The sequence below is a fragment of the Brevibacterium linens genome (assembly GCF_003999335.1).
GTDB lineage: Bacteria > Actinomycetota > Actinomycetes > Actinomycetales > Brevibacteriaceae > Brevibacterium > Brevibacterium linens.
In genome coordinates this window covers 3,675,377-3,733,047 of the sequence record NZ_CP026734.1, presented here as the reverse complement: position 1 = coordinate 3,733,047, position 57,671 = coordinate 3,675,377, and the positions used below count along the sequence as shown (strand labels likewise).

The window sequence follows — 57,671 nt, the reverse complement described above, 5'->3', positions numbered from 1 at the left end:
GCGGTGATCTCACCGGAACGGGCCTCGTCATCGATGGTGAGCACGCGCTTCGCCGTCGAGGAGAACCATTCGGGCAGGCTGAACTCCTGGAAGGATTCGCGGGATCGATCGTTGAGGGGGACGAGGCCGACGAAGAGGACGAGCGCGGTCGCGTCCTGCCAGGCGGTGTGGACGGAGATCATCGCATTCGCCGCCCCGGGACCGCGGGTGACCATGGCGATTCCGGGACGGCCGGTCAGCCGGGATTCGGCCAGCGCCATGAACCCCGCACCGCCCTCCTGCCGGCACACGACGGTCTCGATGTTCGCGTCATACAGTCCGTCGAGGACGTCGAGGTAGGACTCGCCGGGGACCGCGTAGACGCGTTCGATGCCCGCGCTCTCCAGGGTGTCGACGATGAGGTGGCCGGCGGAACGCGACATCGGGTGTCCTTTCGGGGGTCGAACGGTTCTCAGTGCTTGAAGCCGGGCAGATCGACGCTCAGCTTCGGGGCGATGGCGCCGGCGAAAGCGGTGAACAGGGACAGGAAGGCGAGCATCGCGGCGGCCGGCCACCAGTGATCGCCCGCCGAGGCGACGAAGCCGGTCGCGAGCAGGGGGATGAATCCGGAGATCATGCCCGCGGCATTCTGGGACATGCTCACGCCCGTGTACCGGGTGGTCGCCGGGAACAGGCCGGTCATCACGGTACCCGAGGCCGCGTAGGGAAGGGACAGTGTGCCGACCGCGAGGGTCATGGCGATGACGACGAGTGCGGGGACCCCGGACTCGAACATGAAGAAGGCCGGAACGGCGACCACTGCCGAGGCGACACCGCCCCAGAGGATGACCCGGCTGGCACCGTACTTCGTGCCGAGCATGCCGCCACAGATCAGGACGAAGATCTCGACGGCGGCGGCGACCATGCTGCCGAGCAGCAGGAGCGAATCGTCATAGCCGAGGACGTTGACGCCGTACCAGACGCAGAATGCGGTGACGAGGTAGAAACCGCCGACGCCGAGGAGGGCTGCGGCCATGCCGATGATGATCTGCTTCCACGAGTCGCGGAAGGTCGTGGTGATCGGGCTCTTCTCGACCTCGCCCGACTCCTCCAACTGGCGGAAGACCGGCGACTCCTCGAGGCGGCTGCGGATGTAGACGGCGACGAGGAGGAGCGGGATGGCGACGAGGAACGGAATGCGCCAGCCCCACGAGTGGAAGCTGTCCTGGGACAGGATGAGGGTGAAGACGAAGAATCCGCCCGAGGACAGGATCGTGCCGATGGGCGAGCCGATCTGCGGGATCGCCGCATAGCGGGCGCGCAGGTGCAGGGGCGCGTTCTCGACGACGAGGGTCATCGCCCCCGACCATTCGCCGCCGACGAAGAGACCCTGGAAGATGCGGAGGAGGACGAGCAGGGCAGGAGCGGCGAACCCGATGGCCGCATAGGTCGGCAGCAGGCCGATGAGGCCGGTGACGACGCCGATGCCGACGATCGTGATCATGAGGACCCGACGACGGCCGACCTTGTCGCCCATGCGGCCGAAGATGAGACCGCCGATCGGGCGAGCGGCCAGACCCACACCGAAGGTCGCGAAGGAGGCCAGCGCGGCTGCGGTGGCGTTCTCGCTGGTGAAGTACTGGACATTGAAGATCAGGGCGGCCGCGGCCGAGAAGAGGAAGAAGTCGTACCACTCGAGGGCGGTGCCGATCAGCGCGCCGGCGGCCACCTTGTTCGCGTCCTTGATGCTCAGTTCTGTTGTGGCGCTGGCCTCGGCGGACGCCGTGGTTTTCTGCTCGCTCATAGTGTGCTCCGTTGAGGATCGGGACGCGGTCCGCGGCTCCGCCGGTCGGCGGCTGGGCCGGTGGGCCCATACGGGTCCGGTGTCGGTCGAGTCGTTCGGACCGGTCGCATTCGGTGGTGTGTGACCGGCAGATATCGACCTTACCGAGTGTCGTACGTCTCTTTCCAGACACATTTGTCGCCGAACAGGACAGCAGGATTGTGCATCTGCACATATTGTGGGGTGATGACTGCCTATCGTGACCGCCGACTCCGCGATCGTCCGCTTCCGGGAGACGCGGCCCGATGGCTCGAGCTCCTCGATGCCCTCGACCTCGACGAGCTGACCGATCGCTTCATGGCCCGTGTCGTCCGCGTTCCCGGCTATGATCCCGCGCCGATCCCGGTCTCGGAACTTCGTCGGACCGGGCGTGATTCGTTCCGTACCCTCATCGAAGGACTGCGCGCAGGAGGATTCGACGGGCCTGTGACTGTCTCGACGGAGGTCGGGGTCTCCCGGGCCCGGGCCGGCATCCCGCTCGAGGCGCTGATGACGGCGATCCGCCTCGACTTCAGCGTGCTCTGGGAGGTGCTCACTCGGGTGGCGACCCAGGACGATGCGGAGTTGGTCATCCGCCACACGGGCATCGTGCTGTCCACGGTCGACGAATACGTCTCCCAGGTCCAACAGGCCTACACGGCCGAGCTCGCGCGGATGCGGGCCGAGGAGTACTCGGTGCACGCCGGCCTCATCGCCAGTCTGTTCGAGGATCCGGACCCGACCGGCGAACGACTGTCGACGATCGCGACCGGGCTCGGTCTCGACGTCGACTGCCCGCTGCTCGTCATCGCTGCCACCGGGGACGATGTCCGGGCCCTGCGGGTGATCATCTCCGATCATGTCCGCGCGGGCGGAACCATGTTCGCGCACCACCTCGGCGAGGTTCTCATCGCCTTCACGCAGGCTCCAGAAGGCGTGGGCCATGTTTCCGATCCCGGCGGGGGCGGAGTCGGTCATTCGCTGGGGGCGCTCGCCGGCAGGATCGCCGAGGCCAGGGTGGGGTACGTCCGCGCCGAAGGAATCGGGGCCCTGCGGCGGTCGGCGTTGACCGCGCGTGACCTCGCCGACGTCATCGCCGCTGATGAGACGTCTGCGATGACATGGAGGCGCGGATGGGCACGGTTGGCCGCTCGGTCGCTCAATGCCGCGGGCAACCCGATCCTCGCCGATGTCGAATCGGCGTTGGGTGAGTGCGGGCCGGTCGAGCGAGAGCGTCTCATCGAGGCGGTGCAGGTGTATCTGGCGACGGGGAGCATCGGCGCGTCGGCCGAGCGGCTGTTCTGCCACCGCAACACTGTGGCCAATCGCCTGCGCCGTTTCGCCGACCTCACCGGCGTCGACCCGATGATCCCCGCCGAGGCGGCCCGCCTCGTCGTCGGTTGGGCGTGAGCGGGGCGGGGCTTGCAGCGCAACAACTGCTTCAAAGTGTGTGCGCGCAGCATTTGCGTTATGCGCCTGCACGTTGAGCCAGCTGGTGTGCACGTGGGCGCGAATTCGGCACCATGTTGTGACTTGTTCGAAGCGGGTGGACCAATCAGCGGGCCTGTGACAGTCCGGTGAAGCTCTGCCCGTGAGGACCGGTCAGGGCGAGAGCTCGGCCGTCGACGCTGAGCACGAATCGCCCATCGGGCTCAATCCCGAGTGTCTCGAGTTGCGCGCGAGTGTCAGGGAGGACTCCGGCTCCCTCATTGCTGATCCATACGACGTCGTCGCGTGATTGCATGAGGGCGGCGAAGCGGGCACGTGCCTCGGCATCGACATAGGCGAGCACCGCACTGTGGAAGACGACCGGCTGGGTTCCGGAGGGCACTTCGGCGAGCAGAGATTCGACGGTCTCAAGCAGGTCGCCGCGGACGAGGTGCGGGGGATCGGCAGCTGCAATCGAGGCGGCGGCGAGGAGGCGCGCCCGTCTCGCCTCATGCTCCGGCCAGATCAGCGACGTCAGCCATTCCCGCTGGTCAGCGTCGGTGATATCGAGAGGATTGAGATCGACTCCGGCCCGCCACGCCACCTCGGGGAGGTGTTCCGGCACCGTGGTGTTCGCCAGTGCGCATTCGAGCAGGACCGGGCTCGGACCCTCTGGCGGGTCGAGCGTCACCGACTGCTCGAACTTCGCACCGGACGTCCCGGGAGCAGAACGATCGGTGGCAACTGCGCCTCCGTGAGCGGTCCGATCGTCGGCTGCGGTGCGTTCGGCCGCCTCGGTGACGGTGAATCTGTAGCTGTAGCGGTCGGGATCGAGGCACAGACCCGCCGAGGCTCCGACCTCGATGAGCGCAAGCGGTCCGGGGATCTGCGCGAGCACCGGCAGCAGCGTGGCGCAGCGGCCGGCCTCGTTCGTCTGCGTGGACCGGGCGAGCATGAACTCCCGGATGTCGTCCCAGTGTTCGAGCAGCCACGATCGCAGCTGAGCATAGGAACCCTCGCCCGCACCGAGGTGGCGCGCCGCTGCGAAGAGGAGGTTGGCTTGGCGCTTCGGTCGGGGCAGTTCGAGCAGGAGCGAGATGACCGCGTCGTCCGCGGCCACTCCCTCGGCCCACATGGCGTAGATCGGGGAGGTGCCGGCCGCTTCGAGGCGGGCGAACGTGCCGTAGTAGTCGCGCAGTGTCTCGGCCTCGAGCTCGGTCATCGGCTGCACTGCGGCTCCCCTTCGCAATCGGGTGGTCTGCACTCATCGTAACCGCGTCGCCGCAGCTGCACTCGCAACCGGACAGCGCAGCAACTGCTTCAAAGTGTGTGCGGCCAGCATTTGCGTTACGCGTCTGCACGTTGAAGCAGTTGGTGTGCACGTGGGCGCTGATTTGGCGCGGCGTCCCGGTATTCGGTACTTTCGGCGTGAACTCTAGGTCAGCCGTCTGCACTGTCGTAGTGTGTTGCCGTAGTGCGCTGGCTGCCGCGCCGATGCACCCGCAGCGAACCGCTGTCGCACGTCCGCGGCACGAGTCCGCGCCACCGCTGAGCCACCACAGTGGCCCGACCTGATCGAAGGAGATCCCATGTCATCCGAGGTGAGCCCGCCGACCAGCGGACAGACCCCCGCCGATTCGGCTCTCGAGAAGAGGACCCTGCGCAAGGTTCTCATCCGCCTCATCCCGTTCATCATCGCGATGTACTTCATCAACTACCTCGACCGGACGAACCTCGGCATCGCCGGACCCGGCGGCATGAACGAAGACCTCGCGATGAACGCGACCCAATTCGGGTTTGCGGCAGGCATCTTCTTCTTCGGCTACCTCATCCTCGAGGTGCCCTCGAACCTCGCTCTGCACAAGTTCGGCGCACGCATCTGGCTCGCCCGCATCCTCATCAGCTGGGGCATCGTCGCGGCGGCCATGGCCTTCGTGCCCAACCACGGGTGGCTCTACGTCCTGCGGTTCCTCCTCGGCGTCGCCGAGGCGGGATTCTTCCCCGGCATCATCCTCTACCTCACCTACTGGTTCCCGACCTCGATGCGCGCCCGGGCCACGGCCCTGTTCATGCTCGCCATCCCGCTGTCCAGCGTCGTCGGCACTCCCGTGTCCTCGTGGCTGATCTCCAGCGGAAACGCGATCTTCGAGAACTTCGCGGGCTGGCGCTTCATGTTCATCATCGAAGGTGTGCCCGCGATCCTGCTGGGCATCATGTGCATCTTCTACCTCACCGACCACCCACGGGACGCGAAGTGGCTGAGTGCCGAAGAGCGCAACTGGCTGCAGTCCACGATGGACGCCGAGGAGAAGAGCAAAGAAGAGACCTTCCACTACCCGGTCCGCCGCTCCCTGCTGCAGCCACGCGTGTGGGCACTGTCCTTCGTCTACTTCGGCATGGTCTACGGCCTCTACGCCATGAGCTTCTTCCTGCCCACGATCGTCTCCGGCTTCCAGGAGACCTTCGGTGTCGAATACTCGATCGTCGAGATCGGCTTCATCACGGCCATCCCCTACCTCTTCGGTGCCGTCACCATGTACTTCTGGTCCCGCCACGGCGACCGCACCGGTGAGCGAGTCTGGCACGTGGCCCTGCCGCTGTTCGTCGGCGGAGTCACGATCCCGATCGCGCTCTACCTGTCCTCACCGTTCACCACGATGATCGCCGTGACCATCACCTGCATGGCCATCTGCGCGGCCCTGCCGACGTTCTGGCCGCTGCCGCAGACCTTCCTCGCCGGCGCCGGTGCCGCCGCAGGTCTGGCGCTCATCAACTCGCTGGGCAACTCGTCCGGGTTCTTCGCCCCCTACATCACCGGTTGGCTCGCTGACCTCACCGGCACTCAGAACGCCGGCATGTGGGTCGTCGGAGCGGTCATGGTGGCCGCCGGAATCGTCACCCTCATCCTCAAGGCGGCGCCCGCACCCGATAGTGTGAAATCCCCGTCGAACTGAGGAGCCTCCTTGTCCACTGCCACACCATCGGAAACCGTCCAGTTCACCGACCTCATCGCCCGACTGAGCCCGGGCGCGCTGACCACGGACCCCGATGTCATCGACGCCCACTCCAGCGACGAAGCCCTGTTCTGTCCGCGGGAAGGGGCGATCGCCCTGGTCAGGGCCGCCTCGGCGGAAGACGTCCAAGAGGTCATGGCCTTCGCCAGCGCACATCGGGTGCCGGTCGTCCCGCAGGGGGCGAGGTCCGGGATCTCGGGAGGCGCGAACGCCTCACCGGGAGCGATCCTGCTCAACGTGTCGAAGATGAACGACGTTGTGGCCGTCAACGAGGCAGAACGCCTCGTCACCGTCCAACCGGGCATTATCAACCAGGACCTCAAGGACCACCTCGCCCCGTTCGGACTGTCCTACCCGCCGGATCCCGGATCGGTGGCACTGTCATCGATCGGCGGGAACATCGCCACGAATGCCGGCGGACTCTGCTGCGTCAAATACGGTGTGACCAGGGACTACGTCCGATCGCTCACAGTCGTACTCGCCGACGGGACCATCACCACCCTCGGCCCGCAGACGGCCAAGGGCGTGGCCGGACTCGATATGCGCCATCTCTTCATCGGCTCCGAAGGCACCCTGGGCATCGTCGTCGAGGCGACGCTGCGTCTCGTGCCCGCCCTGCCCGAGCCGTTCACTGCGATCGCGACCTTCCCGGATGAGCGCAGCGGACTGCAGACCGTCGCCGACTTCATGGCCGGCGGCGGGGTGCCGAGCCTGTTCGAATTCCTCGACGGGGCAAGCCTGCGCATGCTCAACGACTACGGCGACTTCGGCCTCGACGGTGACGCCGGTTCGATGCTCATCATGCAGGTCGACGACAACCCGACCGATGCGGAAGCTGCAATGTCGGCCTTCACCGAGGTGGCCCAGCGCTGCGGTGCCCTCGACGTCGCGTACTCCGACGACCCGAGCGACTCCGCGGCACTCATCGCCGCGCGGCGGATGATCCAGCCGGCCTATGAGAAGTTCGCCACCGTCCACGGTGGCGGTCAGCTGCTCGACGATGTGTGCCTGCCGCGGACCGCCGTGCCCGAGTTCTGCGACCGGCTGGCCGAGCTGCGGGCCTCCTCCAGGCTCGAGATCGCCCTCGTTGCCCACGCCGGTGACGGCAATATGCACCCGTCGGTGTTCTTCGATTCCTCGGACGCGGTCGAGACGGGGAGGGCCGAGGACGTGTTCGCAGAGATCATGCGCGTGGGCCTCGAACTCGGCGGCACGATCACCGGCGAACACGGGGTCGGGTTCCTCAAGCGGGCCTGGCTGCCGAACGAACTCGACGAAGGGTCACGACGGATCCAGATGGCTGTCAAGAACGCGCTCGACCCGCTGGGCATCCTCAACCCGGGCAAGATGCTCGCCGAGATCTGAGGGCAGCCGGGCCGCCGTCGTAGGGCGCATGTGCCGGCTCGCGCCCCAAAAGCGGAGGGGCTCGGCCGTCTGGCCCCTCGTCAGCTGGTGGCGAGTTCGCACAAGGCCGTGACCGCATCCTCGATGAGGTCCTGCTGCGGGTGGCCCGGATCGCTGATCGCGTGGATGAAGCGGATCGGTTCGGGCGCTGCCAGCGGGATGATGGCCACCCCGGGTGGCAGGGGTTCGACACCGAGCCGAGGCAGCAGAGTCAGACCCAGGCCCCGACTGACCATGTGCAGGGCCGTGACGAAGCTGTGCGCTTCGTGTTTGAAGTGCACTCGCACTCCCGCGCGGGAGCAGGCGTCGAAGAGAATCGTCCGGCACGGGCCGTCCCCGGTGTCATTGTCGATCCAGGGGTATCTCTCCAGCTCACTGAGGCTCACCCCCGCACGATCGGCCAGCGGATGGTCATCCGGCACCGCGACCACATACGGATCCGCGGTGAGGAAGTGCCCCTTCACCTGCGGTGGAAACTCGGGGTTCTTCGATTCCGAGATGATCACCTGCAGATCGGAGTGGAACTCGTTCCACGGCCCCTCAGCCAGATTGAGCTGCACCGTGACGTCGGGGTGGCGGTTCTCGAGATAGACGACGAGTTCCGGCAGCCACCGAGTCCCCGCCGTCGCGAAATACCCGATCGACAGGCGTCCGATTCGATTCTCATGCAGCTCCGAGATGCGCTGCCCGAGGCGCCCGGAACTCTCGAGCACGGAGTCCACGTCAGACATGATCGCCCCACCGGTGTCGGTCAGGCACAGACCGCGTCCCTGTCGCTGGAAGAGCGTCAGCCCCGTCTCCTGTTCGAGGAGTTTGAGGTGATGGCTGACTGCGGACGGGGAGAGGTCGAGATGCTGCGCTGCGGAACGGACTGACCCGGTGAGTGCGACCGATTTGAACGTTTTCAGATGCGCGACGTTGTACACAGTTGAACCGTACGCATATCACGTACAGTCGTGCAATTGTGTGCGCTTTTCTTTCATCGTGAAGAGACGAATAATCATCCTTATGAACAGATCAGCGCTCAGTACTCCAGTCGCGAGTCCCAGTCCCCGACAGATGACGGCTCCCCGCGTCCTCCCGTGGATCGCTGCCCTGCTCACCATGACCTTCTGGGCGTCATCCTTCGTCGTCATCCGCGATGCCGGCGAAGCGTTCTCGCCCGGTCCGATGGCGCTGCTGCGGGGCGCGGCCGCAGCCGTGGTGCTCTCCGTCTGGATGCTCTTCCGCCGCCCGAGGTTCCCCTCCGGCAAGGTCGTCTGGCTGATCCTAGCCCTCTGGGGCATCGCCTGGTTCTCCGCCTACGTCGTCGTCCTCAACGCCGCAGAGCGGTCGATCGATGCCGGAACCGCCTCGATGATCGTCAATATCGCACCGCTCATCATCGCCGTCTTCGCCGGCCTCGTCTTCGGAGAGGGGCTGCCGAAGCGTCTGCTCATCGGCATCTTCGTCTCCCTGCTCGGCATCGGGATGATCACGGCAGCCAGCTTCACCGGCTTCTTCACGGTCGGCGGTCTTATCCTCAGCCTCGTTGCCGCGGTGCTCTACGCAGCCTGCGTGCTGCTGCAGAAGCACTTCCTGTCCGGGGAGGACTCGGTGACCGTCACCTGGATGGGAATCCTCATCGGTGCACTCGTCAGTCTCGTCTTCGCCCCCGGCCTCATCGACGAGGTGGCCGCGGCACCCATCGAGATGACGCTTCAGGTCGTCTACCTGGGCGTCGTTCCGACCGCTATCGCCTTCAATCTCTGGGGATATGCGCTGAAGTTCCTGCCGGCGGGACTGCTCAGTTCGTCGAGCCTCCTCGTCCCCGCCATCGTCGTGGTGATGGCCTGGCTCGTTCTCGGGGAGGTTCCGCCTCCGCTGGCAGCGCTCGGCGGTGTGCTCTGCCTGGGAGGTGCGGCCACTGCGATCGGGCCGCAGATCGTGCGGGCTCTGCGGCGGTCACCGGCTCAGGCCCAGCTTCAGGCCTGAACTCAGGGTTAGCTTCAGCCTTGGTATCGGCCCAAGTCTCACTCCTAGCGGTGACCGCGGCTCAGCCTTCGGCCTTGCCCTGACGCCAGTAGCCCATGAACGCGATCTGCTTGCGGTCGACTCCGACTTCCTGGACGAGGTAGCGGCGCAGACGTTTGACCGGCCCGGCCTCACCGGCGATCCAGGCATAGAAGGGACGCTCGTCCTTCTCTGTGGCACTCGAACTTCCCTGAGCCGCCTCGGTGAGGGCCGCGGGAACATCCCAGAGGATCTCCTCGTCGATGTTGACGTCGTCGAGTTCTCGGGCCGGACCATCTGTGGTGCCCGCTGACCCTGCCGATCCGGCTCCGACCTCGGCGGGGATCCGGGTCTCCGAACGGACCGCCTCGCGGACGGCGGGTTCGAGCAGCTGTCCGAATTCGGCCTCCCCGCGCGGCAGCCATTCGATCTCGAAGCCTGCGGGAGCAGTCATGTCGATGATGTCCTCGGCGCTGGGGACCTCGAGAACGGCTTTCCCTCGGGCCCGGCTGTCCTTGAGCGAATCGAGGATCGAGGCGATGGCGGGTACGGCGGTCTCGTCGCCGGCGAGCAGGATCTGGTGGGCATCGCCGGGGGCGAATTCGATCCCGGCGCACGGAGTCTCCGAAGTGCGGGAGGGGCCGATGATGTGGAGACGGTGCCCCACCTCGGCGGCCTCGGCCCATTCGGCTGCCGGGCCCGAATGGCCGTGCTCATCGGTGTGGAGGACCATGTCGATGACGAGTCGGCGGTCGGCATCGTTCCATTCGCGCACGGTGTAGGTGCGCATCGCACCGCGCTCCTCGGGGCTGACCTGCAGCCAGGCCTGGTACCAGGACACCCCGGCGGCTTCCTGCTCGGTGAGGAATGCCGGCAGATCGAACTTCGGTGCGGCGGAGCGTTGAGGCGGGATGACGAGTTTGATCCGCAGATCACGAGGGTGGGTGTTCGGGCCGAAGTCTTCGAGTCCCGCACCCCCGAACGTCACCCGACGGAAGGACGGGCTGAGATCGTCGACGGCGAGGACCTCTGCTTCGAAGGCGCCGATGGGGGCTCGTGACACTGATACTCCTTCGCATCCTCAGCGACCACGTGGTCGTGAGGTCGTCCCCGCGGGGACGCGTTCTGTTCGTGTGTGCAGCTGTCGTGGAAGACGGAACATCCGCAACGCTACTCTACTCTAATTTAGTAAGGCTAGCCTTTCCAAATAATGCTACGGTGGTCCCGGCGTCACTACAGGCGCACCAATTCCGTCCCCGCGGGGACGCTCACCGAAAGGCTCTCGATGCGTCGTCGTCAGCTTCTTGCCCTGTCAGTGCTCGCCCCGTTCGCCCTCGTCGCCTGCCGGGGCGAGGCCGACGGTGAGGCGGGAAGCGGTGCTTCCGGTGCTACTGACAGCGCCCCGAACTTCAGGTATTCGCCGGAAGGATATGACGGACTGACGATCGAACTCGACCGTCCGGCGAAGCGCATCGCCGCGGACTTCTATTCGGCGGCCGGCCTTGCGCAGTACGGAATCACGCCGGTCGCGGTCTTCGGCTTCGGACAGAACGAATCCCCCGGCAAGGCCTTCGACCAAGATGGCGTCGAGGTCGTGGGCACCGATATGGAACTCGATATCGAAGCCCTCGCCGTCGCCGAGCCGGACATCCTCGTCGCCTACGGCAATGAGACCGGCGACGGGTGGACGTGGTGGGACGAGAAGGTGAAGGGCCAGGTCAGCGAGCTCGTGCCCTTCGTCCCGGTCAAACTCGGCGGGCAGAGTCCCGACGCGATGTTCGCCCAGTATGCGGCCATCGCGAAGGCACTGGGCAAGGACACGGAGACCGGCGATATCGCGGACAAGCGCAAGGCCTTCGATGACGCTCGAGCACGCATCCGCACTGTGGCGAAGAAGCAGGACGATCTGACAGTTCTGCTGGCGAACTTCACCGCAGAGATCAACTACACCTCGAACTCCCTGGGCATCGCCGAGATGCTCACCGAAGATGGGCTCACCCTCGTCGGACCCGACGCCACGGGAGACAGCAGCTGGGCCGAAGTCTCCTGGGAGAAGATGTCGGACTACCCGGCCGACGTCGTCCTCGTCCACGACGCCTCGACCGACTACGAGGACAATCCGGTCTACAGACGACTGCCCGCAGTCGAGGCAGGACAGCTGGGCACCTGGGACGACAAACGCGCCTACACCTATGACGGCTACGCGACATGGCTGAACGAACTCGCCGATGTCCTCGAATCCGCGAAGAAGATCGTCAAGAACTGAGGCCCGCACCCTGCCGGGCTACGATCGGTGCATGACCGCACTGCCTGACGACCTCAGCACCGACGAGATCATCCGATCCCTGGCATCGGGCCGACCGACGACGTGGCTCCGCTCCACCCCCACCGAGGCGGCCCTGCCCGATCTCGGCGCGGTCATGGATTCCGCGGCGGCCCGGTTCGACTGCTTCGCCCCCTGGTTCGCGACGACCTTCCCGGAGACATCGACGGTCCCGGCCGAACTCGCCGAGGCGTTCCCGGAAGCCGGCGGCGGAATGATCGAATCGACCCTGATGCCGGCACCGGCGGCGCAGCGTCGCCTCGACGATCTGTTCGGATCCGACCTGGTCGGACGGCTGTGGCTCAAGCGCGACGACAGTCTGCCGGTGAGCGGGTCGATCAAGGCCCGTGGCGGCTTCCACGAGGTGCTCGAATTCGCCGAGGCGGTCGCCGCTGACCATGGCCTCGACGTACTCGATCCCGCCACCTATTCGAGTGTTCAGTTCCGTGAGATCGCCGCGAACCACCGCATCGTCGTCGGATCGACCGGCAACCTCGGGCTGTCGATCGGAATTCTGAGCGCTCGACTCGGATTCGCTGCGTCGGTGCATATGTCTGCCGATGCCCGGGAATGGAAGAAGACGATGCTGCGCGACCACGGCGTCGACGTCATCGAACATGTCGGCGACTTCGTCGAAGCCGTCGAAGCCGGCCGCGCCTCGGCGGAAACTGCTGCGAACACGCACTTCGTCGACGATGAGGACTCGGTGAGCCTCTTCGCCGGATACTCGGTGGCAGCGCTGCGACTGAAACGCCAGTTCGCGGCCGTCGGCGTGACCATCGATGATCGCAATCCGCTCACTGTCTATCTGCCGTGCGGAATCGGAGGCGGGCCCGGGGGAGTGACCTTCGGACTCCGACGTGTCTTCGGCACGGCGGTGCGCTGCATCTTCGTCGAACCCAGTCGGGCCCCAGCGATGTTCCTCGGCGTGCGCACCGGTCGGCACAGCGACATCTCCGTGCACGACATCGGGCTGTCCGGGGCCACTGCTGCCGACGGGCTGGCGGTTGCCCGCCCGTCACGCTTCATCGGACCGACGATCGGGCCGCTCATCTCCGGGTTCGCCGCGGTCCCCGACGAGGTCATCCGGGCAGGCGTCGGCGTGCTCCACGAGACCGAAGGCATCGATGTCGAACCCTCCGCAACCGCCGGGTTGACCATTCCGTGGCGGATGGGTGACGCGGCGGCCGAATCGGCGCCGGGCATCCACTTGGTGTGGCTCACCGGTGGGGCGATGGTCCCCGACGATGAGTGCGCCGCCTACGTCGATGAAGGACGAGGGCTCGTGGAACGGATCGGCAGCACCGCCTCGGCGATCTTCGTCGACTGAACCACGTGCTCCCGACTGAACCGCGTGTCGACCAGCGTGTCCCTGGACTGAACGGCGTGCCCCGGCTGGGGCCGGGCCACGCCGCGTCGGTCACCAGTCCCAGGGGTTGTCGCTGACAGTGATGACGATCTTGCCGTCGACAATCTCGGCGGTGCCGTTGAGGTCGAAGGACACGGTGTCATCGAAGGGTTCGGACTCGTCGAACATGTCGTAGGTGCCGGTCACGAGGGCCTCACCGGACGTGTTCGAGGAGATCAGCCACGCCGGACCGCCGTTCGGACCGGTCGCGTCCTCCGGGTTCGAGTACTGGTCGGCACCCAAGGAGTCATCGGCGACGGTCACCGTCGGATACGACGAGATCGACCAGGTGAGTCCGGTGGCGTCATAGCTTTCGGCCAGTGAGGATCCGAACGGGCACCCGTCGGGCTGGGCGACGGACTTCTTCGCGCAGCTGTCGATGAGGGTCTTGACCTGTTTGTCGACCTCGGTGCGGAACGCGTCCGAGGGGTGGGCTGAGAGCACCGGCGTCTCCTCGCCCTCCATGTTCGCGTCATCGCCGAGGAACGCCCGCACCTCGACCGCGTCGGCGGTGATGAGATCGGACTTCTCGGCCAGGTCGATCGTGTAGAGACCGGGGAAGGCCGGCAGGGACAGGGTCGACCCGTCGCTGTCGACGTCGATTCCGTTGACCTTGACCTTCTTGAGGCCGGGAGTGTCGACGGTGAGAGTGAGCAGGTCCGGGCTCTTGAGCGCCCAGTCGTCGAAGAACAGCGCCTTCTTCCCCGCTTTGTACAGGGTCAGGGTGCTGTTGCCCTTGGAACCGCCGACATCGTAGGTGACTGCGACCGTCGCCGTGTCTCCTGAGATCTCGGCGTCTTCGACGGTGACATCGTCGGGCAGTGCCTTCGAGCCGCCGAGGACGTCGTTGGTCAGCAGGGTGCGTGACTCCTGCGGAACGTCGACGTCAGCGACCTTGAGTGCACCTTCGGCGTCACCGTCGGAGAGCTCCGAGAAGTACTTCTCCACCGTCGCCTCGGGGCCGAACATGTGCCCGTTGAGCTGGGTGACGACGATGATCGCGGCCACGAGGAGGAGGGCGGCACCGCCGGCGACGACTGAGACGAGCTTCGCCTTCTTCTTGTCGAAGGGTTGGGCCGGACCCGCGTACGGCTGCGCGGCGTACATTCCCTGCGGAGCCGAGTACGACTGCTGGCCGGCCGAACCCTGCGGCCAGGCATAAGCCTGCTGGTCGGACGGAGTCGGAGGCGGCGGTGGACCCTGCTGCGGGCCTTGCTGCGGAGCGCCCGGGGCGGAGAACTGCTGGGGGCCCTGTCGCAGTCCCTGCTGCGGAGCGCCCGGATGACTGCCAGGTTGGCTTCCCGGATGGGCCTGCGGCTGACCCTGCCCCTGACCCTGCGAGCCGAACGCGTCCGGCGATGCCGGCTGGCCCTGATAACCGGCGGGCCCTTGCGGTCCGACTTCGCCAGGTCCGGGAGCGATCGGCGGCGGTGTCGGAGCTGCAGCCCGAGCCAGATCGGGATGGACGAACGCGAACTGCGGTTCGCTCATTCCCAGATACGGTCCCCAGTGCGGGTGCACCGTCCGCCCGGCGGCGATCCGTGCCACCGCGGGGAAGGTGAGGGCGAGACGTGGGCCGAGCGTGCGCGAGAGCACCTCGATGACCCCACCCCAGAGGGCGAAGATGAGGAAGGTCCAGGCCAACGGGCCGATCCCCGCACGAGCCGCACCGGAACCCCCGAAGAACATGGCCGCCTCGGCGGATCCGGACATCGACATGTTCGCGGGAATGGCCAGCAGCGACAGCAGGCCCCAGACGAGGCAGAACGCCACCGGCAGCTTCCACGCACTCGACCACTGCTGCTTGTCCTGCTCGATCACGGTCCAGGCCGGTCGACGCGTGACGGTGGCGACGACCGTGGCGATCAGCACGGTGACCGCAACGACGAGCAGTCCCAGCCACAGCAGGCCGGGAGCCTCGCGGCTGAACAGGGTGAGGCTTTCGGAGAAGGTGTCCGAGTAGAAGCCCAAGTCGCCCTGGGCGGTGGCGCTGATTCCGCCGAGGTGGGTCAGCGAGGTGAGGATGAGGCCCATGTTGACGAACGTCAGCGGGACCAGCTGGCCCGGCATCTCGACGGACAGCGGCAGGACGAAGAGCGCGACGATCGAGAACACGGCCACGGTGAGGGCCAGGTGGATCCAGGTCACCAGCAGAGGTGGGACGGCCCAGCGCAGGAATGGTGCACCGATCGCCTCGGTGCCCTTGAAATGCCCGGCGACCCGGCCGGCGATGCTCGTGATGAGGATGACGAGCAGCGGCAGGAAGAACGATCGGGCGGTGACCGCGGAGAAGGAGAAGGTGAACGATCCTTCCTCTTCGAGGGCGGAGGCGCGGGCGGCGAAGATGACCTGGAGGAGGAAGAGCACGAGCGTCATCGCCAGAGTCGCGACCCCGATGCGGATCCACGTGGACACCCGATTGGGCGCGGGGGATCGGCGTTCGCTGATCTTCGTCATCCACCACAGCAGACCCACAATGACGATGGTGACCACTAGAGGTGCTCCGGTGGTGAAGATGCTCAGCTGGGCATTGAAGCTGTCAGGGGCGTTGATGTCCAGGCGCAGCGCCGCCGAACCGAACAGCGACAGCGCCATGAGGATGAACGGCAGGGCGTAGTTGAGACTGTCGAGGTTGAGTCCGGTCTCCCCCGTCACGGAGTCGAACTCCGACATCGACGTGAGGATGGCAGTGAGGATGATGGAGACGATGATGCCGCCGAGGAGGGCGATCCCCGGTGGGATCAGCGCGGTTTTCCACGTGGATCCCTTCCCCAGCGCCGAGGCGAACTTCGACTTCGGTGCGTTCGCAGGGTAACCCGGTGGTGCAGGGTAGGGCATCGGACCGGATTGGCCGGTCGGGTCAGGGCCCTGCTGATGAGGGGCTTGCTGGTAGGGGCCGGAGCCCTGTGGGTAGAGCCCCTGTTGGTAAGCGTCCTGTTGGTAAGCGTCCTGTTGGTAAGGGCCCGAGCCTTGCAGGTACGCGCCCTGCTGATAGGCGCCCTGCTGGTAGGCATTCTGCTGGTCGGGGCTCTGCTGGTAGGGATCGGGTTGGTTGGTGCCGGGCCCTTGAGCGTACGGGTCGGCTGTCTGTCCGGCGGTGGGTGATCCGTCTTCGGGCGGTGCCCAGCGAGCGGTCTCCTCGGTGGAATCGGAATTGTCGGCCCCTGCTGAATCTGCAGAACCGATCGTTTCCGAGCTCTCGGCATCGGAGGCAGGATCGGAAGTGGAGTCGGGTCCGACAGAATCCATCACTTCGGTCGCGTCATCTTCCTGAGCCTGGGGAGAGTCCGGGGCCTCGGTGCCCGCCTCATCAGACGATTCGGGACTCTCCTGGTCCTCAGCAGCCTGGTCTTCGGCGGTCTGATCCTTCGGATCCTCGGCGGCGGTCGGTGTCGTCTCGTCGGATTCGTCGTGCATACCCAGTCCTCAAGTGCAGTTGCCTGACAGCTGCGCAATGTAGTTCAAATCGAAACAATCAACTGAGCAGATCAAGCATGTGTAGTTCACAACTTATATTAGGCTGTTAATGCAAGAGAAGTTCTATATTGGGACTTTTTCTGAAATACGGCGTGATCGATCTGGAGTTACGGATGAGTACGAACCCTCCCGGGCGCGGGGATGAGAACGAATGGGACGTCAACGACCGGTCGGGAAGCCAATGGTCCTCGCAGCCCGGATCCCAGCCGGGACCCCCGCCGAGCCCGCAGTCAGGACCCCAGTCGGGCAACGGTTGGAGCACTCCGCCGCAGCGCCCCTATATCCAGACCCCGCACTCGCAGAGCGGCCCGCCTCACGGCGTCGGCCAGCCTCCTCACCAGCAACCGCCCCCGCCGCCACCTGGCTATGGTCCGGGACCGTATCAGCGGGCCGGACAGCCCGCGCAGAAGAAGCGCGGAGGACTCATCGCTCTTCTCGTCATCGTCGGCATCGTCCTCGCCGGTGGCATCGGATGGGGCGCGGCGACCTTCTTCTCGAAGGACTCCGATGATCCCGACACCGTCGCCTCCACGACTGAGCCGACGAACTCCGCCAGCGACGACGGTTCGGCCGCGGCCGGCCAGCCACCCGAACCCACCGAGACCGAATCGGCGCTGCCCGACGACCCGAAGAAGGCACTCGAACAGCTCGCCGACTCCGACGGACAGACAGCGAAGAGCGAACTCAACGGCAAATGGGTTCCGCAGCTGAGTTCGAAGAAGGTCGGCCTCGAAGCCGAGGGAAAGACCTGGGACGAAGAAGCGATCCTCGAAGAATTCGAAGGGCTGCGCGAAGAGTTCCCCCGCGTGAAGCTCATCTGGTCCGGCGATTTCAGCAGCTTCAAAGAGGACAACTTCTGGGTCACCGTCGTCGGCATCGGCTACGACGACCCCGATGATGCTCTGTCCTGGTGCTCATCGCATGGCCTCGGCCCCGACAGCTGCTACGCCAAACAGCTCAACACCTCCGGTAGCCACGAAGGAACGACCCGCCTGCAGGACTGAGAACCCGCCAGTACGACCGATGACTCCATCGTCGAGGCGGCCCGCCCTTCTCATTCCTCGATGGCTAGACGAAGGGCCGCCTGAGCGGCTCAACCGTGGATTCGCCGCCGGTTGTTCACTGCGAACACCCCAATGCCGATGACGAGCCAGATCGCTCCGATGACCAGGGCCAGAGGGTTTGCGCTGACGAGCACGGCGATGAGCAGACCGGCGCCGATGACCGGAATGACGCCGTGGTTGAACCAATTGGGAGTCTCGCTGCCCTGCTTCTTCACGAGAAAGTATCCGACCACCGACGCCTGCAGGAAGATGAACGCCGTCAGCGCCCCGACATTGACGATCGAGGTCAGCTGGTCGAGACCATCGGCGCGGGTCGCCGCCCACCCGGCCACGATCACATTGCCGCCGGCGGCCACGAGGATTCCCTTCCACGGAACACCGGTCTTCGGGGCCACCTCGGCGAGGAATTTCGGCACCTGACGGGACCGTCCCATGTCCATGAGGATGCGGGAGCCTGCGGCCTGACCGATCATCGCGGAGAACGCCGCGCCCACGGCCTTGGCCAAGGCGAGCAGCCAGTGCAGCCACGGGCCGAGAGTCGAGTCGACGGCGTCGTAGTAGGCGGCTCCCTCGAGCGAAGGATCTGCCTGCAGCTCCGCCGGGGTCAGCGGTGAGAGCAGACTGCCCACCCAGGTCTGCGCGACGAAGAAGACGCCGGCGAGCACGAGGCAGATGAGCGTGGCCCGGCCGACGATCCGCGGCCCGCCCTTGGCCTCCTCGGAGAACGTCGCAAGCGAATCGAAGCCGAGGTAGGACAGGACGGCCACGGACACGGCCGCGAGCACCGCGGTCACGGAGAAGGCATCGACCCCGGTCAGCGGCGTCAACCATCCCCGTGCCGGCCCCTGCTGGATAAGGTAGGCGATGCCGAGGACGAGGACCAAGGCGAGGACGGCCACCTCGGCGAGGACGACCCCGGTGATCACGCGGGAGGCGACCTTGACCCCGGCGAGGTTGAGCCCGGTGGTCAGCACGACGGCGACGGCCACGAACACCCAGACAGGCAGGGCCGGGAAGATCGAGTTCAGCGCGATCCCGGTGAACAGATAGGCGACCGAGGGGATGAAGAGATAGTCGAGGAGAATCATCCACCCGGCGACGAAGCCGGCCGGTTTCCCGATTCCCGCCGAGGCGTAGGCGAACACCGTGCCCGCGCGGGGGACCTCCCGTGACATGCGCATATAGCTGACTGCGGTGAAGGCCATGACGATCGTCGCGACGATATAGACCAACGCCACGGCCCCGCCCGAGCGAGCATCGAGGGTGCCGAACACGCCGACGGCGGCCGCAGGACCGATGAAGACGAGTCCGAAGAAGACGAGCTCGCTCAGGCCGATCGTCCGTTTGAGCGTCCCACCTCGCGCCGAGGCGGCCGTGTCCTCGGGTGCGGAAGTCTGAGATTCGCTGTCGACCTGGTTGGACCGATCATCGGAGGTCATATCGTCCATCGTGGTGCCCGTCTTTCGAAGTATGTGCTTCAACTCTACGCGCAGGTCATGGCGTGGTTTCGAGTCCCCGATAGGATCGGGGAGAGGAAGGAGACCCGAATGACGCATCACCCGCAGATGATCCAGCCCGTAGGGATCCCGCCGCAAGGCGTGCCTGCGAAGAAACCGTCCGTGGTGCCGGGAATCCTCCTCATCATCGCCGGAGTCCTCGGCCTCGGGGTGGGGTTGTGCATCCTCGTCATTCCGATGTTCCTGTTCCTCCTCGGCGGCGGTGGCAACGTCGACGCCTTCGACGATGTCGCCTCCGGCTTCTTCATCACCGGTTTCGTTGTGGCCGTGGTTTCCGTTCTGGTGCTGATCGCCGGGATCGTCCTCACCACCGTCGTCGCGAGGAAGCGGCGTCGAATGCGACCGCAGGTCCGGATGATCAGGCCCCCTGGCGGGCCGCCGTTTCAGCAGCCTCCCGGAGGACCTCTAATGCCGAGGCGATGATCGGCTGAGCGCCCGAACCACGGCGGACGCCCGAGAGGATCTTCCGCGACGCCACCGGATCACCGCGCAGCGGCACACGCACCACATCGAAGCCGTCCGGCAGGCGTGCCAGGCGAGGAATGAGCGCGACCCCGAGTCCCGCGGAGACCAACGACGCACCCGTCTCCCACTCCCGAGACTGATGGGCCTGTTCCGGCTGGAAGCCGGCCGCCGCACAGCGTGGCGACACCGAGGATAAGATCTATTCGGCCGCGGGCCTGGCCAAGCAGCTCGGCATCTCACTCAGCCCGGTGCGCGAGGCGATGATGGCGCTCGTGACCGAGGGACCGTCGAGGCCGTGCCCAATCGCGGCTTCCGTCTGGTCAACATCACCGAGGCGGACCTCGAGGAGATCATCGCCATCCGCGTTCTTCTCGCTGTCCCCGCCGCCCGCAGTCTGGCAGAGGCCGGCAGCGATGACATCGTCGGTCGTGTCCTGAATGCTGACAGCGTACAGGCGGTGACGGACGGGTCGGTGACCGAGACCGCCGAGGCAACGACCAAATCCGAGGCGATCGTCCGACTGCGCGAACTCGCCGAGGCGACCGTGGCCGCGACCGAGGCCGGCGACTTCGCCGAGTTCTATACGCAGGACCGCAGGTTCCATGAGGCTCTGCTCGAGCACGGCCTCGGCGGGCGAGCCGCCGCGATCAGCCTGCGCCTGCGCGATCAGTCGCGCCTCTACCGACGCCAGGATCAGATCGGGGCCATCGCGGTCGAGTCCGCTCGCGAGCTGCCGAGGATCGTCGACCTCATCGAGTCGGGGGACTCCGCCAAGGCGGCCGACCTCGTCACGGCGAACCTCTACTTCTTCAAACGCGTCCCGGCCACAGCCGACGGCTGAAGCCCGCTGCGGCGAATCGGTACACCTTCTTCTCAACTGCACAGGGAGGAACGTGAGCAGTTCAGAGTAGACAGTGCCAAAAGGCTGCCTGGGCCTGCCGGGGCGGTGACTGCGCGCCGATCAGTTCCTGACGACCCGATAGGTCTCGAGCCCGGGATCGGCGGCACCGCGGACGTGTCCGGACGGGCTCGCGGCCACGGCCTGGAGGAAGTCGATGGTGTCGGCGGTGATCTCCTCGCCGGGCAGGACATTGGGGATCCCGGGCGGGTATGCGGCCAGCGAGCTCACGCTGACCCGTCCGCCCGCCTCGGCGGCGGTGACGAGTTCGGAATCGGCGAAGTACGCCTCACGCGGGGTCATCGCCAGTCGGCCGGCCATGGGCAGCGGCGGGAGGCCGGCGGCCTGCGTCGGCGCGGCGGCGGAGTCTGCGGTTTCGCGGCGCAGAGTCTCCAGGGCGTCGATGAGGCGGCCGATGTCCGGGGACTTTCCGATGCCGATGAGGGCGACGAGGGTGGTCGCCGTCGACATCTCGGGGAAGATGTCGAAGTCCTCGGCCAGACGTTTGCGCACCGTGTGGCCATCGAGTCCGGTGGCGGTGATGTCGATGGGCAGGCGGAACGGGTCGATATCGACGACGTCGGCATGACCGAGGAACTCGCCGGACAGCAGGTGATAGCGGTCGGTGGCCTCGATCTGCGCACGGATGTGGCGGATGTTGTCCAGCGAATCCGTGATCGCCTCTTTCGAGGTCATGAGTTCGCGGCGGGCCAGGTCGATCGAGGCCATGAGGTGTGCGTTCTCGCTCGTCGAGGCGGTCATCATGAACGCGCGTGCCAGCGCCGGTTCGAGGCGATCGGCGAGTTCGGTGTCGCCGAGGTGGAGCAGCGCGGACTGAGTGAGCGAGCCCGCGAGCTTGTGCGTGCTCATGATGACGATGTCGGCGCCCTGGGTGACAGGGGAAGCCGGCAGATCCGGGTGGAAGCCGAAGTGGGCACCCCAGGCGGCGTCGATGATCAGTGCCGCACCCGCTTCGTGGGCCGCCTCGGCGAGGGCTTCGACGTCGGCGACGGCGCCGAAGTAGCTCGGGGTCACGAGGTAGACGGCGGTCACCGGCTCGGGGTGATTGCGGATGGCCCGGCGCAGGGCGTCGGGGGTGACGCCGTGGGCGATGCCGTTGACCTCGTCGACGTTGGGGTAGACGAAGCCGGGGTTGAGCCCAGCCAGCACGATGCCGTCGATGAAGCTCGAATGCGCGCTGCGCTGGGCGACGACGCCGGACCCGAGGGTGCCGACGGCCAAGGCGGCCATGCGGTTGCCCTGAGAGGAGCCGTTGGTAAGGAACCAGGTGCGGCGGGCGCCCCAGGCCTCGGCGGCCAGTTGCAGGGCTTCGTCCTTCGGGGTGTCGGCACCGAGGTCGATTCCGTCGAAGAGCGGGGGGATGTCCAGGGAGAGGGTGTGCTCGCCGAAGAATTCGGCTTGACCTGCGGAGATGCCTTCGGTCGTGCCTCCGTGTCCGGGGGTGGACAGGAACAGCGAATTGCGGTCGGCCGCGTGCGCCAGAGCTTCGGCATAGGGCGCGCGTGACTGCGTGAGGGCAGGATGCATCGGTGACCCCGAGGAGGAGTGCGGGGCCGGGGGCATGGGGGAGTCCTGGTGCACGGTCATGCCTCCAGATTAAGGAGGCGAGCAGGTACGAGAGAATAGCAACTTTCCTCTGTTGCTCTATAGTCAGTATTGAACTCAAGGGGGGAGATCAATGGAACCTCTGGATACCCGCGGCCTCACCGCTCTGCGCGCCGTGGCCGACACCGGATCCGTCGCCGCGGCCGCCGCCGCGCTGCAATGGAGCCAGCCGACGGTCAATCATCATCTGCGCAATCTCGAGCGCAGGCTCGGGGCCACGCTCATCGACCGCTCACCACGCGGATCGCACCCGACTTCGGTGGGCAGCCTCGTCGTCGCACGGGCCACGGAGATCCTGGGGCTGTGCGACCGCCTCGGCGCCGAGGTGGCGCTGTGGCGGGAATCCCAGGCCGTTCCGGTGCGAATCGGGGCGGTGCCCACCGTCGGAGCCCGCGTCATCCCGCGTCTGCATGATCAGCTGCAGGCTCGGCCCAGGTGGCAGACCCGAGATGAGGCGGTTGCCGGTGACCGGACCGACGTACTCACGGCGGCCCTGGACGTGACGATGGACGAGCATGCGAAGCTCGTCTCCCGACTCGAATCCGGGGACCTCGACCTCGCGCTGCTCGTGTCGACCGACCTCGACCGAACGTGGATTCCGGCGACGCTCAATGCCGCGCACCTGTATTCGGAGCGGCTGTTCCTGTGCGTTCCGAAGTCCATCGGTCCGATCAGCGTGGACGACCACGGGCGGCCGGACCTCACGGCTCTGGTCTCACAGACCTGGGCGTTCAGCATCGACCCGGGTGATGCCATCGACGAGGTCGTCCGCTCGTTCTGTCTGTCTGCCGGCTTTGAACCCCGCGTGGGGATGCGGATGGATGACTATGCGGCCATCAATCGGATGATCTCGGCCGGTTTGGCGGTGGCGATGATCCCCGAATCATCGCTGTCGACCGACCCGGACATCACCGTCATCCCGATGCCGCTCAGCGACTGCCGCCGTGACGTTCTGCTCGTCTCCCGGGCGGCACGGCCGCAGGTGCGCGTCCGCCACGATCCGATCGTCGATGCCCACAACTCCGCCATCGCCGAGGTGGTCGCCGACGTCCGCACGGTCACCCGGCAGTGGCGGTGACGCTCGGTCTCAGAGCTAGGTGAGTCGAGGTCTCACCGCGGTTTTACACGGGGTTGAGCCGCCTTCTCACAGCGCGAGGATGGCGGGCACGGTGAGCACGGCGACGTAGTAGCCCATGAACTGGACGCCGGCGTGCATGCCGATCATCCGGTTGAACAGACCGCCGACGAGGCCGACGGTGATCGTCACACCGAGTGCCAGCAGTCCGCCTTCGTAGAGGCAGATGACGCATATGAGGGCCGCGAATCCGGCGATGATCGCCTCGTGGGAGACCGATCGCATCACCCAGGTCGCCGCCCGGTGGGCGTTCGTCATGACGAAGGGGTAGGCGATGGCGACGGCGATGACCGCTGCGATCACGGAGAAGAGTGCGAACTGACCCGTCGTGAGCAGGTCGTGGAGATTGTTCGTCGTCCCCGCCTCCGCGTCGAGAGTATAGACCGGCGGAGCATTGAACAGGGGTGCCGCCGGACCGGCGGCCATCGGCGAAAGCGGCAGCCCGATGGCGATCAGTGGAATAAGAGTTTCGGCGATATAGGTCGATTCCGTTGTTCCATTCCTGACAGTGATGACAGTCGTCAGTCGCTCATAGCCATTCTTGATTCGGCTGCCGACGGCTTCGCCCATGAGCACGGCCATGGCCACGGGTGAGAACACGAAAGTTGCGCTGGTGATCGCTGCCGATCCGCTGGTGTAGGCGAGTTGTTTGCCGCTCAGAGCCTTGAACGGGTTAAGCAGTCTCCTGTCGCCTCTCGGGCGAACATCAGGCGCAAGGTTGAACTCCCGCTTGCCTTCCTGACGCATGGCCCGACGGCCGACAGGCGACATTGCGGAGAACAGGTCGAAGATGAGCGGACCGGTGGCGATTCCCAAGAAGAACGACGTCGTAAAGGTCGCTTCCTTCTGTTCCATAATGAAGGCCTGGAGTCCGACGATGAGCAGAACGAAGGGGATGAGCGCAGCAACGGCGGCTAGTTTTCCCTTTGAGGTATAGGCGACGAGGACGGCGGCAGCGATGAAGATCCACGGAGCGGCGGCACCGATCGCATCAGCGAATGGCGTGAGTACGAGAGCAAAGACAATCGACAGCGGAACTGCTATCGCAACCGATATGACACCACCAGAGATCGCCTTCTGCAAAGCGATGTGAGGGACGCCCAAAGAGCGCAGAAGCTGAGCTTCGCGCAACATGGGAACGGCGGTGGTATCCCCTGGTATGCCCAGAAGCGTAGTGGGCACAGCGTGGGAAATATGTTTGGAAATGATCGCTGCAAGGAAGAATGCGATGACGCCCGAGGGCGGAACGCCAATAAGGATCACCAAGAGCGCAAGCGGTGCAACGATGGCTGTTTCGTCTGTGCCGGAGATCAGGCCGATCCCTGTGAAGAGCACTCCGGCAAGGACCGCCATTCCAATTGCCCACAGGACGGGTTCGATGAGTTCTGCGCTCACTTCTCCCCGCCCTTCTCCTGGGCGCGAGCCTCATGATTCTCGACAAGCGCGTCGAAGAGGCCGAGGGCCCGGACCTCTTCTTGGACCGCAGGACGCAGTTCGCGGGGGTCGCCCAGGTCCCCGTATTCCTCGACGATTTCGTCGAGGATCTCCTGGCGATTTCGAGTGTCAGAATCGGATGTAATGATGACTCGCTTGGGCTTGAACAGCACTCCTGTGATGACCGCGCCGATGATGCAACCGACGATTCCGATGAGGAGTGCATAGGAATGGCCCAGAGTCTCGTCGCCTCGGGAAGCAAAGTACTGATCTGAGATCAGGTAGGCCGGGACAGCGATCCCGACTCCGATGGCTATTCCTCCGATGAGATGTCTGGGGTCGACGGTGTCATTCCACACCTCGAGCAATTGCGGCATCATTGCCTGCCTTCTGTCGGCCGACGGCTGTCGGGAACGTGAACGATGGAACTACCGGCCGAGGACGGCCGATGATGTTGCGGATGGAAGCGGAATGCCGAGCTGCTTGCCCAGCCACTGGCTGACCGTCGCCACGGCGTCGATGTCGACGCCGGTGGAGATGCCCAGACCCTGGAGCATCCAGAGGAGATCTTCGGTGGCCAGGTTTCCGGACGCTGTGCGGGCGAAGGGGCAGCCACCGATCCCTCCTGCCGATGCGTCGAACTGACTGACACCTGCTTGAAGCGCGGAGTAGACATTCGCAAGCGCCTGGCCATAGGTGTTGTGGGTGTGCAGGGCGATCCGATCGATCGGAATCCCGGCGCCGACCAGGCTATCAAGAACAGCGGTCACATGACCGGGAGTCGCGGTTCCGATGGTATCGCCGAGCGAGATCGTCAGGCAGCCGGCATCGACGAGGCGACGCGCAGCCGTGGCGACGTGCTCAGGATCGACCGCGCCTTCCCAGGGGTCCCCGAAGACCATCGACAGATAGCCCCGCACCCGCATCCCCGCCGCGGTTGCTGCGCGTGCCACCTCGATGCTGCGGTCTGTGGTGTGTTTGAGGGAGCCGCCGAGGTTGGCCTGGGCGAACGATTCGGTGACGCTGATGAAGACCGAGGCGTCTTTCGTTCCCGCTGCAACGGCATCATCGAGACCCCTTCGATTCGGGACGAGGACGGGGAACGCGATTTCGGAGTTCAGGTCGAGGCCTGCGAGCACCGATCGTGTGTCGGCCATCTGGGGAACGGCCCGCGGAGAGACGAAGCTTCCGGCTTCGATGGTCTTCAGGCCGGCATCGGAGAGCCGCCGGATCAGTTCGAGCCGGGTTGAGACAGGAAGCGTGCGTGCTTGCGACTGCAGACCATCTCGAGCGCTGACCTCGCAGACACTGACCTCGGTCGGCAGATTCGATGCCGCGAACCGCTGTGGAAGCTGTACCGTCATCGCGCCACACCGGAGCGGAGTTCGTCGAGGATTGACTGGACCCTGTCGAACCGAAATGCCTTCTCTTCGACCAGGCGGTCCACGATGATCGCGGTCTCCTGGGCGTTCGCTCCGGCAGAGGCCGCGAGGTTCTTCGCATGCAGTGACATGTGTCCGCGCTGCACACCCTCGGTGGCGAGAACTCGCAGTGCCGCGAGGTTCTGCGCCAAGCCGGCCGCGACGATCATCTCGGCGAGATCCTGTGCGGTCGCCACCTCGGCGATCTGCAGAGCAGTGCGCGCGGCGGGATGGACCTTGGTGGCGCCCCCGACGAGGCCGACGGGCATGGGCATCTCGAGGGTGCCGACCAGGTCGCCGTCGGCATTCCTCTCGAACGTCGAGAGAGAAGAGTATCGGCCGTCGACGAGCGCATGGGAATGCGCTCCGGCCTCGACCGCACGGGTGTCGTTCCCGGTTGCGAGGACGACCGCGGAGACGCCGTTCATGATGCCTTTGTTGTGAGTGGCCGCTCGATAGGGGTCGGCTGCGGCGAGTTCGTAGGCATGGAGGATGTTGTCGATGACCTCATTCCCGCCGAGCAGATCCCTGTCGAAGACGGCCCGTGCCCGAGACAGTCGACGGTCCGCCTTGTTGGTGAGGATGCGCAGGAGTGCGTCGCCTCCGGCAATGGCTGCCACGGCTCCGGAGACCGCCTCAGCCATCGTGTTGACTGCATTCGCCCCCATCGCGTCTCGGACATCGACGAGGAGGTGGACGAGAACGTACGTGGTCGTCCGCGCTTCGACGAGACGGACCTCGAGGCCCTTGACTCCGCCGCCGACCTCGACGAGCTTGGGGTCCTGCGCATTGGCCAGATCGATGATCTCGGCTTGCCGTTCGAGGACACGTGTGCGCGCGGCCTGCGGGTCCGCCACGTTGATGAGCTGGATCTGTGCCTGCATGACGGGCTCGGTCGAGCTTGTGCAGAAACCGCCGTGCGGACGTGCCATTCGTGCTGCGTTGCTGGCGGCGGCGATGACCGAGGCCTCTTCGGTCGCCATGGGTACGAGCACGTCGGTGCCGTTGATCGTGAAGTTGGTGGCTGCGCCGAGAGGAAGCGAGAACACGCCGAAGATGTTCTCGCTGAGGTTGGCGGCGTCTTCGGGACCGAAGGCATCCGCATCGAGCTGGCTCAACAGTTGGGCGTCGAGCCCAGTCGAGGCTGCGACGGCTTTCCTGCGATCACCGACCGACATGTTTCGGAAGTCGGCAATTCGGCTGTTCACTGCCATCGTGTATCTCCAGTCAGGTCGTCATTGGCCGACATAGGCTGTCGGTCGGAGTTCCTCCGCAGAGATCAGTCAAACAATGCACGCGTGAATCTGCCATGTCTTTTTCGGATGTGAATATCGCTCGCCTTTGGCTGTTCCAGACATAGAGGCTTAGAAGGATGACTTCAACTTTTCGAGGCGGAGCGCGACCTGGAGGCGGAACGCCCGCTCCGGTGTCCTCCACTCCTGACCGAGCACGAGATCGGCTCTCTCCAGTCGTTGCTTGACGGTGTTGACATGCACTGACATCTGAGTCGCGGTTCGACGGATGCTCATGCCGGACTCGAAATACTCCCGCAGAGTCGAGAGCAGCTCGGCTGAATGGGTTCGGTCCCATCGGCGCAGCGGCTCGAGCATCCGCTGCATGAATCTCTCCGTTTGCTCCGGCGCGGTGCCGAACATTGCGGTGTAAGGCGCGAAATCCTCCGTGGGAAAGATTCCTTCGCTGATGCCGAGGGAATTGAGGATGCGGATGCACGACCACATTTCGTCCTCGGCGGTGCGCAGCTGCTTCCTGTCGTAATCGGTGTCGGAGATGATCACCAGCGAACTTTCGAGGGCGCCCGACTCTTCGAACAGGGTGTCCAGGGTGGGCCTGTCGCGGATCACGGCGCTGGGCAGGAGCACCGTGATCCCGGGGGATCGCTGCGTCATGAGAATGCGCGGCTCGACGCGGACCAGGCGAGCGGCGATGCGGTCATCGTTTTCGATGTCGCCCTGAATCGTCATGAGTCTCCAGGGCCCGGAGAGGCTGAAGCTGCCGGTTCGGGAACGGGCTTCGAGCTCACTGAGATCACGAGTGCCGGCAATGATGTCGACTGCGAGTTCGCCACGGACTCGGTTCTCGGCATCAGCCCGGGCTTGTTCGTTCATTCGGATGAGCGCGAGCGTCTGCGCCGCCTGGGCGACGATGTTCGCGTCGCCGTCCGCCGGTTCGTCGTTGAAACGCACGAAGAGTGCGCTGTGCTGTCGGCGGTGGGACGCCACCGAGGCGACGTATAGGTGCCGGGCACCGGCGACCTGTGCGCTTCGGCCCGTCGCCCGGCTGTGACTCAGCGCCGTTCGGACGTCGGCATTGTCCACAGTGATGCCGTCGAAGAGCAACTCATCTGCGGGAAAGTTCGGAGAGTCGAGGCGTCCGCTGTCGACGACGCTCACGTCGGCCTCGAGCAGTTCGGAGATGGCGTCGAGAACTGCGAGGACCCCCTGACCCTGTAGGACGAGCTGCGTCAGCTGCTCCTCGACCTCGACGAGCCGTTGGAGGGTGCTGGCCTGCGCGGCTGCCGTCTCCTCGGCTTCCGCGGAGGCTTGGGCCGCCTCTGCGAGGTCTCCCATCAGCTGCGCTGTCTTCAGCACCACGGAAGCGTGGTCTGCGAGAGCCGACAGCAGGGTGATCTCGTCGGTGGTGAAGTCATGTGGGTAGCGGTTGGCCGCGAAGAGGGCGCCGAGGACTTCGCCGTCGACGACCATCGGCACTCCGAGGAGTGATTCCATGCGCTCGGCCTTCACCGCGGAGTCGACCCGTCTTTCGTGAGGCAGTCGGGTCAGATCGTAGTTCGACGTCCACTGTGCGGCGCGATCGCGCACGACCTGTCCCGCCAGTCCGACGCCCGGAGGCACTCGCAGTTCTTTGAGATTCGCCGAGATCGCTCCGCGACTTGCCTGAACACGCAGGTCGTCGGTCTCCGGATAGTACTGCGAGAGGTAGGCGATATCGCATCCGATGAGTGTTCGGGCACGGTCGACGAGCTTCTGCAGCAGCTTCTCGGTGTCGCGCACGCGGATGAGCTCCGAGGCGCTTTCCAGGAGGGCCGAACGCTCGCGATCTTTCTGCTTCCACCGGGTCATGGTCGCCGAGAGATCTGAGAAGGAGTCGATGAGGTCGGGGTGGTGCTCAAAACAGCGGGCCAAGGCAGCGCGGTCCAGATCTATCCCGCGGGAGAGAGTTCCGACGATCTCGGCCACGGCGGTGGCGGACACGGTCCCCGGCTCATCATCGATCTCTGTCATGAGACCAGTGTCGCAGGGGCTCGGTGCCTCCGCCGCACCCGGCATCGGATGGGTGCTTCGCCCGAGCGCTCGCCGCCGTCAACCGGCGGCTGCGGCTCCGCGTACCTCATGCTCGCGCACCACGGGCAGCTCGCACGTCGTGGGAGCGACCTGCCGGTAGCCGGAGAGGAACGTGTCGAGGCGTTCGATCGCCTCGGTGAGCACCTCGACCGAGGGCAGGGTGACGAGTCGGAAATGGTCGGGCTTCGGCCAGTTGAAGGCCGTGCCGTGGGAGACGAGGATCTTCTGTTCGCGCAGTAGATCGAGGGCGAACTGCTCGTCGTCGGTGATGCCGAACTTCTCGACATCGAGCTTCGCGAACATGTACAGCGCACCGTCGGCCCGGTGGGCCGAGACGCCGTCGATCGCGTTGAGCCCCTCGTGGGCGACCTGCATCTGCGCGCCGAGGCGGCCCGTCGGCAGAACGAGATCATCGATCGACTGCTTCCCGCCCAGGGCCGCTTGGATCGCGTGCTGGGCCGGAACGTTCGAGCACATGCGCATATTCGCGAGCAGCTTGATGCCCTCGAGGTAGCTGTGCGCCTCGTCCAGGGGTCCGGTGATCGCCAGCCAGCCGGAACGGTAGCCTGCGACCCGGTAGGCCTTCGACAACCCGGAGAAGGTCAGGCACAGAACATCGTCGCCGGTGAGCGTGGCCATGTTGACCAGTTCGACGCCGTTGTAGGTGATCTTCTCGTAGATCTCGTCGGAGAAGACGATGAGGCCGTGGCGGCGGGCGATGTCGGCGATCTTCTGCAGCGTCTCCTGCGAGTACACCGCACCGGTCGGGTTGTTCGGGTTGATGACGACGATTCCGCGGGTGCGTTCGGTGATCCGGGATTCGAGGTCGTCGAGGTCCGGCTGCCAGGCGTCCTCCTCCGCGCAGCGGTAGTGGACCGGGGTGCCGCCGGACAACGCCACCGAGGCGGTCCACAGCGGATAGTCCGGGCCGGGCACGAGGATTTCGTCGTCCGGGTTGCACAGGGCCTGCAGGCTCAAGGTGATGAGTTCGCTGACTCCGTTGCCGAGGTAGACCTCGTCGGTGCCGAGATTGTGGATGCCGTGGGTCTCGTAGTACTGGACGACGGCGCGGCGGGCCGACAGGATCCCCCGCGAGTCCGAATACCCCTGCGTCACGGGAAGGTTCGCGGAGATGTCCTGGACGATCGCCTCGGGGGCTTCGAAGCCGAAGGGGGCAGGGTTGCCGATGTTGAGCTTGAGGATCGTGTGCCCGGCGGCTTCCATCGCCTGGGCCTCTTCGAGGACGGGTCCTCGAATGTCATAGAGGACATTGGCCAACTTCGACGACTGCCTGAACATGTGAACCGGAAAACCTTTCATACGACTGCTGCTACATCCACGCTAGGACCCCCGCCGAGGTGGTTCTGACCAAACAGAGGCCCGTTTCCCAGACCTTTGCCGGTGCCGGCGGATCGTTGTGCAGACCTTTCGGGGCTCGGTCTCACGATACTCCGGGGCACATCGTGGATTCGGGCCCGGTGTCCCCTGTGCCAAACGCACCCCGGGTGCGGCACCAGTGACTGTTCGAACTGTTGACCTCAGACGGCTCCGGGTGTCTCATTCAACAGATGATGAACAATTCGGTCGAGGTGCGCAGTCTCACGGTCCGCCGCGGTCGCAAGACCGTCATCGACGCCCTTGACCTCGACGTGCCCCGCGGAGCGATCGTCGGGCTCCTCGGACCCAGCGGCAGCGGGAAGACGACGCTCATGCGCGCCATCGTCGGTGTCCAGATCGTCTCCGGCGGGAAGGTGGATGTGCTGGGTCGTCCGGCCGGGTCCGCTGCCCTGCGCCACCGGGTCGGCTACATGACTCAGGCGGCCAGCATCTACGACGATCTGAGTGTGCGGGCGAACCTGCGCTACTTCGCACGTGTGCAGGGAGCGCCGAAATCCGAGGTCGATCGCGTGCTCGAACGCACCGACCTCACCGGCCAGGCCGATCAGATCGTCCGCACGCTGTCGGGCGGGCAGGCCAACCGGGTGTCTCTGGCCGCGGCGATGCTCGGTTCTCCGGATCTGCTCGTTCTCGACGAACCGACCGTGGGACTCGATCCGCTGCTGCGCGCCGATCTGTGGGAGCTCTTCCGTAGGCTCGCCGAGGAAGGGACGACGCTGCTGGTCTCGAGTCATGTCATGGACGAGGCGACGCGCTGCGATCGACTGCTGCTCATGCGGGAGGGCGCGATCATCGCCGATACGACTCCGCACGATCTGCTCGCCGGCACGGGGGCCGCCTCGGCGGAGGACGCCTTCCTCCGCATCATCGGCAAGGACATATCGGCGCCGGGTGCCTCCGGGCGCGGGGGCGGTTCCGGCACTCGTCTGCTCTCGCGAGAGGGCCGAGGTCGCACCGGCCGGGGACATGGCGCGAAGGCGGGAGGGCGGCGATGAACCCGCTGCGCACCCTGGCGACGACGGGACGCGTCCTCGTCCAGATCCGCAACGACCCGCGCACGATCGCTCTGCTGCTCATCGTGCCCAGCCTGCTCATCGGTCTCGTGGCCTGGATCTTCGACGAAACCGAGGTGTTCTCAACGATCGGGCCGGCGATGCTTGCGCTCTTCCCGTTCATCGTCATGTTCCTCGTGACGAGCATCGCGACCCTGCGCGAACGCCGCAGCGGAACCCTTGAACGGCTTCTGTCGATGCCTTTGGGCCGCGGGGACTTCATCCTCGGCTACACTCTGGCCTTCGGTCTGCTCGCCATTGTGCAGACGGCAGTGGCCGTCGGATATGCGACCATGATCTGCGGACTCGAGATCGAAGGTTCGGTCGGGCTGCTCTTCGTCGTCGCGATCGCCGATGCTCTGCTGGGGACGGCCTTGGGACTGTTGGCCAGCGCGTTCGCCCGCACGGAGTTCCAGGTCGTGCAGTTCATGCCCGTCTTCGTCTTCCCGCAGATCCTGCTCGGCGGGATCTTCCTCCCGCGCGACCAGCTGCCCGAGGTGCTCGAGACCGTCGGTGATTGGCTGCCGCTGTCGCACGCGATCGATGCGCTGAATGCGGTTTCGACCGGCGATGAGGATGATGCCTACATCTGGCTGCGGGTGCTCTTCATCGCCTGCTGGATCGTCGGTGCGATCATCGTCGGGTCGCTCACTCTGCGCCGTCGGACGCCGTGACCGGTTCGGTGCGGTCGCTGAGTTCGTAGTGTCGGCGACCCTCGCCGCGGATGAAGCCGAGGTAGCACAGCCACAGCGCAGCCACCCACAGCAGGCCGACCCAGAGGGCCGGACGTGAGTCGGGGACGATGCCGACCATGACGACGACGAAGACGATGAACGCCACGGTGATCCACGAGCCGAACGGCCACAAGGGGATGGGAAATTCGCTGGGCAGGCGGTTCTCCTGGGCGATCACGCGCTTCATCCGCAGGTGAGCGGCGAGGATGATCAGCCACACCAGCAGCGTCGCGAAGGTGGCCAGTGCTCCGAGCAGGAACAGTGCCTGGTCGGGATAGAGGTAGTTGAGGGCCACGCCGACCAGCAGTGCGACGATCATCGTGATCACCGTCATCACGGGCACGCCGTTGCGAGAGGTGCGGGCGAAGGATCGCGGTGCCTGACCTTGTTCGGCCAGACCGTGGAGCATCCGACCTGCACCGAAGACATCGGCATTGATGGCCGACAGGGCGGCAGTGATGAGAACGACCTGGAGGATGGCCGCCGCTGCTGTGAAACCGACGGAGTCGAAGATCGCGACGAAGGGGCTGGTCTCGGACGTGATCTGGTTCCACGGCAGGATGCACATGATCACGCCGAGGGTGAGCACGTAGAAGAGGAGAATGCGCACCGGCACCGAGTTGATGGCGGCGGGGATCACCCGCTTCGGGTTCTGCGCCTCACCGGCGGTGACTCCGATGATCTCGACGCCGCCGAAGGCGAACATCACGATGGTGAATGATGAGAGCAGCCCCCAGAACCCGTGCGGGAGGAAACCGCCATGGTCGACCAGTGCCTGCGGTCCCATCTGGTCGTGGTCGGCGATGCCGAAGCCGAAGACGATGATGGCCACGCCGGCGGCGATGAGGACGATGATCGCGATGATCTTGATCAGCGCGAACCAGAATTCCAGCTCACCGAAGATCTTGACGCCGATCATGTTGATCGCGGCGATGAAGAAGACGACGGCCAGCACCCAGATCCACCGCGGCACGTCGGGGTACCAGAACCCCATGTACACGCCGATCGCTGTGGCGTCGAAGACGGCGACGAGGATCATCTCGAAGGCGAAGGTCCACCCGACGAGGAAGCCGGCGAAGGGGTGAAGATAGTGAGAGGCATACTGGCCGAAGGAGCCCGAGACGGGGTGCCGGACGACCAATTCGCCGAGGGCGCGCATCACCATGAAGACGGCGGCGCCGCCGATGATGTAGGCGAGGAGCACTGCCGGGCCGGCGGACTGGATCGACTCCGAGGAGCCCATGAAGAGCCCCGTGCCGATGGCTGAGCCGAGGGCCATGAATCTGATGTGGCGGGCAGTCAGGCCCCTGCGCAGGCCGACGTTCTCTCTGCCGCCGTCGGTGTGTTCATCCGTGGGCACTGCCTCGCTGCGATCCTTGTCGGCTGGAGCCATCGGTGTCTGTTGTCCTCTTCTCTCGACTGCCCGTGGCCACCTGTCCGTTCGATCGACGGGCCCGGCTTCACGGCCACCTCAGATTCTCACACCGAGAGGGCCGCAGAGTACGCGGCCTGGAGCAAAGAGTCAGAGATCTCAGAAACTCGAGTCGGACAGCCGGTGCCGGCGAAGTTCTCGGACCGGAGGTGACGCTCTCGGCGCACTCAGGCCGTCTGCCGATCGCTTGAGAGCATTCCGAAGATGAGGGTGTCGGTCCATTCGCCTTTCGACCACCAGTCCCTGCGCAGATGCGCTTCCTGTCGCATGCCGATCCTCTGAGCCAATTTCGCCGAGGCGGTGTTTCTGGCATCCATCTGCGCGAACACCCGGTGGAGACCGTAATGGTCGAAGGCGAGGTTGAGGACCGCGATGGCCGCTTCGGTGGCGAAGCCGTGACCGGCGGCGGCCGGATCGAGGACCCACCCGACCTCGGCCTTCTCCTCGCTGTCGTCGGCGAGCCAGATCGCGATATCGCCGATGACTCGTGACCCCTCGAGCGAATCGAGGCCGTCGGCGGTCTCGATGACCAGGGCCAGGGCACGCGATTCTGTTTCGAGTCCCGTGCGGGGGAGGCGTTTGGCGATCTCGGTCTCGGCCACCTCGGCGGTCCAAGGCTCCTGGAGGAGGAACCGGGAGACATCCTCGCGGGAGTAGATGGGAAGGTGCGTCTTGGCATCGGACTCGCGATACGCGCGCAGAACCAGTCGGTCGGTGGTCAGGGGCAGATCCAGCGGGTCCATGAGCTCACTGTGCCAGGCGAACCTGTGAGTGGGACGGACGATGCCGGACGCTTCGCTGGGAGCGTCCGGCATCGTGCGCGGTTCAGGCGGGGAGGATCCCACGGCGCTTGGCCATGCGGATCAGAGCCGATCCGCCGATGATCGCGGCCACGCCGACGAAGACCGCGGCACCGATCTCGACGCCTGTGCGCGGCAGGGTTCCGCCGCCACCGCCGGCCAGCCCCGGGCCTTCGCCTCCGCTGCCGGAGCCGGCATTGCCTTCGCCGCCTTCGGCGCTGCCATTCGCGCCGGTCCCGCCACCGGCGGCATCGGCATCGTTCGAGTCGTTGGAGTCCTCGGACCCGTTCGAGTCCTGAGAGCCTGGCGAACTGTCATCGCCGCCGGTATCGGACGAACCTGAGGCAGTGGCAGAACCGTTCGCATCATCCGTGCCCGCCGAGCCGTCATCGCCGTTCGCATCGTCGCCCGGGTCGCCGGGCACTTCGGCTTCGGGATCGAGTCCCAGGCCGTCGGCGATTGTAAAGTGCATGTCCGTCTGATCGGTCAGTCCGACGACGTTGGCGGCACCCGGTCCGTAGGCGGCGATGCGCAGCTGCGTGCCCGTGTGGCCCTGCGACTCCTCTTCGTCTGCGGTCGCGTAGTTCATCGTCATATCGGTGCCGTCGGCGGTGGTCAGTGTCCGGGTGAGACCCGGAGTGTCCGAACCGGCGGAGACGATCTGGCTCGTGTGGGCGTGGTCGGCGGTGGTGATGACGAGAGTCTCGCCGTCCTCCTTCGCGAAGTCGAGGGCGGCCTTGACCGCTTCGTCGAGGTCGACGGTCTCACCGATCTGACCGCACGGGTTCGCGGCGTGATCCTCCTTGTCGATGCTTGCTCCCTCGACCTGGAGGAAGAATCCATCGTCGTTGTCGAGCAGGTCGACGGCCTTGTTCGTCAGCTGATCGAGCTTCGGCACATTCGAGGTGCGCTCGGGGTTGTTCTTGCATTTCACGGCCGGTTCGGTGCCGCCTCCGTGGGTGGCCTTCGGACCCTCCCAGCGAACGGGGAAATTGCCCTCTGTGAAGAGTCCGAGCACCGGCGAATCCTGGTTCGCCTCGGTGAGGGAATCGAGTGAGTCGGAATCATCGACGAGCTGGTAGCCGCGATCTTCGGCCTGCTCGAGCAGTGTCTGGTCCTTCCAGTCACCGGCGGTGGCCTTCTGTTCGAAGGAGGCCGAGCCGCCGCCGAGGGTGACATCGGCACGAGCGTTGATGATCTGCTCGCTGATTGAACCGAGCCCACCGTTCTCCAGCGCCTCATCCGAGCAGTCCTCGCTTGTCTCTTCCGGCCCGTAGCAGCCGCGGAGGCTGATGTGGGTCAGCTGCGCGGCCGGTGTCGCGTCCTGGATCTCCGCGGTCGAGACGTCGCCGGTCTTCATTCCCTTCGCACGGGCCATTTCGATGAGGGTCTTGTGCGGGTTGCCCTTGCGGTCGATACCGAGCGCCCCGTTGTAGGTCTTCGTACCCGAGGACCAGCCGGTGGCGCTCGCAGCGGAGTCGGTGACGTAGTCCGGTTTGCCGGTGTCCTTGTCCACCGCATAGGTGGTGTACTGCCCAGTCATCGGCAGTGCGTCGAGACCGTCGAAGCGTCCGTGGGCGCCTTTCGCATAGTTGCGGGCGGCGGTGATCTCGGAATCGCCCATGCCGTCGCCGATGAGGAGGATGACGTTCTTCGCGCCGGAGTCCTCGACCGCGTCGCGGATGGCGTCGGTGTTGTCACCGTCGAGCTGGCGGGCTCCGCCGGGTTCGTCGATTCCCGAAGCCTGGGCGGGGCTTGCGACTCCGAAGAGCGCGAAGCTGAGAGCGCCGGTCGCCGCAGCGATTCGCAGGGTTCTCCTGGCCATGTGCCGTCCTTTCGTAGAGAAGCACACAGACGTTCACCGAAGATGCGATCCGAGCCGTGCCGACGGCAGGGCTCGGACGAGCGCGTGAGCGTCTGTGTGCGAGCAGACGGCTTCCAACTTACTCAGCTTTCTCACAAGGTGAGTGGAGGGAATGTGAAGCCTGAGTTAACTCGCAGTTCTGTGTCGGCGCTTCGTGTCATTCCCGGTTGCCAGCACGGTGGAATTTCCATTCTTTCGTCGTGAGATCCAGTGACAAATGGCACCCCGCACTCGGTGACAAATGACATCAGCGCACGCGAGCGCTGATTTCTAGTGTGTGAACATGACTTCACAGACAACGACCCACACGCCCGCTTCGGCCGTTCCGGTCCACCGCGGAACCGCCACCGCCTCCGCAGTCGGCCTCAACCATCTGACGAAGAGCTTCGGCGGCATCACAGCCGTCGACGATCTCGACCTGACGATCCGCCCCGGCGAAGTCGTCGCCTTCCTCGGACCCAACGGAGCAGGGAAGACGACGACGATCGACATGCTGCTCGGCCTCAGCCGACCCGATGCGGGAGACGTCGAGATCTTCGGCATGCCGCCTCGGCGAGCCGTGTCTCTCGGCTACGTCAGCTCGGTCATGCAGACCGGCGGCCTGCTCGATGACCTCACCGTCCGCGAAACCGTCGAATACACGTCAGCGATCTTCGCCTCTTCCCTCGACACCGACCTCGTTCTCAAACGTGCAGGAATCGCCGAAATCGCGAACTCGGTCGTGAAGAAGTGCTCGGGTGGGCAGAAGCAGCGTCTGCGCTTCGCCATGGCGCTCCTGCCCGACCCTGCCCTCATCGTCCTCGACGAACCGACGACCGGGATGGATGTCACCGGCCGCCGCGACTTCTGGCACCAGATGCGCGCTGATGCGCTGACCGGCAAGACGATCCTCTTCGCCACCCACTACCTCGAGGAGGCCGACGAATTCGCCGACCGCGTCATCCTCATCGCAGACGGGAAGGTCGTCGCCGACGGTTCGGCCCATGAGATCCGCGGCATGGCCGCAGCGAAGACTGTGAGCGCGACCCTGCCGCTGACCGACGGCGAGCCCACCGCCGAGGCGGGCGTGGCCGAACTGGTCGACCTCCTCGGCGGCCTGGCCGGAGTCGAATCCATCGACGTGCAGGCCAGACGCCTGAGAATGCGCACCACCGACTCCGATGCGGCCGCGAAGATGCTGTTCGACAACGCCTGCACCGACCTCGAGATCACTTCTCACTCCCTCGAAGACGCCTTCATCAGTCTCACCGCGAAAGGGGCATGACATGTCCACCCAGCCATCGACTCAACCGGCCGGATCCTCGAAGGTGCGTACGGCACCGGGGACCGCCTCGGCGAGGTTCCTCTCCTCCCTCGACGACCGCAGGATCCCTCGCTTCGGCGGATTCTCGGCCACCCTGCTCCGGCTCGAGCTGCTGCGGAAGCTGCGCAACCGGCGCACGCTCATCTTCACGATGATCATGCCTGCGGTCTTCTATCTCATCTTCGGCCTGACGAACAAGGACGAGATGCTCGGCAGCACGAATGCCGCGCTCTACATCTCCGTGTCCCTGGCGACGTACGGAGCGATGATCGCCACGACCACCGGCGGTGCCCAAGTCGCGATCGAACGGGCACTTGGGTGGAGTCGCCAGCTGGCGCTGACGCCGCTGCGCCCGGCGGCGTACATCCTCATCAAGGTGATCGTGTCCATGGTCCTCGGCGCGGTGTCCGTCATCGTCGTCTTCGTCCTCACCGCGATCACCGGCGTCCATGCGCCCCTGACAACGCTCGTCTCCTCCGGACTTCTCGTCATCCTCACGTCCTGTGTCTTCGCGGCCTTCGGCGTCATGCTCGGTTATCTGCTGCCCGCCGAGAACGCGATCCAGGTGGCCAGCATGGTCCTCGGCATCCTCTCCCTCATCGGCGGACTCTTCGTCCCGCTGGAGATCTGGCCGGACACCCTGCAGACCATCGCCCGCTTCACTCCGGCCTACGGAGTCGGCGAAATCGCCCGCGCACCGCTGGGCGGGGGTTACGATCATTGGGCGATCGTCAGTGTCCTCGTCTGGCTCGCGATCTTCGTCGCAGGATCGGCCCTGGCCCTGCGCCGGGACACCTCGCGGGTGTGACGGCCGACCACGTCAGGGCCGGCAGGGGACGCGCGAACCCAACGATCACGTCAGGAGCACAGTGACCGCGAACGACACCACCGGCGGGGCGAGGGCAGGGTCCTCGCCCGCCGGGCTGCGCCCGCTGAACTTCATGAGCTGGTTCTTCCCGTTCTTCTGGCTCGTCTTCCTCTCCTATCCGCTGGCCGCCTCGCTGCGGCTCGATGGGGCACAGCGGTTCTGGGGCGTGAGCCTCACGGTCGCCTTCGCAGTCGTGTTCTACCTCGGCATGATCGCCGGCGGCATCGGTCTGGGCACCTTCGTCCGGACGATGCGCGACCCCCGCGCTCACCGCACACGACAGGCCCTGATCGTCGTCAATGCGGCGCTCATCATCATGATCGCCATCACCGTCGTGGCCGTTCCCCTCGTCGGCGAGGCGGCACTGTCGTATCTGGCCTATATCTCTGTGATCGCTGTGGTGTCCGTGCGGCGGGTGATCCCCGGACTCGTCATCGCGGCCTCGACGCTCATCGTCGCCGAGGTGGCCCAACGTCTCGTCCCCGGGTGGAGCCACGACTGGTCGGCCACCTTCGGGATCTCGATCTCCGGGTTCGCCATGGTGATGGCACTCATGGCCGGTGACCGGTCCAGAGCAGCCCGACAGGCGGAGGAGGAGAACCGCCGTCTGGAACGCGAGACCGAACGACTGCGCGTGTCCCAGGTCGTCCACGATGTGCTCGGCCACTCCCTGACCGTCATCGCGCTCAAAGCGCAGCTGGCGGCAAAACTCGAAGCCGTAGGGTCCCCCGATGCGGCCCGGCACATCGCCGAGATCGAAGAGCTCGCCCGTGGTGCGCTCGCCGACGTTCGCACCACGGTGCAGGGAACGCGCACGATCTCTTTGGCCGAGGAACTCGTCGAAGCGACCCGGGCACTGCGGGCCGCCGACATCACGGTGGAGGCTCCGACCTCGGTCGATGTCGTCGATCCCCGCCTGCGGGAACTGTTCGCGTGGAGTCTGCGCGAAGGCAGCACGAACATCCTCCGGCATGCCCGAGCGCAGCGGGCGACGATCACCCTCGAAAGGCACCGTCTCATCATCAGCAACGACACCGCCGGCCGCGGCGACCCCACTCACCCAGCCACGACGCTCGACCTCGGCGAAGTGGGGGCCGGAACCGGGCTGCGGGGCCTGCGGGAGAGAGCTGCGGGCGTGGGGGCGCGAGTGCGCACTCGGAAGACCGATGCCGGATTCGACCTCGACGTTGACGGAGGTGAGACCCGTGACGACGCTGCTCATCGCTGACGACCAGACCATGGTCCGCGAAGCGCTCGCCGCCCTGCTCGGCATGGAATCCGACTTCGAAGTCGTCGCGCAGTGTGCCCGCGGCGACGAAGTCCTGCCGGCGATTTCGAAGACCCGTCCGGACGTGGCGCTGCTCGACGTCGATATGCCCGAACCCGACGGACTGAGTGTCGCCGCCACGCTGCACAAGGAGTTTCCCCGGGTCAAGGTCATCATCGTCACGACCTACGGACGTCCCGGATGGGTCAAACGGGCCTTGGACGCCGGGGTCAGCGGGTTCATGGTCAAGGACGCTCCGGTCGACCACCTCGCCGACGGCATCCGCCGCGTCATGTCCGGAATGTCGGTCATCGACCCCGAACTCGTCGTCGAATCGACGATGCATGGATCCTCACCGCTGACCGCCAGGGAGACCGATGTGCTGCGCACGGCCGCGGACGGGGCCAGCGTCGACGAAGTGGCCGCGACGCTCCACCTCTCGACCGGCACCGTGCGCAATCGTCTGTCCTCGGCGATCGGGAAGACGAATGCCCGCAACCGTGCCGATGCCGCGCGGATCGCCGAGGAGAACGGTTGGCTGTAGGCCTCAGCCCCGTTGACGGCGCAGCGCCTGCCCCCAGGACAGCTTCGGGCCCGACTGCAGGATCGAGCGTTCGAAGATCCGGGTCGCCAGCAGCAGCGCCAACAGCGTGGTGATGACGAGGATGAGCAGGGAGACCAGCGGCTCCCACCAGGCGATCGTGCCGAGGAAAACGCGCATCGGCACGGCCACTGCCGCCGAGAACGGAATGTAGGACAGCACCGCCATGACCGTTTCGTTCGACGAGAAGATGATGACGCCCATGTAGGGCAGGAAGATGAGCATCATGATCGGCATACTCGTCGACGGCAGATCCTCGGTGCGCGAGACCAGTGAGGCGGCGGCCGCATAGAGGGCGGCGACCATGACGAAGCCGATGATGAAGAGGGGGACGAACCAGGCGATCGGTTCGGCCACCGATCCGAGCACGAGGTCGTTTCCGCTGATCGCGGCCCCGGTGAGAACCGCGACGGCAGTGAGGCCGATCTGGGCGAAGGCGAGGATCGTGCACGCGATGACCTTGCCGAACATGAGCACCCGCGCCGAGGTGGACGCGAGCAGAATCTCGACGATCCGTGACTGCTTCTCCTCGACCACGGACGAGGCGATCGTGTTTCCGAACGTCATCGCGGCCATGAAGAACACGAGCCCGAGGCCGAGCCCGATGAAGTAGGTGAGCGCCGGGTCCGGGGCATCCGGGTCGAGCAGCTCCACCTGGGGGGTGAGGCTGAGTGAGCCGATGAGCGACTCCGGAGCCGAACGCAGCGACAGCACCGCGACACCGGTCGGCGAATCCTCCGATTCGACGACTGCGGACTCGACCTCCTCGGAGGTGATCAGGGCTTTTGCCTCGTCGACGTCATCGACGGCGACGGGTTCGATATCGTCGATCCCCTCGACTGCTTTTGCCCCCGCCGAGGTGACCGCCACCTTGTCCGTGGAGGAGAAGAGCGAGGGCAGCGAACCGGACACCCCGACGAGGACACCGAAGAGGACGATGGACAGGATCGTCGAGACCATGAAGGCCTTCGACTTGAGCCGAACCATGATCTCGCGTTCGATGACGAGTCCCATGGCGGTGGTGAAGGTGGCACGGTTCGTGCTGACTGGAGCCTTGCGGGTGCTGTCGGCTGCGGTGGTCGTATCGGTGGTGCTCATGACTGCGTGACCTCCTGGAAGAGACGGTTGAGGGCAACGTCGTGCGGGCCGAACGACGTCACTGAGGACACGGTCAGCGCTTTGCGCAGGACCGCCTCGGCGGAATCGGCATTCGGGGCCGTGAACCGGGCCCAGTTGCCGTCGAGTTCGACGACGGAGATGTCGGGCAGGCCGCGCACCCAGCCGAGGTCGGCATCGGTCTGCAGCGTCCATTCGGGCAGGCTGCGTTGGCGGCGCAGTTCCGTGGTGGTTCCGGCTGCGACGAGGCGGCCGTCGTTGATGATGACGAGATCGTCGACGAGGCGTTCGACGAGGTCGAGCTGATGGCTGGAGAAGAGGACCGGGGCACCCGAGGAGGCAAAGTCGGAGAGGACGCCCAGGGTGCGTTCGACGGCTACGGGGTCGAGACCGGAGAACGGTTCGTCGAGGACGAGCGCCTGCGGGTCGTGAATGAGAGCCGCGGCGATCTGGACCTTCTGCTGATTGCCGAGGCTGACCGATTCGAGGGTGTCGGTGGGTTCGCCCTTGAGCTCGAGCTGTTCGAGCAGATCGAGTCCGCGCTTCTTCGCCGCTTGGCGGGTGAGACCGTGGAAGCGGGCGAGGTAGACGAGCTGATCGATGATCGGCATCTTCGGGTAGAGACCGCGTTCTTCGGGCATGTAGCCGATCGCGCTGCGGTGGCTTGCGGTGATCGGGGTGCCGTCGACGAGGATGCGCCCGGAATCGGCGGCTAGGACGCCGAGGAGGATCCGCATGGTCGTGGTCTTGCCGGAGCCGTTCGAGCCGACGAAGCCGGTCATCCGGCCGTCGCCGATGTCGAAGCTGAGGTCGTGCAGCACCTGCTTGCCGCCGAAGCTGCGGTTGATGTTCTCCAAGGTGATCATGTCTCAACGCTATGCGGAGACCGGCGTGAGCGGATCAGTCTTGAGGGTGAATTTGCGGCCCTGCCTGCGGTGGAGAAGCACTCGACAGATATTTCAGTGATTGAAAGTCAAACTACCGAGTAGTCGAAACCGAAACTACTCAGATGGTCGCGGACTACTCGAATACTACTGAAGGGCAGGGTCCGAGCAATGAAGTTGAGCCTGCGATTCCATAGCTTGGAGGCGCTCGACCAGCTCGTCTCTCCCCATCCCCGAAATCGATCGCACTTCGTCGTGCGCGCTCAGGGACCCGAAGCGAGCTGAAACACCTTGCTCGACTTCGAAATGAGGAATGTATGACCCGGTTAGGTCTGCGCGTGCGCGCCTGGTGGGCTGCACTCACTGCTGTGCTCCTGGTTGCCGCCGGCGGTGCCATCGTGCTGCCAGCCGCTCCTGTCCAGGCGGCCCCGGTGTCGATCACCTGCGAGCCCGGCGTCGTCTATTCGGTGTCGCAGTCGGGGCAGATACGTGAGATCTCTGGCGGATCGCCAAAGAATGTTGGCGATGCTGCAAGTCGCGTCAGCAACTTCAACGGACTGGGCATTGGACCGGACGGCTCTGCAACCTATGCCTATGAGCGCAACTTCAACTGGTGGGGGTTCGGAAACAGGTCTTACCGTCTTCAGGTTCAACTCGAGCACGGGCAAGTGGGCGTCTACGGGCAAATCAGTGACCGTAAGCGGAATCGGGTTCATCGGCGGGGCGGTTGATCTCTCCACTGGACGGTACTACTTCGGCGGCTACACCAGAAGCGGCACGTCATTCAGGCTCTATGTCTACGACGCCTCGACCAATGCCATCGCGTACAAAGGCACCATCGATACGAGCGCCGGCTCCGGTGGCGCGGCCAACGGTGACATCGCCTTCGATACTAACGGCAACCTCTTCATCGTCAGGGGATCCGAGACCACGACGACCGTCTTCTCCGTCACCGCGGCCAGCTTGGCGAAGGCGAACGGCGGGACCATTGCCTCGTCGAACTCCGCCGGCTTCACGACGAACTCCAACGTCAACGGTGTGTCATTCGACGCCGCCGGCAAGGCCTATCTCGGCACCGGTGACACCATTACGAGCTACGACATGCCCAACTGGTCGAACAAACAGTCGTTCGCCAGCGGATCATGGTCGAGCACTGACCTCGCCTCGTGCTCCTCCCCGGCGACTATCACTCTCCAGAAGGACGTGCAGGGTGGCCGCGCGAGATCGAGCGATCAGTTCGGCCTCTCCCTCAAACAGGGCGACACAGAACTCGGAGCCACAACGACCACCGGGACGGCGACCGGAATCCAGGACGAGATCGTCGGACCACTGCCAGCCAAGCGCGGCGCCGAAATCACTTTCTCCGAATCCGCAGCCACAGGCGCCGACCTGGGCGACTACGCCAGAACCTACTCGTGCACCGTCGACGGTAAGGAACTCGCCGAATCTTCGGGCACTGGAACCTCGGGCACGGTGACCATTCCCAATACCGGCGAAGCCGTCGTCTGCACGATTACGAACGCTCCGCTGACGGCGAATGTCTCGATCCATAAGGACGTTGTCGACGAGAACGGTGCGAACAAGAAGCCGGGCCAGGGTTGGACGGTCGGTGCGAAAGCGACGGCCACCACTGACTCGGTGACCTCAAACCCCACCGCTGCCACACATAAGACCAACTCTAACGGCGACGCGAAGTGGGGACTGAAGTTCTCGAAGACCACCGGCCGGGCCACGGTTGCGATCTCCGAAACCCAGCAGGACGGCTTCGAGTTCAAGAGCGGCTCCTGCGAGATCACCCATCTCGACGGGTCGAAGGACACGAAGAAGCTCACCAGCGACAAGAGCACCGATCTCACCGGAATCAAGCCGGGCGACAACGTCGACTGCGCCTACGTCAACAAGGTCAGCGACACCGCGCTGACCCTGGTGAAGAAGGTCGACAACAAGGCCGCCGCCGGCACCGCCAAGGACACCGACTGGACACTCAAGGCAGCCGGTGACACCGCCTCAGGAAACAAGACGATCGAAGGCAAGACCGGATCGACCGAAGTCACGAAGGCTAAGGTCAAGGCCGGCAAGTACTCACTGTCCGAGGCGGGTACTCCGAAAGGCTACGAGGCCTCCGACTGGGTGTGCAAGCCGACCTCCGGCTCCGGAGTCGTCACCTCTGACAAGAGCTCCGTGACCCTGAAGTCCGGTGACGACGTCACCTGCACCATCACGAACACCGCGAAGACCGGCGCCGTGACCTGGGGCAAGACCGACGAGTCCGGCAATGCCCTCAAGGGTTCGGTGTGGACCCTCACCGGACCCGACGGATCCGAACTGACCATCGAGGACTGCGCAGCCGCCTCGGCGAGTGAATGCAACGGTCAGGACAAGGACCCGGTGGCAGGGAAATTCTCGGTCACCGGCCTCAAATGGGGCGACTACACGCTGACGGAGAAGAAGGCCCCGGCCGGATACATCCTCGACGACACCCCACACACGTTCACGGTCTCCGGATCCGAGCTCGACAAGAAGCTCGGGTCGTACACCAACGAGCAGAAGCCCCAGGTGGCGCTGCCACTCACGGGTGGAACCGGAAGCCAGATCTACCTCATCGGCGGAGCAGCACTGCTCGCAGCCGCCGGTGCCATCGCACTTCTCAAGGGCCTGCGCCGCAGGAACCGGAAGCACTGAAAGGGAAACAATGAAAGTTAAGAAAATGGGTCTTCTGCGGCGTCTGACCGCGGTGGCCGCGATCGCCTCGCTGAGCGTGCTCGGCCTGGCCGGCACGGCGCAGGCCGACAGCAACGTGGGCAACATCGACACCGGAAAGACCGGCTCGATCATCGTCCACAAGTACGACGGTGCCTATGGCACCGACGGCGGTGACGGATCGGTGAAGACCGACACCTCGAACCTCGGCAAGCCACTCGACGGTGCTGAGTTCACGGTCAAGCAGGTCACGGCCAAGGACGGCCAGACCATCGACCTCAAGACCCCCGAAGGCTGGGACCTCATCAGCGGTCTCAAGGCCTCCGATGTCAAGGGCGGAGGATTCTCGCTGGGCAACGGTGTTTCGAAGACCACCGCGAACGGCGGACTTGCGACCTTCGGCGGACTGCCGCTGGGCCTCTACCTCGTGGAAGAGACCAAGGCTCCGACGAACGCGACGTCGACGACCGACCCGTTCCTCGTCACCCTGCCGTTTGCACAGTCGAACGGCAAGTGGCTTTACGACGTCAACGTCTACCCGAAGAACTCGGTGAACAACACGGAACCGACCAAGGAGGTCTCGAACCCCTCGGCGCCCGTCCTCGGTGAGACCGTCGACTGGACGATCACCGCACCGATTCCGGCTGCGAACAACGGCATCAAGAAGTTCTCGATCGTCGACCAGCTCGACCCACGTCTGAGCTTCGTCTCAGCCAAGGTTGCCGGCTTCACCGCAGGCACCGACTACACGATCGATGAAGCTGGTCAGAAGATCACCATCAACTTCACCGCAGCCGGCATCGGCAAGCTCGAGACCGGGCAGAAGGTCGTTGCAACCGTCACGACGAAGGTCACCTCGCAGGGCGACGGCACCATCGAAAACACCGCGCTGGTCAACACCAACGACTCGTCCGTCGAAACCCCGGCCGTGAGCACCAACTGGGGCTCGCTGCAGATCATCAAGCACGTCGCCGGCGACAAAGCGCGCACCCTGGCTGGTGCCGAGTTCGACATCTTCTCCGACAAGGACGGACAGAACAAGGTCGCCTCGGTGACGACCGCAGCTGACGGCACTGTTTCGATCACCCTGTGGGTCGGCAACAACGATGTCACCGAGAAGAAGTACTGGGTCAAGGAGACGAAGGCTCCGACCGGTTACATCCTCGACGAGAGCATCAATGAAGTCACCGTGAAGGCCGGCGAGACCGCTGCCGCAGTCAAGTACGAATTCGCCAACACCCAGCAGGGTCACCCCGACCTGCCGCTGACCGGTGCTGACGGCAAACTGCTCGCGATGATCGCCGGAATCGGCCTCATGCTCATCGCCGGTGGTGCAGGCATCGTCGCAGCCAACCGCCGCAAGAACCAGGTGTGACCCATTCACCTGTCGGCAGGCAGTCCACCCAGATTGCCGTGCCGGGCACGTCCACGCGGCGTCCGTCCACCGACGGGCGCCGCTGGCGCGTGCCTGTTCTCTCCCTCGTCATCGCGCTCATCGCCCTGACCGGTCTGGGCATCTGGATCTACCCGAGTGCGGCGGCGTGGTTCTCCCAGCTCGACCAGTCGAAGATCGTCGACAACGCAGCTGGGGTGACCGAAGGTGACAAGGCTGAGAACGCCCGGCAGATCGCGCTCGCCCACAAGTACAACGAGGCGCTCGAATCGGGTGCGCAGCTGGAATCGAACCACCGTCTGCCGTCCGGGAAAGGCATCTCGGCCGCTGGTGCTCCGGCGTATGAGGATGTGCTCGTTGACGGCGGACCCGGAGTGATGACCCGGCTGCGGATTCCCTCCATCGACGTCGACCTGCCCGTCTACCACGGCACCGACGACGCGACCCTGCTCAAAGGACTCGGTCACCTTGAAGGCACCAGCCTGCCCGTGGGCGGAGAAGGCACCCATTCGGTCATCACCGGCCACCGGGGACTCGCCGAGGCGACGATGTTCACGAACCTCGACAAGGTTGGCAAGGGCGACCGATTCACGCTCACGACCTTCGGGCAGGTGCTCAGCTACCAGGTCATCAGGACTCAGGTCGTCGACCCCGATGAGACCGAATCCCTGGGCACGATCTCCGACCGTGACCTCGTCACCCTCGTCACGTGCACGCCCCTGGGCATCAACTCCCAGCGGATCCTCGTCACCGCGGAACGTGTCTACCCGACCCCCGCCGCCGACCAGGAATCAGGGCTCGCGGAATCCGATCTGCCCGGGTTCCCCTGGTGGATCGTCATCATGGCCGCAGGCCTCGTGGCCGCCGGAATCTACGTCTGGTGGTCAGGTCGACCCGTGCGACCGAAAGGTGGGAAGCCGGTGACCGATATCCCCGCCGAGGCGGCAGCTCAGTTCACGAAGACGGCTAAGCCCCCGTCCGGCCCACGGCACTGAGTCTGCCGGTATCGCGAAGTGCGAGCATGAGCTTCGGGATGTCCCGGCGACGTTCGGCACCGAGCTTCGCTCGAGCCTGCAGCACATGTGACTCGACAGTGCGCACCGACAGGATCAGACGTTGACTGATTTGCACATTCGTCAGTCCCTCGGCGACGAGTCGGCACACCTCGAGCTCCCGTTCAGTCAGGGTGACGGCCGGAGCCGCAGCATCGGAGATCGCGGTGTCTTCACGTGGCTGCGGATGTTCCGGAGGCGTAGCTGCGCGCTGACGCAGCGCATCGAGTGCTTCGCCGGCCACGCGTGCGCGGGAACTGAGACGTTGAGCGAGGAACAGAGCCCTAGACTCGGCGAAGGCGTGGCGGGCAGCACCCCGGTAGCCGACGGACCGCAGTTCCAGACCGGCGGCCAGGAGCGCCTCGGCGTCCCCAGCGGCCGAGGCATCGAGATGCCGCCGCGCGGCACGCGGCCCGGGCAGATTCAGGTCAGCGGCTTCGTCCGGAAGGCTCGCACACGCCTCGGCGGCGGTGATGGTGCCGTCGAGGACGCGCGCATGAGCGAACATGGTATGCATCCATGCAGGCATCGGTCCGGGATTCTTCGCCCCGGGGCCCAACAAGAAGGCGGCCAGCCCGTCGTGGAAGCGATAGCCCCGCGCCGGAGTCGAGGCCTCGTTCGACGCGGCGCGATAGTAAGGGGCGTTGCTGCGCTGCCACCGTCCGAGGGTGTCGCGCAGTCCCCAACCGACGGCGAGCAGTGCAGGAGTGACCGACGCTGCGAACGCCTCGTAGTCCCGAGCTGCCAAATCGGTCTCCCCATCGAGCAGACGCTGGACGCCGATGCACCATGACGCTGTCGCATCCAGCTGCCAGCCGCTGTGCGTGGAGGCTGCACTGGCGGCTTCCAGGAGTTTGTGAGTGATGAACTCCGACCGTTGAGGTTCGATCCCGGCCAGGAGGCAATTCACCGTCGCTCCGACCATGAAGTACCAGGCCATGGTGTAGGTGAAGCCGACCGGTTCCCCGGGACGGACGGTCGTGAGTTTGACGCAGAGTTCGTAGCCTTCTTTGGCGGCGGCGCGGAGCGCATCGGCATTGTCGGTTTTGAGATAGTACTGGCACAGAGCCGCGTATGCGGCGAAGCGCAGGGCATCTGACGACTGCGGGGAGTCCGCGACCGCCCGCGCATCGTCGACTCGGGTCATCCCGCTCCCGGCAAACGAAGTCACGAGGTTCGCGATGCCTGGGATGAGTGGGTCGACTTTATCCCGCAGGTGATCCGTCCACCATTGGGGCAATTCGGGCTCACCTGCCATCGCCGCGGCCGATGTGAATAACAGCTCGAGCAGAACCGCCTCCCGATCGCAGCCCAGCGGACCATGCTCGGTGCCGGCGCGGATGAGGTCGATCGCTCCTGCCCGGTCGCCATTGAGAAGTCGTGCCGTGATCGACTGCAGCTCCCATTCGAGCAGCATCAGAGCATCGTCTTTCGCTGCGTCCTCGACCACGTGGAGCATGATCATCGCCTCCATCGGATCGCCGAGGCGGTTGAGGACGCGTGCAGCCGTCAGCAGAAGTGCGGCCTCAGAGGAATCGATCTCGCGACCCCCGTTGATGATCTCGCGACCCCCGTTGATGATGTCGCGAGCCAGACTGATCTCTGCGGTCTCGCCGATGGGATAGCCCGCCTTCCGCAGATTCGTGAGACGACGCGCGAACTTCTCCTCATCTGCGGCATCGGGCTCACCGATGAGCTGGTTGGCCATGGCGCCGACGTGCAGCGGCGAGACAGCCACGGACAGCTGGCCACTGACCTCGAACTCTCGGGCCAGACGCAGGTCGATGAGTCGGGAGATGACCGATTCTCCGAAGAGCTGTTTGGCCGTTCGAGTGGGCATGGGGCTGAGATCACCGAGGCGGCGGGCAGCGATGAGTGTGGTTTCCCGCATCCGCGGATACAGCGGAGCGAGGCGCGAGAGCACGCGTGTACCGAAGAATGGAGCCCCGAAACTGGCATGCGGGTAGTGACGGGGCACCCGATCGGGATCCTCCTCCGCCCAGGCGACGAGATCTGCCGCGACCAACGGCCTCCCGCCGCACAGCGCCGCCAGGGTGCGCAGCTGAAGATCATCGAGCGGCGTCATCGGGGACAGGCCTGCCACGAGCGCCATGGACTCGCGGCCCGTGAGCGGAGCCAGGTCGACGCGTCCGATCTCCCCGGCGCTCCAACTTTCGGCGATCTGCTTGAGCACACTGTCGTCGCCCTGATGGACCAGGCGCAGCTGATCACCATCGACAAGGTAGGCGACGGGCACCCGTTTCTCGTGCAGTGCCTGGTCGATGAGGATGTTGGCTTCGGAAGTCAGCAGGTGTGCTCCGCTCATGATCCGAGGGCCTCCGCTCAGCGCGGCGTCGTCGACGAACTCGGCGACCTCCTCGGCGGTGGTGTGGGCACTCACCCGCAACAGGGTCTGCTCGGGTCGACCGAGCGCGGCTGCGAGGAAGCGGGCGAAGTCCAAGGCTCCGTCCCCGGGGAGACAGACCACGAGGACGGACTGCCCGGAATCGAGGAAGCTGAGGATCTGCGCTGACTCGCGACTGCGTGTCGGGGCCCGGCGTACGAGTCGGTCGTAGGCGGGATCGACGGGCACGAAGCCGTCCACACTGTGCATGGAGACGCAGCCTTTCCGGTCTGCGAAGCGGAGCGGCCGTGAGGAGGCCCGTGATGCCGTTCGCCGGGGCGACCGTGAATGTGGTGGGTGGGGTCGGTGGGGAGGGATGAATAGTATTTCGCTATTTCACTGAGACTTATATCACTCCCGTTGTCGATTTCTCAAATCCTGCGTCCGCTTTCTGACCGTCGGCACCCTCCCCGAGACTGTCGATCCTCTCACCGAGGCAGCTGGTCGGGATCGGGCCGACGCCCGCTCGGCGCTCAGCCGCCGACCTTTGCGACCCCGTTTTCATACGCCCAGATCACGGCATGGATGCGATCGCGGATGCCGAGCTTCGACAGCAGATTCGACACGTGAGTCTTCACGGTCGCTTCACCGACGAAGAGCTTCCCTGCGATCTCGGAATTGCTGGCCCCCGTAGCTACGAGCCGCAGCACCTCGAGTTCACGGTCGGTGAGGTGCTCGAGTTCAGGGGCGCTCGGTGCCGCCGGCTCCGGGGTCGACACGGACCGTTCGATGACCCGGCGGGTGACCTCGGGGGAGAGTAGACCGTCTCCGGCGGCCAGGGCGGTGACCGCGTCGACGAGCTGTTCGGCCTCGGCGGTCTTGAGGAGGAATCCGCTGGCGCCAGCGGCGAGAGCCCGGAACAGGAAGTCGTCGCGGTCGAAGGTGGTGAGCATGAGCACGGCTCCGGCAGCGCCGCGGCGGACGATCTCCTCTGTCGCTTCGAGCCCGTCCAGGACCGGCATCTGCACATCCATACAGATGACATCCGGCGACAACTCGAGCGCCTGATCGATGGCGATCTGCCCGTTCTCGGCCTCACCGACGACCGTGATGCCGTCCTCCGATTCGAGGATCGTGCGGAAGCCGGTGCGGACCATCGACTGGTCATCGACGAGGAGGACTCGGATCATGTGGCTGCCTTTGCTGGAGTATCAGAGGACAAGTGATCTTCGGTGCTGCGCGGATAGGGGATGCGGGCGCGCACGATCCATCCACCGCGGGACTTCGGGCCGGCTTCGAGGCTTCCGCCGAGAGCTGTCATGCGTTCCCTCATGCCGACGATGCCCAGTCCCAATCCTTCGCTCTTTGCTAGTCCCTTGACCTCGGCCCGGGTCTCAGTGGAACCGGACGTGACCGAACCTCGTGACGGGCGCGAATCGCTGACCTCCACCTCGAGATCGGTGCTGCCGTAGCGCAGCCGCACATCCACCTCGGCGCCGACGCCCGCGTAACGAGAACAGTTGGTCAGGGATTCCTGGATGACCCGGTAGATCGACATCTCGGTGATCGGAGTGAGCGGGCGAGGGTCCCCGATCGTTGCGTACTCGACGGTTTGGTCGAATCGTCGGGCCGATTCGATGAGTTCCGGAAGGTCGCCGAGGCTGGGGTTGCCTTTCGTCGATGCCGCTGTAGCGGCGTCAGCCAGCTTTTCAGCCGTTTGGCCGCCGGTCGCGGCTGTGCCGTCCGTGGCGGCGGTGACGTCGGTCGACGAGTCCGTTTCGCGCAGCGTATAGACGAGGGCTCGGAGTTCGTCGACGGTCTCGCGAGTCGAGGATTCTATGACCTGGAGCGATTCCTTGGCCTTGGCGGGGTTCTTCTCAAGGCTGCGGCGTGCGGCAGCGGCGTGGATTCCGACCCCGGCGATATGGTGGGCGACTCCATCGTGGAGTTCCCGCGCGATGCGGACGCGTTCGAGGTCGAGAGCCTGCCGAGTCAGCTGCTGCTCCTGTTCACGGACCTCTTCGTTGGCCGCACGGAGTTCCTCTAGCAGTCGCCGCTGCTTCCACGCCCGGTTGCCGAAGAGCCACGCTCCACCGAAGAAGACCGTGTTGATCAGGAAAGTCACCCCGGTAGCCGCGGCGAACTGGACGAAAGTCAGGTCGCCGAGATCCTGGAACTGCAGGGCCGCCGAGACGATGACATAGATGAGGATGGCCAGGCACAGCAGACAGCGTGAAATGAACGCGGCACGTTGACTGTAGCGAAACGCGCCGATCGCATAGATCGATGTGAAGAGGACGATCTGAGAGACGCCGGGTTCCATCATCTGCAGGATCTGCGCGGTGACGTAGAGCGTGGTGATGAACCATGCGATGAAATTCGGGAACCGACGACGCCACACCAGGGGCACGGTGACAACGACGGAGAGGATGCAGACGACCCACAGAGGGGCCTTGAATTCCCAGAACCCGCTGCCTTCATAGAGGATGGCGAAGATGAGCGAGCCGACGGTAAGGGCGGCAACGAGCCAGAAGTCGGAACGGTTCGGCTTGCGAGCCGCGGCCGACAGGCGTGCCGAGGTCCGTGGTTCGCTCGTTCTGTCCTCCGTCATCCTTCCAGCTTAGACAGTGCCGTGGCCTGCCGGTATCCGCCGCAGTGGGGAATTCGCGATGCAGTCTTCCCACCACTGGTGGAGGAGGGGAGCCGACGATATCAGCGCTGTTTCTCTGCGACGACGACTGCCAGATCACGGTGCTGCCAGTGCACGTGGGCGGCCAGTCCCGCCTCGGCGAGCCAGGTCAGCTGCTCATCGAGGGAACTGGGAGTGTCATCGATCCAGTCGATCGGAGTGACGACGTCCGCCGGATCGGCGGGCACGACGAGGTCTCCGAGGACGAACCTCCCACCGGGCTCGAGCACCGCGGCGATGCGGACGAAGAGGTCGGCCTTGCCGGAGCCGGAGAGGTGATGGACGGCGAGAGTCGACATGACCAGGTCGAACGGCCCCTCAGGCAGTGGATCTTCGAGGCGACCCATCCGCAGCTCGGTGCGTTCGGGGTTGAGGGTCGCTTCGGCGGCTGCAAGCATCTCGGAACTCGCGTCGATGCCGAGCAGCTCGGCCTCCGGGAGTGCCTCGAGGACGCGCTGTGCGGTCAGCCCGCTGCCGATGCCCAGATCGAGGATCGACGCAGGTGCTCCGGTGGCTGCCGCAGCGGCCACCTCGGTCTGCAGGCGCGGGTAGTCGGGGATCTCTTCGGCCATGAGCGCCAGGTAGGTCTCCGGGTCCCACTCGAAATCGGACATATCAGCTCCTTCGCCGGTGCGACGAAGCCTACTCCTCGCGGCCCTACAGGTCGATGGCGACGATCGGATCCGTGGTCGGCTGCTTCGAACCGCCCTCGGGTTCGACGGTGATACCGAAGACGCTGCCGTCGGTGAACTTTTCGCCGGTGATGGTCACCGGCTCATCCGCCATCAGGCCGGCGTTTTCCGGGCCGTCGGCACCGATGACCCACATCTGCATCGACTTTCCGGCCGGTGGCTGTCCGATGTCTTTGGGGCTGAGGCGGATGAGCTGCTCGCTCTTGGAAGAGAGAACAGTGACAGAGCCGCCCTCGGGCAGCTTCTCGGTGTGCGTACGCAGATCACTGGCCTCCATGAGACGGGCAGAATCATCCAACTGCTGCTGAGTCGCTGCCAGCTCCTCTTCCAGAGCGTTCTGCCGCTGTTGCTGCTGCCAGAGGGTCCCGCCGAGACCGGCGGCGACAACGATCGCGGCCGCGGCCGCGACCCACGGCAACCAGGAGATGCGGCGAGGCTGTGGATCTCCTGCGCCTTCAGCGCGGGGGTCGGGCCTGCGTGCCTCTCGATGGTCGCTCAGCGACGTCGGTGCCGGCTGAGGATCGTTGGAGGCATCAGCGGCGATGGGCGGAGCCGAGGTCTCACCGGCCGGTGGGGCCTTCGCCTCGGCGGCTGACGACGTCTCGGGAGCCGGTTCCTGTGCCGGCTCCTGGGCGTGGTTCTCGGGGATCGACAGAATCGCCTCTCGAGTCGCCGAGCTGACATCGACCGGTTCATCGGATTCGGCCGCGTCGGCCATGACGTCGGCATACGCGGCGACTTCGGCACGGAATTCGGCGTCGGACTCGGCCAGCGCCTGAGCCTCGGCGAGTTCTGAGTCGCTGAGCCCGCCGAGGGCCAGCCCGGCAGCCAGATAGTCACGATCTGCGCTCATCGGCTTGCCTCCAACTCTTCTCGCAGCTTCTTCATTCCGTCTCTGATCCGTGACTTGATGGTACCCAGCGGCACCTGGAGATCCTCTGAGATCTGAGCATGGGTCAGACCCTGGTAGAAGGCCATGACGATGGGCCTGCTCTGATCTTCGGGGAGGATCTTCAACGCGGAGACCGTGCGATCCGATTCCGCCCGGTCGATCACGGTCTGCTCGACTCCTTCCACCGCCTCGGTGGAGGTGCGCAGTCCGTCGGCGAGGTCACGGTCCTGCTGGGACTGAACACTGCGCACGCAGTCGATGGCGCGTCTGCGACACAGGGTGACCAGCCATGCTCTGCCGGTCCCTCGGGTCGGGTCGAATCCCGAACACCGCGTCCACACCTCGGTGAAGCAGTCTTGGAGGACCTCCTCGGCGAGCGTTCGGCTCTTGACGATCCGGACGATCACGGCCATGAGGATGCGGGAGTGCGTGGTGAACAGCTCTTCGAATGCCGACCGGTCGCCCCCGGCGATGCGGATCAGCAGGGCTCCGCCGGGATCGGCGGTTTCCGCCGGCTGGTGATCAGAGCTCATTGCCCAATCATGCCATGCATGCAGAAACCGATCACACCTTTCCCAGGTGAGCGAGTCGAACGAGGTGCGCGCAGCGGTCGGGCCGTGCGCTGCCGAGACGGTCAGCCGGCGTTCGTGCGAAGCCGCTTGAACCGTCGAGGAAGCGAAGGCGGCCGGGAGCCGATCCTGGTGCTGCTGATCGATTCCCGGCCGCTGCATTGTGATGCTCTCTCACTGTGGAGGTTCCGGTCACTTCTCCGGCATCATCACGGCGTCGACCATGTAGACCGTGGCGTTGGCGGTCTTGACTCCGCCGCAGACCAGTCCGGCATCGTCGAACTTCATGTCCTCGCCCTCACCGGTCACGGTCACCTTCGAACCTTCGACGGTCTCGTGCTCACCGGCGATCTCATCGGGGGAGAGCTGACCGGGGATGACGTGGTAGGTCAGGACCTTCGTCAGCTGGTCCGAGTCCTTGGCCAGGGCGTCGAGGTCGTCCTTGGGCACATCGGCGAAGGCGTCGTCGACCGGGGCGATGACCGTGAACTCGTCACCGTTGAGGGTGTCGACGAGGTCGACATCAGGGTTGAGTTCGCCCGAGACCGCCTTCGTCAGGGTCGTCAGCATCGGATTGTTCGACGCGGCAGTGGCCACCGGGTCCTGGCCCATGCCTTCGACGGATCCGGCCCCGTCCGGGTTCGCCTCGGCGTAGGCCGAGCAGCCCTTGCCGACGAGGTCGGCATCGGCCATGGAGGAGTCGCCGGACTCGTCGGGCATCTCGGACTCGCTCGAGTCAGCGGGCTGGGATTCGGAGCTGCCCGATTCCGAGCCGGAGTCGTCGCTGCCGGATCCTGAATCCATTCCGCAGCCGCTGAGGGCCAACAGGCCGATGGCGCCGGCCGAGAGGATGGTGGCGGTGCGTGTGCGAAGCAGAGTCTTCATTGTTCTTCTCCTTGGAAACAGTGATGCGGATGATCCCACAGCTGTGAAGTGGTCTCCATTGCTCGCTGTGTACTGGGTATTCGGTGCGGTTTCGGGTTCGGATGGGTGGATGGGGAAGAAATATGAGAATTTCTTCGCCGAGGCGGCTGCGGGGTCATTCGACGCGGAACTGGATGTGGTGGTGCCCGGTGGCCGAGTTCGGGATCGACTCCCGACGTTTCGAAGTCTGCACCGTGCCGTCCTTGTCCGTGGCACGCACGGTGAGGGTATGGGAGCCCGCAGCCACCTCGGCGAATTCGGCCCGCCACTGCCGCCAGGTGTCGATCGTGACCTCCGCGGCCAGATCCGCCTGCGTCCAGTCACCGTCGTCGAGCTTGACCTCGACACGGTCGACCCCTGAATGCTGCGCCCAGGCGGTGCCGCCGACCTGGATGTCTCCGGCCGGAACCTTGGCCAAGGGCCCCGGCACCTCGATGCGGGAGGCGACGAGGATGGGCGCCTTCGCATCCCACCCACGGTCGGTCCAATAGGCGGTCTTCTCATCGAAGCGAGTGACCTCGAGTTCGGTCACCCATTTCGTTGCGGAGACGAAACCGTAGAGCCCGGGAACGACGAGGCGGGCGGGGAAACCGTGGATCGGGGTGAGCGGTTCGCCGTTCATTCCCACCGCCAGCAGGGCGGCGCGGTCATCGGTCAGCGCACCGAGGGGAGTCGAGGCGGTGAATCCGTCGAAGGAATGGGAGAGGACCATATCGGCATCAGCGCTCGGGCGGGCTCGGGCGAGGAGTTCGCGCACCGGATAGCCGAGCCAGGTCGCGTTGCCGACGAGTTCCCCGCCGACGGGGTTGGACACGCAGGTGAGCGTGATGTGGTGTTCTTCGAGCGGCAGATCGAGGAGCTCGTCCATCGTCAGGGTGACTTCGTTCTCGACCATGCCGTGGATGCGCAGGGACCACTGCTGCGGGTCGATGACCGGTGGTGAGAGCACGGTGTCGATGCGGTAGAAGTCCTTGGCCTCGGTGACGAAGGGGACAGTGCCGTCGAGGTCGGTGCTCGCGGCCGCGGGGATCGCGGCCGCCTTCTTCGCGGGGGTGGGCAGGACCAGCTTGGCCACTGCGGCGCCGGCGTCCTGTGTGAGTGAGACGATGGTCTGACCAGCGGCGATGCTGACGGCCCCGATGGCCCCGACGGCTCCGGCCAGGCCGAAGAAACGGCGGCGGCTCAAGGTATCCGACGTCCGCGAACCGCGCGTGACATCGGCACGGTCGGCCGCCTCGGCGGGGGATGTCGGTAGGCCGAGACGCAGCAGCAGGATGAAGCCCGTGATGCCGACCGCGAAGCCGATGAGCGCGGGGACGAGGTCGAGGGCACCCGCCTCGGGGCGGATGATGATGACGATGACCGGG

The 57,671-nt window shown here is 65.4% G+C and carries 48 protein-coding genes (2 of these 48 running past the window's edge); 20 read left to right on the top strand and 28 right to left on the bottom strand.

Annotated elements, in window-relative coordinates; translation table 11 throughout:
- Together CXR29_RS16815 and CXR29_RS16810 are read right to left on the bottom strand one after the other, a co-directional pair.
- Positions 1-422: the beginning of a thiamine pyrophosphate-dependent enzyme gene (locus CXR29_RS16815; RefSeq protein WP_127365162.1), read on the bottom strand. It extends 1,339 nt beyond the left edge of the window; the window shows 422 of its 1,761 coding nt (coding positions 1-422); it begins with the start codon at positions 420-422; its stop codon lies beyond the left edge, outside the window.
- A gap of 29 nt (positions 423-451) precedes the next feature.
- Positions 452-1,783 carry an MFS transporter gene (locus CXR29_RS16810; protein WP_127365161.1) on the bottom strand — a complete coding sequence of 444 codons (1,332 nt, stop codon included), beginning with the start codon at positions 1,781-1,783 and terminating at the stop codon, positions 452-454.
- Positions 1,784-2,008: 225 nt separating this feature from the next.
- On the opposite strand from CXR29_RS16810, the gene CXR29_RS16805 reads away from it, so the two are divergent.
- Positions 2,009-3,211: an RsbRD N-terminal domain-containing protein gene (locus CXR29_RS16805; protein WP_127365160.1), complete on the top strand. Its 1,203-nt coding sequence runs from the start codon at positions 2,009-2,011 to the stop codon at positions 3,209-3,211.
- A 145-nt stretch (positions 3,212-3,356) separates the two neighbouring features.
- On the opposite strand, the gene CXR29_RS16800 is transcribed toward CXR29_RS16805, so the two are convergent.
- Positions 3,357-4,451 (bottom strand): DUF2332 domain-containing protein, encoded by a 1,095-nt coding sequence (locus CXR29_RS16800; protein WP_127365159.1) that lies wholly within the window; start codon positions 4,449-4,451, stop codon positions 3,357-3,359.
- A 367-nt stretch (positions 4,452-4,818) separates the two neighbouring features.
- On the opposite strand from CXR29_RS16800, the gene CXR29_RS16795 reads away from it, so the two are divergent.
- Both CXR29_RS16795 and CXR29_RS16790 read left to right on the top strand, forming a co-directional pair.
- Positions 4,819-6,183, top strand: coding sequence for an MFS transporter (locus CXR29_RS16795; RefSeq protein WP_127365158.1), 1,365 nt, complete (start codon positions 4,819-4,821; stop codon positions 6,181-6,183).
- A 9-nt stretch (positions 6,184-6,192) separates the two neighbouring features.
- Complete coding sequence (locus CXR29_RS16790) at positions 6,193-7,608, top strand: FAD-binding oxidoreductase (RefSeq protein ID WP_127365157.1); 1,416 nt, start codon at positions 6,193-6,195, stop codon at positions 7,606-7,608.
- 80 nt (positions 7,609-7,688) lie between these two features.
- Here the strand turns inward: CXR29_RS16790 and CXR29_RS16785 are convergent, their stop codons facing one another.
- Positions 7,689-8,573, bottom strand: coding sequence for a LysR family transcriptional regulator (locus CXR29_RS16785; RefSeq protein WP_101554900.1), 885 nt, complete (start codon positions 8,571-8,573; stop codon positions 7,689-7,691).
- Between the two features lie 133 nt (positions 8,574-8,706).
- Here CXR29_RS16785 and CXR29_RS16780 point away from each other — a divergent pair, with 133 nt between their 5' ends.
- Positions 8,707-9,621, top strand: coding sequence for a DMT family transporter (locus CXR29_RS16780; RefSeq protein WP_101554901.1), 915 nt, complete (start codon positions 8,707-8,709; stop codon positions 9,619-9,621).
- Between the two features lie 61 nt (positions 9,622-9,682).
- Here CXR29_RS16780 and CXR29_RS16775 read toward each other — a convergent pair whose 3' ends face one another.
- Positions 9,683-10,702, bottom strand: a complete 1,020-nt coding sequence (locus CXR29_RS16775; RefSeq protein ID WP_101554902.1) for a siderophore-interacting protein — start codon at positions 10,700-10,702, stop codon at positions 9,683-9,685.
- A gap of 222 nt (positions 10,703-10,924) precedes the next feature.
- On the opposite strand from CXR29_RS16775, the gene CXR29_RS16770 reads away from it, so the two are divergent.
- Together CXR29_RS16770 and CXR29_RS16765 are read left to right on the top strand one after the other, a co-directional pair.
- Positions 10,925-11,905 carry an ABC transporter substrate-binding protein gene (locus CXR29_RS16770; RefSeq protein WP_164742861.1) on the top strand — a complete coding sequence of 327 codons (981 nt, stop codon included), beginning with the start codon at positions 10,925-10,927 and terminating at the stop codon, positions 11,903-11,905.
- A gap of 31 nt (positions 11,906-11,936) precedes the next feature.
- On the top strand, positions 11,937-13,292 hold the full coding sequence (locus CXR29_RS16765; protein WP_127365156.1) for a D-serine ammonia-lyase: 1,356 nt from the start codon (positions 11,937-11,939) through the stop codon (positions 13,290-13,292).
- A 90-nt stretch (positions 13,293-13,382) separates the two neighbouring features.
- Here CXR29_RS16765 and CXR29_RS16760 read toward each other — a convergent pair whose 3' ends face one another.
- Positions 13,383-16,787: a hypothetical protein gene (locus CXR29_RS16760; protein WP_241241509.1), complete on the bottom strand. Its 3,405-nt coding sequence runs from the start codon at positions 16,785-16,787 to the stop codon at positions 13,383-13,385.
- A gap of 173 nt (positions 16,788-16,960) precedes the next feature.
- Here CXR29_RS16760 and CXR29_RS17790 point away from each other — a divergent pair, with 173 nt between their 5' ends.
- The gene (locus tag CXR29_RS17790; RefSeq protein WP_241241508.1) at positions 16,961-17,851 is read left to right on the top strand and encodes a hypothetical protein; all 891 of its coding nucleotides are present in this window, start codon (positions 16,961-16,963) and stop codon (positions 17,849-17,851) included.
- An 89-nt stretch (positions 17,852-17,940) separates the two neighbouring features.
- Here CXR29_RS17790 and CXR29_RS16750 read toward each other — a convergent pair whose 3' ends face one another.
- Positions 17,941-19,350 (bottom strand): APC family permease, encoded by a 1,410-nt coding sequence (locus tag CXR29_RS16750; protein WP_127365155.1) that lies wholly within the window; start codon positions 19,348-19,350, stop codon positions 17,941-17,943.
- 108 nt (positions 19,351-19,458) lie between these two features.
- Between CXR29_RS16750 and CXR29_RS16745 the strand changes: the two genes are divergently transcribed.
- Positions 19,459-19,851 (top strand): hypothetical protein, encoded by a 393-nt coding sequence (locus CXR29_RS16745; protein WP_127365154.1) that lies wholly within the window; start codon positions 19,459-19,461, stop codon positions 19,849-19,851.
- On the opposite strand, the gene CXR29_RS16740 is transcribed toward CXR29_RS16745, so the two are convergent.
- Positions 19,787-20,080, bottom strand: coding sequence for a LysR substrate-binding domain-containing protein (locus tag CXR29_RS16740; RefSeq protein WP_241241507.1), 294 nt, complete (start codon positions 20,078-20,080; stop codon positions 19,787-19,789). The genes CXR29_RS16745 and CXR29_RS16740 overlap by 65 nt on opposite strands.
- A gap of 108 nt (positions 20,081-20,188) precedes the next feature.
- Here CXR29_RS16740 and CXR29_RS16735 point away from each other — a divergent pair, with 108 nt between their 5' ends.
- Positions 20,189-20,734, top strand: coding sequence for an FCD domain-containing protein (locus tag CXR29_RS16735; RefSeq protein WP_127365153.1), 546 nt, complete (start codon positions 20,189-20,191; stop codon positions 20,732-20,734).
- A 120-nt stretch (positions 20,735-20,854) separates the two neighbouring features.
- Here CXR29_RS16735 and CXR29_RS16730 read toward each other — a convergent pair whose 3' ends face one another.
- Positions 20,855-22,399 (bottom strand): aminotransferase class I/II-fold pyridoxal phosphate-dependent enzyme, encoded by a 1,545-nt coding sequence (locus CXR29_RS16730; RefSeq protein ID WP_338142530.1) that lies wholly within the window; start codon positions 22,397-22,399, stop codon positions 20,855-20,857.
- A 91-nt stretch (positions 22,400-22,490) separates the two neighbouring features.
- Here CXR29_RS16730 and CXR29_RS16725 point away from each other — a divergent pair, with 91 nt between their 5' ends.
- Positions 22,491-23,495 carry a LysR family transcriptional regulator gene (locus CXR29_RS16725; RefSeq protein WP_127365152.1) on the top strand — a complete coding sequence of 335 codons (1,005 nt, stop codon included), beginning with the start codon at positions 22,491-22,493 and terminating at the stop codon, positions 23,493-23,495.
- A gap of 66 nt (positions 23,496-23,561) precedes the next feature.
- Here the strand turns inward: CXR29_RS16725 and CXR29_RS16720 are convergent, their stop codons facing one another.
- From CXR29_RS16720 to CXR29_RS16695, 6 genes are all read right to left on the bottom strand, one after another.
- Positions 23,562-24,905 (bottom strand): tripartite tricarboxylate transporter permease, encoded by a 1,344-nt coding sequence (locus CXR29_RS16720; protein WP_206516290.1) that lies wholly within the window; start codon positions 24,903-24,905, stop codon positions 23,562-23,564.
- A gap of 38 nt (positions 24,906-24,943) precedes the next feature.
- Complete coding sequence (locus tag CXR29_RS16715; protein WP_127365150.1) at positions 24,944-25,366, bottom strand: hypothetical protein; 423 nt, start codon at positions 25,364-25,366, stop codon at positions 24,944-24,946.
- 48 nt (positions 25,367-25,414) lie between these two features.
- Positions 25,415-26,350 (bottom strand): hydroxymethylglutaryl-CoA lyase, encoded by a 936-nt coding sequence (locus tag CXR29_RS16710; RefSeq protein WP_101594017.1) that lies wholly within the window; start codon positions 26,348-26,350, stop codon positions 25,415-25,417.
- Positions 26,347-27,621 (bottom strand): hydroxymethylglutaryl-CoA reductase, degradative, encoded by a 1,275-nt coding sequence (locus CXR29_RS16705; RefSeq protein WP_101594019.1) that lies wholly within the window; start codon positions 27,619-27,621, stop codon positions 26,347-26,349. The genes CXR29_RS16710 and CXR29_RS16705 overlap by 4 nt, the downstream gene beginning before the upstream one ends.
- 150 nt (positions 27,622-27,771) lie before the next feature.
- A complete protein-coding gene (locus tag CXR29_RS16700; RefSeq protein ID WP_164742860.1) occupies positions 27,772-29,670 on the bottom strand; it encodes a helix-turn-helix domain-containing protein in 1,899 nt (632 codons plus the stop codon).
- A 78-nt stretch (positions 29,671-29,748) separates the two neighbouring features.
- Positions 29,749-31,029 (bottom strand): pyridoxal phosphate-dependent aminotransferase, encoded by a 1,281-nt coding sequence (locus CXR29_RS16695; RefSeq protein ID WP_127365149.1) that lies wholly within the window; start codon positions 31,027-31,029, stop codon positions 29,749-29,751.
- A 269-nt stretch (positions 31,030-31,298) separates the two neighbouring features.
- Between CXR29_RS16695 and CXR29_RS16690 the strand changes: the two genes are divergently transcribed.
- Both CXR29_RS16690 and CXR29_RS16685 read left to right on the top strand, forming a co-directional pair.
- The gene (locus CXR29_RS16690; protein WP_127365148.1) at positions 31,299-32,123 is read left to right on the top strand and encodes an ABC transporter ATP-binding protein; all 825 of its coding nucleotides are present in this window, start codon (positions 31,299-31,301) and stop codon (positions 32,121-32,123) included.
- Positions 32,120-32,854 carry an ABC transporter permease gene (locus CXR29_RS16685; RefSeq protein WP_127365147.1) on the top strand — a complete coding sequence of 245 codons (735 nt, stop codon included), beginning with the start codon at positions 32,120-32,122 and terminating at the stop codon, positions 32,852-32,854. The genes CXR29_RS16690 and CXR29_RS16685 overlap by 4 nt, the downstream gene beginning before the upstream one ends.
- Here the strand turns inward: CXR29_RS16685 and CXR29_RS16680 are convergent.
- The 3 genes from CXR29_RS16680 to phoA form a co-directional block, all read right to left on the bottom strand.
- Positions 32,829-34,307 (bottom strand): amino acid permease, encoded by a 1,479-nt coding sequence (locus tag CXR29_RS16680; protein ID WP_127365146.1) that lies wholly within the window; start codon positions 34,305-34,307, stop codon positions 32,829-32,831. The two genes, CXR29_RS16685 and CXR29_RS16680, sit on opposite strands and share 26 nt — an antisense overlap.
- A 206-nt stretch (positions 34,308-34,513) precedes the next feature.
- Entirely contained in the window at positions 34,514-35,089 is a 576-nt protein-coding gene (locus CXR29_RS16675; RefSeq protein ID WP_127365145.1) for a GNAT family N-acetyltransferase, read from the bottom strand.
- Between the two features lie 82 nt (positions 35,090-35,171).
- The gene (phoA, locus tag CXR29_RS16670; protein ID WP_127365144.1) at positions 35,172-36,971 is read right to left on the bottom strand and encodes an alkaline phosphatase; all 1,800 of its coding nucleotides are present in this window, start codon (positions 36,969-36,971) and stop codon (positions 35,172-35,174) included.
- A 322-nt stretch (positions 36,972-37,293) separates the two neighbouring features.
- Between phoA and CXR29_RS16665 the strand changes: the two genes are divergently transcribed.
- The 4 genes from CXR29_RS16665 to CXR29_RS16650 all read left to right on the top strand — a co-directional run bounded on the left by CXR29_RS16665 (position 37,294) and on the right by CXR29_RS16650 (position 40,992).
- Positions 37,294-38,274: an ABC transporter ATP-binding protein gene (locus CXR29_RS16665; RefSeq protein WP_127365143.1), complete on the top strand. Its 981-nt coding sequence runs from the start codon at positions 37,294-37,296 to the stop codon at positions 38,272-38,274.
- 1 nt (position 38,275) lies between these two features.
- The gene (locus CXR29_RS16660; protein WP_127365142.1) at positions 38,276-39,121 is read left to right on the top strand and encodes an ABC transporter permease; all 846 of its coding nucleotides are present in this window, start codon (positions 38,276-38,278) and stop codon (positions 39,119-39,121) included.
- A gap of 61 nt (positions 39,122-39,182) precedes the next feature.
- On the top strand, positions 39,183-40,409 hold the full coding sequence (locus CXR29_RS16655; protein WP_127365141.1) for a sensor histidine kinase: 1,227 nt from the start codon (positions 39,183-39,185) through the stop codon (positions 40,407-40,409).
- The gene (locus tag CXR29_RS16650) at positions 40,387-40,992 is read left to right on the top strand and encodes a response regulator transcription factor (RefSeq protein ID WP_127365140.1); all 606 of its coding nucleotides are present in this window, start codon (positions 40,387-40,389) and stop codon (positions 40,990-40,992) included. The genes CXR29_RS16655 and CXR29_RS16650 overlap by 23 nt, the downstream gene beginning before the upstream one ends.
- Positions 40,993-40,995: 3 nt before the next feature.
- Here CXR29_RS16650 and CXR29_RS16645 read toward each other — a convergent pair whose 3' ends face one another.
- Together CXR29_RS16645 and CXR29_RS16640 are read right to left on the bottom strand one after the other, a co-directional pair.
- Complete coding sequence (locus CXR29_RS16645; RefSeq protein WP_127365139.1) at positions 40,996-42,147, bottom strand: ABC transporter permease; 1,152 nt, start codon at positions 42,145-42,147, stop codon at positions 40,996-40,998.
- Positions 42,144-43,031, bottom strand: coding sequence for an ABC transporter ATP-binding protein (locus CXR29_RS16640; RefSeq protein ID WP_127365138.1), 888 nt, complete (start codon positions 43,029-43,031; stop codon positions 42,144-42,146). The genes CXR29_RS16645 and CXR29_RS16640 overlap by 4 nt, the downstream gene beginning before the upstream one ends.
- A 335-nt stretch (positions 43,032-43,366) precedes the next feature.
- Here CXR29_RS16640 and CXR29_RS17395 point away from each other — a divergent pair, with 335 nt between their 5' ends.
- From CXR29_RS17395 to CXR29_RS16625, 4 genes are read left to right on the top strand one after another with little or no spacing between them, the layout of a single operon-like run.
- Positions 43,367-43,780, top strand: a complete 414-nt coding sequence (locus CXR29_RS17395) for a hypothetical protein (protein WP_164742858.1) — start codon at positions 43,367-43,369, stop codon at positions 43,778-43,780.
- A complete protein-coding gene (locus CXR29_RS16635; RefSeq protein WP_164742857.1) occupies positions 43,740-45,731 on the top strand; it encodes a SpaA isopeptide-forming pilin-related protein in 1,992 nt (663 codons plus the stop codon). Before CXR29_RS17395 ends, CXR29_RS16635 begins: the two co-directional genes overlap by 41 nt.
- A gap of 10 nt (positions 45,732-45,741) precedes the next feature.
- On the top strand, positions 45,742-47,124 hold the full coding sequence (locus CXR29_RS16630; RefSeq protein WP_127365136.1) for a SpaH/EbpB family LPXTG-anchored major pilin: 1,383 nt from the start codon (positions 45,742-45,744) through the stop codon (positions 47,122-47,124).
- Positions 47,121-48,137 (top strand): class C sortase, encoded by a 1,017-nt coding sequence (locus tag CXR29_RS16625; protein WP_101554924.1) that lies wholly within the window; start codon positions 47,121-47,123, stop codon positions 48,135-48,137. Before CXR29_RS16630 ends, CXR29_RS16625 begins: the two co-directional genes overlap by 4 nt.
- Here CXR29_RS16625 and CXR29_RS16620 read toward each other — a convergent pair.
- From CXR29_RS16620 to CXR29_RS16585, 8 genes are all read right to left on the bottom strand, one after another.
- A complete protein-coding gene (locus CXR29_RS16620) occupies positions 48,109-50,808 on the bottom strand; it encodes a helix-turn-helix transcriptional regulator (protein WP_127365135.1) in 2,700 nt (899 codons plus the stop codon). The two genes, CXR29_RS16625 and CXR29_RS16620, sit on opposite strands and share 29 nt — an antisense overlap.
- Before the next feature lie 263 nt (positions 50,809-51,071).
- Positions 51,072-51,728: a response regulator gene (locus CXR29_RS16615; RefSeq protein ID WP_127365134.1), complete on the bottom strand. Its 657-nt coding sequence runs from the start codon at positions 51,726-51,728 to the stop codon at positions 51,072-51,074.
- Positions 51,725-53,149 (bottom strand): sensor histidine kinase, encoded by a 1,425-nt coding sequence (locus CXR29_RS16610; RefSeq protein ID WP_127365133.1) that lies wholly within the window; start codon positions 53,147-53,149, stop codon positions 51,725-51,727. Before CXR29_RS16610 ends, CXR29_RS16615 begins: the two co-directional genes overlap by 4 nt.
- A 101-nt stretch (positions 53,150-53,250) precedes the next feature.
- Positions 53,251-53,841, bottom strand: coding sequence for a class I SAM-dependent methyltransferase (locus CXR29_RS16605; protein ID WP_127365132.1), 591 nt, complete (start codon positions 53,839-53,841; stop codon positions 53,251-53,253).
- A gap of 43 nt (positions 53,842-53,884) precedes the next feature.
- Positions 53,885-54,772, bottom strand: a complete 888-nt coding sequence (locus tag CXR29_RS16600) for an anti-sigma factor (RefSeq protein WP_127365131.1) — start codon at positions 54,770-54,772, stop codon at positions 53,885-53,887.
- Positions 54,769-55,344, bottom strand: a complete 576-nt coding sequence (locus CXR29_RS16595) for a sigma-70 family RNA polymerase sigma factor (RefSeq protein WP_127365130.1) — start codon at positions 55,342-55,344, stop codon at positions 54,769-54,771. The genes CXR29_RS16600 and CXR29_RS16595 overlap by 4 nt, the downstream gene beginning before the upstream one ends.
- Positions 55,345-55,572: 228 nt before the next feature.
- On the bottom strand, positions 55,573-56,265 hold the full coding sequence (locus tag CXR29_RS16590) for a fasciclin domain-containing protein (RefSeq protein ID WP_127365129.1): 693 nt from the start codon (positions 56,263-56,265) through the stop codon (positions 55,573-55,575).
- 154 nt (positions 56,266-56,419) lie between these two features.
- Positions 56,420-57,671, bottom strand: the 3' portion of a protein-coding gene (locus tag CXR29_RS16585) for a molybdopterin-dependent oxidoreductase (RefSeq protein WP_127365128.1). It continues 326 nt past the right edge of the window; 1,252 of the gene's 1,578 nt are visible here — the last part of the coding sequence; its start codon lies off the right edge, out of view; it ends in the stop codon at positions 56,420-56,422.

Bases quoted from the DNA above. Each gene is read 5' to 3' on its own strand.
- CXR29_RS16615 (WP_127365134.1), bottom strand. From the start codon at position 51,728: ATGATCCGAGTCCTCCTCGTCGATGACCAGTCGATGGTCCGCACCGGC.
- CXR29_RS16630 (WP_127365136.1), top strand. From the start codon at position 45,742: ATGAAAGTTAAGAAAATGGGTCTTCTGCGGCGTCTGACCGCGGTGGCC.
- CXR29_RS16710 (WP_101594017.1), bottom strand. From the start codon at position 26,350: ATGACGGTACAGCTTCCACAGCGGTTCGCGGCATCGAATCTGCCGACC.
- CXR29_RS16800 (WP_127365159.1), bottom strand. From the start codon at position 4,451: ATGACCGAGCTCGAGGCCGAGACACTGCGCGACTACTACGGCACGTTC.
- CXR29_RS16690 (WP_127365148.1), top strand. From the start codon at position 31,299: ATGATGAACAATTCGGTCGAGGTGCGCAGTCTCACGGTCCGCCGCGGT.
- CXR29_RS16620 (WP_127365135.1), bottom strand. From the start codon at position 50,808: ATGCACAGTGTGGACGGCTTCGTGCCCGTCGATCCCGCCTACGACCGA.
- CXR29_RS16700 (WP_164742860.1), bottom strand. From the start codon at position 29,670: ATGACAGAGATCGATGATGAGCCGGGGACCGTGTCCGCCACCGCCGTG.
- CXR29_RS16645 (WP_127365139.1), bottom strand. From the start codon at position 42,147: ATGAGCACCACCGATACGACCACCGCAGCCGACAGCACCCGCAAGGCT.
- CXR29_RS16745 (WP_127365154.1), top strand. From the start codon at position 19,459: ATGACGCATCACCCGCAGATGATCCAGCCCGTAGGGATCCCGCCGCAA.
- CXR29_RS16720 (WP_206516290.1), bottom strand. From the start codon at position 24,905: ATGGCGGTCCTTGCCGGAGTGCTCTTCACAGGGATCGGCCTGATCTCC.
- CXR29_RS16660 (WP_127365142.1), top strand. From the start codon at position 38,276: ATGTCCACCCAGCCATCGACTCAACCGGCCGGATCCTCGAAGGTGCGT.
- CXR29_RS16730 (WP_338142530.1), bottom strand. From the start codon at position 22,399: ATGACCGTGCACCAGGACTCCCCCATGCCCCCGGCCCCGCACTCCTCC.
- CXR29_RS16725 (WP_127365152.1), top strand. From the start codon at position 22,491: ATGGAACCTCTGGATACCCGCGGCCTCACCGCTCTGCGCGCCGTGGCC.
- CXR29_RS16685 (WP_127365147.1), top strand. From the start codon at position 32,120: ATGAACCCGCTGCGCACCCTGGCGACGACGGGACGCGTCCTCGTCCAG.
- CXR29_RS16780 (WP_101554901.1), top strand. From the start codon at position 8,707: ATGACGGCTCCCCGCGTCCTCCCGTGGATCGCTGCCCTGCTCACCATG.
- CXR29_RS16675 (WP_127365145.1), bottom strand. From the start codon at position 35,089: ATGGACCCGCTGGATCTGCCCCTGACCACCGACCGACTGGTTCTGCGC.
- CXR29_RS16695 (WP_127365149.1), bottom strand. From the start codon at position 31,029: ATGTTCAGGCAGTCGTCGAAGTTGGCCAATGTCCTCTATGACATTCGA.
- CXR29_RS17395 (WP_164742858.1), top strand. From the start codon at position 43,367: ATGACCCGGTTAGGTCTGCGCGTGCGCGCCTGGTGGGCTGCACTCACT.
- CXR29_RS16605 (WP_127365132.1), bottom strand. From the start codon at position 53,841: ATGTCCGATTTCGAGTGGGACCCGGAGACCTACCTGGCGCTCATGGCC.
- CXR29_RS16600 (WP_127365131.1), bottom strand. From the start codon at position 54,772: ATGAGCGCAGATCGTGACTATCTGGCTGCCGGGCTGGCCCTCGGCGGG.
- CXR29_RS17790 (WP_241241508.1), top strand. From the start codon at position 16,961: ATGAGTACGAACCCTCCCGGGCGCGGGGATGAGAACGAATGGGACGTC.
- CXR29_RS16610 (WP_127365133.1), bottom strand. From the start codon at position 53,149: ATGACGGAGGACAGAACGAGCGAACCACGGACCTCGGCACGCCTGTCG.
- CXR29_RS16640 (WP_127365138.1), bottom strand. From the start codon at position 43,031: ATGATCACCTTGGAGAACATCAACCGCAGCTTCGGCGGCAAGCAGGTG.
- CXR29_RS16810 (WP_127365161.1), bottom strand. From the start codon at position 1,783: ATGAGCGAGCAGAAAACCACGGCGTCCGCCGAGGCCAGCGCCACAACA.
- CXR29_RS16665 (WP_127365143.1), top strand. From the start codon at position 37,294: ATGACTTCACAGACAACGACCCACACGCCCGCTTCGGCCGTTCCGGTC.
- CXR29_RS16590 (WP_127365129.1), bottom strand. From the start codon at position 56,265: ATGAAGACTCTGCTTCGCACACGCACCGCCACCATCCTCTCGGCCGGC.
- CXR29_RS16705 (WP_101594019.1), bottom strand. From the start codon at position 27,621: ATGGCAGTGAACAGCCGAATTGCCGACTTCCGAAACATGTCGGTCGGT.
- phoA (WP_127365144.1), bottom strand. From the start codon at position 36,971: ATGGCCAGGAGAACCCTGCGAATCGCTGCGGCGACCGGCGCTCTCAGC.
- CXR29_RS16770 (WP_164742861.1), top strand. From the start codon at position 10,925: ATGCGTCGTCGTCAGCTTCTTGCCCTGTCAGTGCTCGCCCCGTTCGCC.
- CXR29_RS16715 (WP_127365150.1), bottom strand. From the start codon at position 25,366: ATGATGCCGCAATTGCTCGAGGTGTGGAATGACACCGTCGACCCCAGA.
- CXR29_RS16805 (WP_127365160.1), top strand. From the start codon at position 2,009: ATGACTGCCTATCGTGACCGCCGACTCCGCGATCGTCCGCTTCCGGGA.
- CXR29_RS16795 (WP_127365158.1), top strand. From the start codon at position 4,819: ATGTCATCCGAGGTGAGCCCGCCGACCAGCGGACAGACCCCCGCCGAT.
- CXR29_RS16765 (WP_127365156.1), top strand. From the start codon at position 11,937: ATGACCGCACTGCCTGACGACCTCAGCACCGACGAGATCATCCGATCC.
- CXR29_RS16680 (WP_127365146.1), bottom strand. From the start codon at position 34,307: ATGGCTCCAGCCGACAAGGATCGCAGCGAGGCAGTGCCCACGGATGAA.
- CXR29_RS16760 (WP_241241509.1), bottom strand. From the start codon at position 16,787: ATGCACGACGAATCCGACGAGACGACACCGACCGCCGCCGAGGATCCG.
- CXR29_RS16595 (WP_127365130.1), bottom strand. From the start codon at position 55,344: ATGAGCTCTGATCACCAGCCGGCGGAAACCGCCGATCCCGGCGGAGCC.
- CXR29_RS16750 (WP_127365155.1), bottom strand. From the start codon at position 19,350: ATGACCTCCGATGATCGGTCCAACCAGGTCGACAGCGAATCTCAGACT.